Origin of the sequence: Neolewinella maritima, assembly GCF_923081025.1 — a bacterium.
Lineage (GTDB): Bacteria > Bacteroidota > Bacteroidia > Chitinophagales > Saprospiraceae > Neolewinella > Neolewinella maritima.
On record NZ_CAKLPZ010000004.1, the window covers coordinates 288,357 to 343,937 of the forward strand.

The 55,581-nt window shown below is 59.6% G+C and carries 55 protein-coding genes and 1 pseudogene (2 of these 56 running past the window's edge); 29 read left to right on the forward strand and 27 right to left on the reverse strand.

What is annotated here, in order from left to right; translation table 11 throughout:
• The 3 genes in view from MJQ68_RS15340 to MJQ68_RS15350 are tightly spaced (at most 11 nt apart) and all read left to right on the forward strand, a layout consistent with a single transcriptional unit that may run on beyond the window.
• Nucleotides 1–24, forward strand: the 3' portion of a protein-coding gene (locus MJQ68_RS15340; protein WP_238752015.1) for a BamA/TamA family outer membrane protein. The gene continues 3,723 nt to the left of window position 1, outside the view; the window shows 24 of its 3,747 coding nt (coding positions 3,724–3,747); its start codon lies off the left edge, out of view; the stop codon is at nt 22–24.
• Between the two features lie 11 nt (nt 25–35).
• The gene (locus MJQ68_RS15345) at nt 36–980 is read left to right on the forward strand and encodes an SdiA-regulated domain-containing protein (RefSeq protein ID WP_238752016.1); all 945 of its coding nucleotides are present in this window, start codon (nt 36–38) and stop codon (nt 978–980) included.
• The gene (locus MJQ68_RS15350) at nt 967–2,193 is read left to right on the forward strand and encodes a Pycsar system effector family protein (protein ID WP_238752017.1); all 1,227 of its coding nucleotides are present in this window, start codon (nt 967–969) and stop codon (nt 2,191–2,193) included. The genes MJQ68_RS15345 and MJQ68_RS15350 overlap by 14 nt, the downstream gene beginning before the upstream one ends.
• On the opposite strand, the gene MJQ68_RS15355 is transcribed toward MJQ68_RS15350, so the two are convergent.
• The gene (locus MJQ68_RS15355; protein ID WP_238752018.1) at nt 2,194–3,366 is read right to left on the reverse strand and encodes a cellulase family glycosylhydrolase; all 1,173 of its coding nucleotides are present in this window, start codon (nt 3,364–3,366) and stop codon (nt 2,194–2,196) included. It lies immediately after the preceding gene.
• 24 nt (nt 3,367–3,390) lie between these two features.
• Entirely contained in the window at nt 3,391–5,706 is a 2,316-nt protein-coding gene (locus MJQ68_RS15360) for an ATP-dependent helicase (protein ID WP_238752019.1), read from the reverse strand.
• A gap of 92 nt (nt 5,707–5,798) precedes the next feature.
• On the opposite strand from MJQ68_RS15360, the gene MJQ68_RS15365 reads away from it, so the two are divergent.
• Complete coding sequence (locus MJQ68_RS15365; protein ID WP_238752020.1) at nt 5,799–6,404, forward strand: Uma2 family endonuclease; 606 nt, start codon at nt 5,799–5,801, stop codon at nt 6,402–6,404.
• Between the two features lies 1 nt (nt 6,405).
• Here the strand turns inward: MJQ68_RS15365 and MJQ68_RS15370 are convergent, their stop codons facing one another.
• The 6 genes from MJQ68_RS15370 to MJQ68_RS15395 are packed head-to-tail and all read right to left on the reverse strand — an operon-like array spanning nt 6,406 to nt 10,413.
• A complete protein-coding gene (locus MJQ68_RS15370; protein WP_238752021.1) occupies nt 6,406–6,936 on the reverse strand; it encodes a KdsC family phosphatase in 531 nt (176 codons plus the stop codon).
• Nucleotides 6,933–7,178 (reverse strand): Fe-S cluster assembly protein IscX, encoded by a 246-nt coding sequence (gene iscX / locus MJQ68_RS15375; protein ID WP_238752022.1) that lies wholly within the window; start codon nt 7,176–7,178, stop codon nt 6,933–6,935. The genes MJQ68_RS15370 and iscX overlap by 4 nt, the downstream gene beginning before the upstream one ends.
• A 9-nt stretch (nt 7,179–7,187) precedes the next feature.
• Nucleotides 7,188–7,529, reverse strand: a complete 342-nt coding sequence (locus MJQ68_RS15380; RefSeq protein WP_238752023.1) for a 2Fe-2S iron-sulfur cluster-binding protein — start codon at nt 7,527–7,529, stop codon at nt 7,188–7,190.
• A 3-nt stretch (nt 7,530–7,532) separates the two neighbouring features.
• On the reverse strand, nt 7,533–8,843 hold the full coding sequence (gene bioA / locus MJQ68_RS15385) for an adenosylmethionine--8-amino-7-oxononanoate transaminase (protein ID WP_238752024.1): 1,311 nt from the start codon (nt 8,841–8,843) through the stop codon (nt 7,533–7,535).
• Complete coding sequence (locus MJQ68_RS15390; protein ID WP_238752025.1) at nt 8,831–9,760, reverse strand: alpha/beta fold hydrolase; 930 nt, start codon at nt 9,758–9,760, stop codon at nt 8,831–8,833. Before MJQ68_RS15390 ends, bioA begins: the two co-directional genes overlap by 13 nt.
• Before the next feature lie 35 nt (nt 9,761–9,795).
• A complete protein-coding gene (locus MJQ68_RS15395; RefSeq protein ID WP_238752026.1) occupies nt 9,796–10,413 on the reverse strand; it encodes a NifU family protein in 618 nt (205 codons plus the stop codon).
• 160 nt (nt 10,414–10,573) lie between these two features.
• Between MJQ68_RS15395 and MJQ68_RS15400 the strand changes: the two genes are divergently transcribed.
• From MJQ68_RS15400 to MJQ68_RS15420, 5 genes are read left to right on the forward strand one after another with little or no spacing between them, the layout of a single operon-like run.
• Nucleotides 10,574–11,455: a porin family protein gene (locus tag MJQ68_RS15400; RefSeq protein WP_238752027.1), complete on the forward strand. Its 882-nt coding sequence runs from the start codon at nt 10,574–10,576 to the stop codon at nt 11,453–11,455.
• A 3-nt stretch (nt 11,456–11,458) separates the two neighbouring features.
• On the forward strand, nt 11,459–12,448 hold the full coding sequence (gene trpD / locus MJQ68_RS15405; RefSeq protein ID WP_238752028.1) for an anthranilate phosphoribosyltransferase: 990 nt from the start codon (nt 11,459–11,461) through the stop codon (nt 12,446–12,448).
• A gap of 53 nt (nt 12,449–12,501) precedes the next feature.
• Complete coding sequence (trpC, locus tag MJQ68_RS15410; protein WP_238752029.1) at nt 12,502–13,320, forward strand: indole-3-glycerol phosphate synthase TrpC; 819 nt, start codon at nt 12,502–12,504, stop codon at nt 13,318–13,320.
• The gene (locus MJQ68_RS15415; RefSeq protein ID WP_238752030.1) at nt 13,317–13,973 is read left to right on the forward strand and encodes a phosphoribosylanthranilate isomerase; all 657 of its coding nucleotides are present in this window, start codon (nt 13,317–13,319) and stop codon (nt 13,971–13,973) included. Before trpC ends, MJQ68_RS15415 begins: the two co-directional genes overlap by 4 nt.
• Nucleotides 13,966–14,781: a DUF2520 domain-containing protein gene (locus MJQ68_RS15420; RefSeq protein WP_238752032.1), complete on the forward strand. Its 816-nt coding sequence runs from the start codon at nt 13,966–13,968 to the stop codon at nt 14,779–14,781. The genes MJQ68_RS15415 and MJQ68_RS15420 overlap by 8 nt, the downstream gene beginning before the upstream one ends.
• Here MJQ68_RS15420 and MJQ68_RS15425 read toward each other — a convergent pair.
• Nucleotides 14,695–15,114 (reverse strand): hypothetical protein, encoded by a 420-nt coding sequence (locus tag MJQ68_RS15425; RefSeq protein WP_238752033.1) that lies wholly within the window; start codon nt 15,112–15,114, stop codon nt 14,695–14,697. The genes MJQ68_RS15420 and MJQ68_RS15425 overlap by 87 nt on opposite strands.
• 193 nt (nt 15,115–15,307) lie before the next feature.
• On the opposite strand from MJQ68_RS15425, the gene rplU reads away from it, so the two are divergent.
• From rplU to MJQ68_RS15440, 3 genes and pseudogenes are all read left to right on the forward strand, one after another.
• On the forward strand, nt 15,308–15,622 hold the full coding sequence (gene rplU, locus MJQ68_RS15430) for a 50S ribosomal protein L21 (RefSeq protein WP_238752034.1): 315 nt from the start codon (nt 15,308–15,310) through the stop codon (nt 15,620–15,622).
• Between the two features lie 157 nt (nt 15,623–15,779).
• Nucleotides 15,780–16,028: pseudogene (gene rpmA, locus MJQ68_RS15435) on the forward strand (50S ribosomal protein L27); the annotation flags it as partial.
• A gap of 1,168 nt (nt 16,029–17,196) precedes the next feature.
• Complete coding sequence (locus tag MJQ68_RS15440; protein ID WP_238752035.1) at nt 17,197–18,441, forward strand: DEAD/DEAH box helicase; 1,245 nt, start codon at nt 17,197–17,199, stop codon at nt 18,439–18,441.
• 110 nt (nt 18,442–18,551) lie between these two features.
• Here the strand turns inward: MJQ68_RS15440 and MJQ68_RS15445 are convergent, their stop codons facing one another.
• The gene (locus MJQ68_RS15445) at nt 18,552–19,409 is read right to left on the reverse strand and encodes a TerC family protein (protein WP_238752036.1); all 858 of its coding nucleotides are present in this window, start codon (nt 19,407–19,409) and stop codon (nt 18,552–18,554) included.
• Nucleotides 19,410–19,449: 40 nt separating this feature from the next.
• Here MJQ68_RS15445 and MJQ68_RS15450 point away from each other — a divergent pair, with 40 nt between their 5' ends.
• Both MJQ68_RS15450 and MJQ68_RS15455 read left to right on the forward strand, forming a co-directional pair.
• A complete protein-coding gene (locus MJQ68_RS15450; RefSeq protein WP_238752037.1) occupies nt 19,450–19,938 on the forward strand; it encodes a DUF6495 family protein in 489 nt (162 codons plus the stop codon).
• A gap of 70 nt (nt 19,939–20,008) precedes the next feature.
• Nucleotides 20,009–22,393 (forward strand): glycoside hydrolase family 3 N-terminal domain-containing protein, encoded by a 2,385-nt coding sequence (locus MJQ68_RS15455; RefSeq protein ID WP_238752038.1) that lies wholly within the window; start codon nt 20,009–20,011, stop codon nt 22,391–22,393.
• Nucleotides 22,394–22,555: 162 nt separating this feature from the next.
• On the opposite strand, the gene MJQ68_RS15460 is transcribed toward MJQ68_RS15455, so the two are convergent.
• The 6 genes from MJQ68_RS15460 to MJQ68_RS15485 all read right to left on the reverse strand — a co-directional run bounded on the left by MJQ68_RS15460 (nt 22,556) and on the right by MJQ68_RS15485 (nt 33,223).
• Nucleotides 22,556–23,287, reverse strand: a complete 732-nt coding sequence (locus tag MJQ68_RS15460) for a S24 family peptidase (RefSeq protein WP_238752039.1) — start codon at nt 23,285–23,287, stop codon at nt 22,556–22,558.
• 288 nt (nt 23,288–23,575) lie between these two features.
• Nucleotides 23,576–24,310 carry an enoyl-CoA hydratase-related protein gene (locus MJQ68_RS15465; RefSeq protein WP_238752040.1) on the reverse strand — a complete coding sequence of 245 codons (735 nt, stop codon included), beginning with the start codon at nt 24,308–24,310 and terminating at the stop codon, nt 23,576–23,578.
• Between the two features lie 3 nt (nt 24,311–24,313).
• A complete protein-coding gene (locus MJQ68_RS15470; protein WP_238752041.1) occupies nt 24,314–25,117 on the reverse strand; it encodes an SDR family oxidoreductase in 804 nt (267 codons plus the stop codon).
• Between the two features lie 3 nt (nt 25,118–25,120).
• A complete protein-coding gene (locus MJQ68_RS15475; protein ID WP_238752043.1) occupies nt 25,121–26,086 on the reverse strand; it encodes an NAD(P)H-dependent flavin oxidoreductase in 966 nt (321 codons plus the stop codon).
• A gap of 35 nt (nt 26,087–26,121) precedes the next feature.
• Complete coding sequence (locus MJQ68_RS15480; RefSeq protein ID WP_238752044.1) at nt 26,122–28,761, reverse strand: glycoside hydrolase family 78 protein; 2,640 nt, start codon at nt 28,759–28,761, stop codon at nt 26,122–26,124.
• A gap of 430 nt (nt 28,762–29,191) precedes the next feature.
• On the reverse strand, nt 29,192–33,223 hold the full coding sequence (locus MJQ68_RS15485; RefSeq protein WP_238752046.1) for a hybrid sensor histidine kinase/response regulator transcription factor: 4,032 nt from the start codon (nt 33,221–33,223) through the stop codon (nt 29,192–29,194).
• A 90-nt stretch (nt 33,224–33,313) separates the two neighbouring features.
• Here MJQ68_RS15485 and MJQ68_RS15490 point away from each other — a divergent pair, with 90 nt between their 5' ends.
• The 3 genes from MJQ68_RS15490 (at nt 33,314) to nusB (ending at nt 39,093) form a co-directional block, all read left to right on the forward strand.
• Complete coding sequence (locus MJQ68_RS15490) at nt 33,314–36,718, forward strand: DEAD/DEAH box helicase (protein WP_238752047.1); 3,405 nt, start codon at nt 33,314–33,316, stop codon at nt 36,716–36,718.
• A gap of 18 nt (nt 36,719–36,736) precedes the next feature.
• Nucleotides 36,737–38,107: a MauE/DoxX family redox-associated membrane protein gene (locus MJQ68_RS15495; protein WP_238752048.1), complete on the forward strand. Its 1,371-nt coding sequence runs from the start codon at nt 36,737–36,739 to the stop codon at nt 38,105–38,107.
• 74 nt (nt 38,108–38,181) lie between these two features.
• Nucleotides 38,182–39,093, forward strand: a complete 912-nt coding sequence (gene nusB, locus MJQ68_RS15500) for a transcription antitermination factor NusB (protein ID WP_238752049.1) — start codon at nt 38,182–38,184, stop codon at nt 39,091–39,093.
• A 34-nt stretch (nt 39,094–39,127) separates the two neighbouring features.
• On the opposite strand, the gene arfB is transcribed toward nusB, so the two are convergent.
• The 3 genes from arfB to MJQ68_RS15515 all read right to left on the reverse strand — a co-directional run bounded on the left by arfB (nt 39,128) and on the right by MJQ68_RS15515 (nt 40,846).
• Nucleotides 39,128–39,529, reverse strand: a complete 402-nt coding sequence (arfB, locus tag MJQ68_RS15505; RefSeq protein WP_238752050.1) for an alternative ribosome rescue aminoacyl-tRNA hydrolase ArfB — start codon at nt 39,527–39,529, stop codon at nt 39,128–39,130.
• On the reverse strand, nt 39,526–40,221 hold the full coding sequence (locus MJQ68_RS15510; RefSeq protein WP_238752051.1) for a metallophosphoesterase: 696 nt from the start codon (nt 40,219–40,221) through the stop codon (nt 39,526–39,528). Before MJQ68_RS15510 ends, arfB begins: the two co-directional genes overlap by 4 nt.
• A gap of 112 nt (nt 40,222–40,333) precedes the next feature.
• Entirely contained in the window at nt 40,334–40,846 is a 513-nt protein-coding gene (locus MJQ68_RS15515) for a DUF1573 domain-containing protein (protein ID WP_238752052.1), read from the reverse strand.
• A gap of 164 nt (nt 40,847–41,010) precedes the next feature.
• On the opposite strand from MJQ68_RS15515, the gene MJQ68_RS15520 reads away from it, so the two are divergent.
• The gene (locus MJQ68_RS15520; RefSeq protein WP_238752053.1) at nt 41,011–41,700 is read left to right on the forward strand and encodes a YjjG family noncanonical pyrimidine nucleotidase; all 690 of its coding nucleotides are present in this window, start codon (nt 41,011–41,013) and stop codon (nt 41,698–41,700) included.
• 65 nt (nt 41,701–41,765) lie between these two features.
• Here MJQ68_RS15520 and MJQ68_RS15525 read toward each other — a convergent pair whose 3' ends face one another.
• Nucleotides 41,766–42,329: a Dps family protein gene (locus MJQ68_RS15525; RefSeq protein WP_238752054.1), complete on the reverse strand. Its 564-nt coding sequence runs from the start codon at nt 42,327–42,329 to the stop codon at nt 41,766–41,768.
• A 174-nt stretch (nt 42,330–42,503) separates the two neighbouring features.
• Here MJQ68_RS15525 and MJQ68_RS15530 point away from each other — a divergent pair, with 174 nt between their 5' ends.
• On the forward strand, nt 42,504–43,325 hold the full coding sequence (locus MJQ68_RS15530) for a glutamine amidotransferase-related protein (protein WP_238752055.1): 822 nt from the start codon (nt 42,504–42,506) through the stop codon (nt 43,323–43,325).
• A 19-nt stretch (nt 43,326–43,344) separates the two neighbouring features.
• Nucleotides 43,345–44,208 (forward strand): SDR family NAD(P)-dependent oxidoreductase, encoded by an 864-nt coding sequence (locus MJQ68_RS15535; protein WP_238752056.1) that lies wholly within the window; start codon nt 43,345–43,347, stop codon nt 44,206–44,208.
• Here the strand turns inward: MJQ68_RS15535 and MJQ68_RS15540 are convergent.
• Both MJQ68_RS15540 and MJQ68_RS15545 read right to left on the reverse strand, forming a co-directional pair.
• Nucleotides 44,198–45,031, reverse strand: coding sequence for an SDR family NAD(P)-dependent oxidoreductase (locus MJQ68_RS15540; protein WP_238752057.1), 834 nt, complete (start codon nt 45,029–45,031; stop codon nt 44,198–44,200). The two genes, MJQ68_RS15535 and MJQ68_RS15540, sit on opposite strands and share 11 nt — an antisense overlap.
• A gap of 4 nt (nt 45,032–45,035) precedes the next feature.
• A complete protein-coding gene (locus MJQ68_RS15545; protein WP_238752059.1) occupies nt 45,036–45,218 on the reverse strand; it encodes an exodeoxyribonuclease VII small subunit in 183 nt (60 codons plus the stop codon).
• Between the two features lie 116 nt (nt 45,219–45,334).
• Between MJQ68_RS15545 and MJQ68_RS15550 the strand changes: the two genes are divergently transcribed.
• A complete protein-coding gene (locus MJQ68_RS15550; protein WP_238752060.1) occupies nt 45,335–46,003 on the forward strand; it encodes a hypothetical protein in 669 nt (222 codons plus the stop codon).
• Here MJQ68_RS15550 and MJQ68_RS15555 read toward each other — a convergent pair whose 3' ends face one another.
• A complete protein-coding gene (locus tag MJQ68_RS15555; RefSeq protein ID WP_238752061.1) occupies nt 46,004–46,303 on the reverse strand; it encodes a hypothetical protein in 300 nt (99 codons plus the stop codon).
• 66 nt (nt 46,304–46,369) lie between these two features.
• On the opposite strand from MJQ68_RS15555, the gene MJQ68_RS15560 reads away from it, so the two are divergent.
• From MJQ68_RS15560 to MJQ68_RS15570, 3 genes are read left to right on the forward strand one after another with little or no spacing between them, the layout of a single operon-like run.
• Nucleotides 46,370–46,984, forward strand: a complete 615-nt coding sequence (locus MJQ68_RS15560; protein ID WP_238752062.1) for an outer membrane beta-barrel protein — start codon at nt 46,370–46,372, stop codon at nt 46,982–46,984.
• Complete coding sequence (locus MJQ68_RS15565; RefSeq protein ID WP_238752063.1) at nt 46,981–47,442, forward strand: hypothetical protein; 462 nt, start codon at nt 46,981–46,983, stop codon at nt 47,440–47,442. The genes MJQ68_RS15560 and MJQ68_RS15565 overlap by 4 nt, the downstream gene beginning before the upstream one ends.
• Nucleotides 47,439–48,386: a Ppx/GppA phosphatase family protein gene (locus MJQ68_RS15570; protein WP_238752064.1), complete on the forward strand. Its 948-nt coding sequence runs from the start codon at nt 47,439–47,441 to the stop codon at nt 48,384–48,386. The genes MJQ68_RS15565 and MJQ68_RS15570 overlap by 4 nt, the downstream gene beginning before the upstream one ends.
• Here the strand turns inward: MJQ68_RS15570 and MJQ68_RS15575 are convergent.
• Entirely contained in the window at nt 48,358–49,290 is a 933-nt protein-coding gene (locus MJQ68_RS15575) for a DUF3137 domain-containing protein (RefSeq protein WP_238752065.1), read from the reverse strand. The two genes, MJQ68_RS15570 and MJQ68_RS15575, sit on opposite strands and share 29 nt — an antisense overlap.
• 79 nt (nt 49,291–49,369) lie before the next feature.
• On the opposite strand from MJQ68_RS15575, the gene MJQ68_RS15580 reads away from it, so the two are divergent.
• The 4 genes from MJQ68_RS15580 to porD are packed head-to-tail and all read left to right on the forward strand — an operon-like array spanning nt 49,370 to nt 52,691.
• The gene (locus MJQ68_RS15580) at nt 49,370–50,203 is read left to right on the forward strand and encodes an outer membrane protein assembly factor BamD (protein ID WP_238752066.1); all 834 of its coding nucleotides are present in this window, start codon (nt 49,370–49,372) and stop codon (nt 50,201–50,203) included.
• The gene (locus MJQ68_RS15585; RefSeq protein WP_238752067.1) at nt 50,169–50,519 is read left to right on the forward strand and encodes a DNA-directed RNA polymerase subunit omega; all 351 of its coding nucleotides are present in this window, start codon (nt 50,169–50,171) and stop codon (nt 50,517–50,519) included. The genes MJQ68_RS15580 and MJQ68_RS15585 overlap by 35 nt, the downstream gene beginning before the upstream one ends.
• Before the next feature lie 7 nt (nt 50,520–50,526).
• Entirely contained in the window at nt 50,527–51,720 is a 1,194-nt protein-coding gene (gene coaBC / locus MJQ68_RS15590; protein WP_238752069.1) for a bifunctional phosphopantothenoylcysteine decarboxylase/phosphopantothenate--cysteine ligase CoaBC, read from the forward strand.
• On the forward strand, nt 51,717–52,691 hold the full coding sequence (gene porD / locus MJQ68_RS15595; RefSeq protein ID WP_238752071.1) for a type IX secretion system protein PorD: 975 nt from the start codon (nt 51,717–51,719) through the stop codon (nt 52,689–52,691). The genes coaBC and porD overlap by 4 nt, the downstream gene beginning before the upstream one ends.
• Here porD and MJQ68_RS15600 read toward each other — a convergent pair.
• From MJQ68_RS15600 to MJQ68_RS15610, 3 genes are read right to left on the reverse strand one after another with little or no spacing between them, the layout of a single operon-like run.
• Nucleotides 52,660–53,706 (reverse strand): DNA topoisomerase IB, encoded by a 1,047-nt coding sequence (locus MJQ68_RS15600; RefSeq protein ID WP_238752073.1) that lies wholly within the window; start codon nt 53,704–53,706, stop codon nt 52,660–52,662. The two genes, porD and MJQ68_RS15600, sit on opposite strands and share 32 nt — an antisense overlap.
• 54 nt (nt 53,707–53,760) lie before the next feature.
• A complete protein-coding gene (locus MJQ68_RS15605; RefSeq protein ID WP_238752074.1) occupies nt 53,761–53,988 on the reverse strand; it encodes a hypothetical protein in 228 nt (75 codons plus the stop codon).
• Between the two features lie 55 nt (nt 53,989–54,043).
• Nucleotides 54,044–54,622: a sigma-70 family RNA polymerase sigma factor gene (locus tag MJQ68_RS15610; RefSeq protein WP_238752075.1), complete on the reverse strand. Its 579-nt coding sequence runs from the start codon at nt 54,620–54,622 to the stop codon at nt 54,044–54,046.
• A 483-nt stretch (nt 54,623–55,105) separates the two neighbouring features.
• On the opposite strand from MJQ68_RS15610, the gene MJQ68_RS15615 reads away from it, so the two are divergent.
• A protein-coding gene (locus MJQ68_RS15615) for a magnesium transporter CorA family protein (RefSeq protein WP_238752077.1) crosses the window boundary here: on the forward strand, nt 55,106–55,581 show its 5' portion. Its footprint extends 475 nt past the window's final position; only the first 476 of its 951 coding nucleotides appear in the window; it begins with the start codon at nt 55,106–55,108; its stop codon lies beyond the right edge, outside the window.

Genomic DNA, 55,581 nt, shown 5'->3' on the forward strand with positions numbered 1-55,581 from the left:
TTCGCCGCGGGCTTCCCCTTCTAATCCAGCAGCTTATGAACAAAATTTGGGAAAGCCCGAACCTTATTTCTATCGTTATTCTGGTCGCCGTACTGGGAGTAGCCGCCGGATACGTGGCCTTCACCCTCAACCAGCGGCCGGAGACGGAGAGCTTTACCGTCGATGACGACTACTTCTTTCCCTACAACTTCGACCGGCTGGAGCGGGTCGTCAAACTACCCAACGATCTTAAGGAGATCAGTGGGCTATGTCCGGGCTTCGCTCCCGATGAGCTGTTGACGGTGCAGGACGAAGACGGTGAGATCTTTCGCGTCAACGCCCGATCCGGAGAGCTGCTGAGCCGACTTCGCTTCGACAAGGATCGCGACTACGAAGGCATCACGCGCAAAGGCCGGGAGGTATACGTGCTGGAGACGGATGGTGACATTCACCAGTTTACCTACCTCGATTCCGTCGATGAGGTACAGGCCACCAAGTTAGAGACCGACTTCAGCTACCGCAACGATACCGAAGGGATCTGCTACGACTCGATCACCAATACCCTACTGATCGTACCCAAGGAGCAGGAACTCAATCCCGTCGGGGACAGCAACCAGCGGCGGGGTGTATACACCTTCGACCTGCGCACCCAGATGCTGAACCCACAACCTACCTACTACGTCGACGAGCTAGAGGTAGGCCAGATCGTCTACGGCACCAACCGACAGTACCAGGTCAAACCCAGTGGAATTGCCGTAGACCCCTTCTCCGGCAATATTTTTATCCTCTCATCCGTAGGTAATATTCTCGTAGTCATCGATCGCGATAGTGAAGTTAAGCACGTCGAGTTGCTGGAAAAGGGAACGTTCAGCCAACCCGAAGGCATCACCTTCGGTCCAAATGGTGACCTCTACGTCAGCAGCGAGGGACGCAGCGGGCGCGGAATCATTGCTACACTCACCCGTCAGGGTCAACCCACCACCACCGATGAGCAAAGATGAAAAAGCAGTAGTCGAGGAAGCACCGGCCGAAAAAAAGGTCACCATCCTCGACCACGCCAAAACGTACGTCCGCTCGCGGTTTAATGAAGGGCTAGATCCTATCTACCTCTTTCATAATTACGCCTACGCGGAAGAGATCGAAGACAAGGCGGAAGAGCTGGCCAAGGATGCCAAGCTCGATGACCAAACCACCGAACGTCTGCGGCTTGCCGCCCTGTTCTATCCCCTGGGATACACCGGAGGCTCCGAGGGCTGGGCGCAGCGGTCGGCAGACGAGCTGACCACCTTCGCCAAGCAAAAGAACTACGACGCGGGAGATGCCGCCAACTGGATCTCAAACGCACCGGCGGCCACCGCCCAGAGTGACTTTCCCACCCGTCTGTTGCACGATGCGGCCTGGAGCTGGCTGGGGCGTAAGCGCTACGATCGCCGCTCCGACCTGCTGCAACTGGAACGGGAAGCCATCGAGGGAAAACAGGGCGACCCGGTGAAGTTTGGCGAAGAAATGCAGGAGTTTCTACTCCGCTTTAACTACCTGACGGATGAGGGAAAGCGGGAATACGACAGCCGCCGGCGCAAGAACGTCAGCAGTCAGCAGAGCAATAACTACAAGATTCAGCAGAAGGAGGTCAAGGCCAAAACGGGCAAGAACTTCGGTCGCGGCATCGATACGATGTACCGTACGGCCTTCCGCAACCATATCAACCTGAGCCGGATCGCCGACGATAAGGCCAATATGATGATCTCGATCAATACGATCATTCTGTCGATCCTCATCGCCGTATCGGGCGCGGGACTGAGCTTCTTCGAGGAGCTGGTCTTCGACAGCCCGGAATTTTTGGCGCCGATCGTGATCCTGCTCATGAGCTCCCTGACGGCCGTCATCTTTGCCGTCTTCTCGGCCCGGCCCAAGGTCACCGAATACCGCATCAAGAAGCGTAAACTGCTGGAGAGTAAAGAGGCCAGCCTGCTGTATTTCGGCAACTTCCTGAAACTGGAAAAGTCGGACTTCATCAGCTATATGTCCCGGATGAAGATGGACCAGGATAGTCTGTATGATGATCTCGGCCGCGACCTTTATGACCTCGGCCAGGTACTGCACCGCAAGTACTTGTTACTGACCATCAGCTACAATACCTTCATCGGTGGATTGGCCCTGGCGGTGATCACCTTTCTGACGGTCTACATCTGGAACCTGACCAACATGCAGTAGCTAGCGCGCCGCGGTGAGTCGCCGGATAAGCTTCGTTTCCGCAGTGTCGTAGGGTGTGCCATCGGGCCGGAATACATCGTGAAACCAGAGGTCCGGTTCGGCGGTAAAGGTAGAATCCCAACTCGCCCAGGGATAGATCGTTTGGCTCTTGCCCGATACCAGTCCCCAGTTGTATGCACCGATGCGCTGCTCCTTAAATACCGGGAGGTAGCCGGCAAACGTACTCCCGTTGGTGCGTGCCATGTATTCGGTACAGACCAGGGGACGGTCATAGCGCGCCAGGTGATCTAGCCAAAGAGCCTGTAGACTTTCCGGATCACCGTAGGAGTGAAAACTGATGATATCGGAGTTGTTGAGCTGAAAAGCATTAAAGGCCGTCATATCCCCGGGATCGGCGATACTCTGCCACCACACCCCGGCGGTGAGGGGTTGGGAGGGGTCTACTTCGCGTGCCCATTCGAAGGTGGCACGTAGCAGCGCGAACACGCGCGCGGGCTTGCTGTCTACCTGCTCCTTGGGGAACTTGCCGAAATTGTGGTTATCGGGCTCGTTGTACAGGTCGTACATATACACCCGCTCATCACCATCGAAGTGACGTAACATGCCCTGTACGTAGGCCTTGAACTGCGGAAAATGACTGCGGTCGCCGGTCAGCTGTCGCTCGGGCGGGCTTTGCACCCAGCCGCTGTTGTGCGTATGGGGGGTAGGATCGGGCTGGGTACCCAGCTCGCTTTCCGGGTTCCAAACGGAATCGAAAAGCACGAAGGTGGTGGAGATACCGTGGCGGTCGGCGATGGATAGGTACTGCTCCAGCCGGTCCAAAAATGCCGTACTGTCCTGTTCCCACAAGAGGTTGTGCAGGTAAACCCGCATGGAATTCATACCGATAGCAGCCGCCCAGCCCAACTCCTGATCGATCTGATCGGGGTTGAATGTTTCCGCCTGGAACATCTCCAGCTGATTGATGGCACCGCGGTTGTTGTAGTTAGCCCCGACAACCCAGGGGCGGGCGGCATAGTATGCACTGGCCTTTTCGGATGACCACCGGCCCGCTACGGTACTAGTGTCCATACCGGAAGGCGTCGGCACGTCGGCTGTATTGTCCGTAGTGGAAGCGGGGGGACCACCGCAAGACAGTAAGACCAGGAGGGGAAGCAGGGAAAGTAACTTCATAGCAGGAAGTTACGTGTACCCGTCCTAATCCAGTACCTGCAGTTTGGCAAACTTGAGCATGATGCGCTTTTCGGGCTGCGGTAACTCACTGAAGTGAATAGTGGCAATACGGTTGTCCGACCCACCGTCCACGTGCAGCACCTTACCCTCCCCGAACTTCAGGTGGAGGACATTGCGCCCCACCTGTACTTCCGTGGTGGGACTAGGCTTGAACGTTGCGGGATCCACCTTGGGAGAGGCGAAGCGGGCCGTACCCCGGCGGTTGCGGGGGGTGACTCCGGTGACCCGTGCGCGGTGCTCGCGCTGCCGTGCTACCTTATCGAATTCAAAGTCGTTGCTGCGCCGTCCGCCGCCGGTCGTATTCTCTACCGCGTCGGCCGGAACTTCGGAGAGGAAGCGGCTGGGCTCGTTCATGACCATCTTCCCGTAGCGGTAGCGGGTATTGGCGTAGCTCAGGGTGAGGTAGAGTTCGGCGCGGGTGATGGCTACGTAAAACAGCCGGCGCTCCTCGTCGAGCCCGTCGGTAGAGTCCATACTCATCCAGCTGGGGAAGAGCTTTTCCTCCAGGCCGACGACAAAGATAGCTTTGTACTCCAAGCCCTTGGCGGCGTGCACGGACATGAGCGTCACGACATCGGCGTTCTTGGTGTCGCCCTCGTCGGCGTCAGTCAGCAGGGCGATATTCTGCAGGTAGGTTGCCAGCGACTTATCGGGTAGCGTATCGGTATCGATGACGGTGTCTTCTTCGACGAAGGATTTGATACCGTCCAGCAGCGCCTCGTGGTTCTCCAACCGGCCCATGCCTTCGATGGACTTATCGTTGCGGAGCATATCGGTCAGACCGCTAGCCTTGGCGATCATGTCGGCGATCTCGTAGGCATCGGCTGTGTCGGCCTTCGCCAGTGCCTTTTCGATGATGTGGATGTAGCCGTCGGCCGCATGCCGGGTACGCTTGGGCAGGGCTACGTGCTTGAGCGCCTCGAACAGCGTCATACTCTCGGCCCGGGCTAGGGTCGCAACCTTGGCAATACTGGTATTCCCGATGCCGCGCTTGGGATGATTGATCGAGCGGCGGAAGGCTTCCTCGTCATTGGGGTTGACGACCATGCGCAGGTAGGCAATCAGGTCCTTGACTTCCTTGCGCTGGTAGAAGCTCTGTCCGCCGTACACCCGGTAGAGGATATTAAAACGGCGCAGGTACTCCTCGAAGATCCGCGACTGGGAGTTGGTGCGGTACAGGATGGCGATGTCGCTGTTCTGCAGATGGTAGCGGTTCTTCTGCTCCAGGATGGTATCAGCTACACGGCGGCCCTCCTCGTTGTCGTCTACGGCCTTGATGACGCGGATCTTGTCCCCTACCCCCTTGTCACTCCAGATGCTCTTCTGGATCTGCCGCTTGTTGTAGCTGATCACGGCATTGGCCGTATTGACGATATTCTCCGTACTGCGGTAATTCTGCTCGAGCTTAAAGGTCTGGATGCCAAACTGCCCGAAGTCCTGCTCGAAGTCCAGAATATTTTGAATCGTAGCCCCCCGGAAGGCGTAGATCGACTGGGCGTCATCACCCACCACACAGATATTACGAGGACTCTGGGGATACTGCACCAATTTCTTGATGATGGCGTACTGCAGCGTATTCGTATCCTGAAATTCGTCTACGAGCACGTACTTGAATTTCTCGCGGTACTTCTGTACTACCTCCGGCACGTTCTGTAGAAGCTCAAAGAGGCGGAACAGCAGGTCATCAAAGTCCATCGCCCCGGCCTGCTTACAGCGGGCGACGTAGGCGGTATAGATCTTGGAGACGAGCGGCATATTGGCCAGCTTATCCTGCGCCAGGAGTTCTTCATTCTGCTGGTACAGCTTGGGCGTGATCAGGCTACTCTTGGCCGAGCTGATGCGGTTCTTGATGGAGTTGGCGCCGTACACCTGCTTGTCCAGGTTCATCTCACGGACGATGCTACCGATCAGGCTCTTGGTATCGTCCGTATCGTAGATCGTGAAGTTACTGGGGTAGCCGATGTGCTGGGCCTCCACCCGCAGGATACGCGCGAACAGGCTGTGAAAAGTACCCGCCCAGATGTAGCTGGCGCGCTTGCCGATCACCGTCTCGATGCGCTCCTTCATTTCCCGCGCCGCCTTGTTGGTAAACGTCAGCGCCAGGATCTCCCAGGGGGCGGTACCCTGCTCGATGATGTGGGCGATGCGGTAGGTCAGTACGCGCGTTTTGCCCGAGCCGGGGCCGGCTACGACCAGTACGGGGCCGTCCGTAGTAGTCACCGCCTGCCGCTGTATATCGTTGAGGGAATCGAGGTAGCTGGTAGTGGTGGTGTCGGCCATGTTATACGGGAGTTGAGCGGGGCGGCCAAGATAAGCAACAATTTGTTGGTCGGGGGCGCGAGTGCGGTGTATATTTGGACAAACGATCAGCTATGGTTGCCGTCAAAGTCAAACTGCCCATCGAGCAATATTTAGAAGTAGAACGTCAGGGGGAAGTACGTTTAGAGTATCACCACGGGGATTTATACGCCATGGCGGGGGGGACAATTAATCACACTACACTGTGCACCAATGTGAGCGCAATCCTTCTACGCGAGACCAAGCGCCGGGGGGAAGGTTGTCGAACCTTCAATTCCGAGCTGAAAGTCGAAATAGAAGAGGCAGCTCAGTACGTCTACCCCGATGCTACCGTGGTCTGCGGGCCGGTCAAAGAATCCGATAAAATAATGGGCGCCATTTGTAATCCGACGCTGGTGGTGGAAGTAGTTTCCGACAGTTCCGGTGACTACGATCGCGGCGCTAAAATGCGCTATTACCTCTCCCTATCAAGCATACAGGAATATTTGGTAATTGAGCAGGATCGCCCCGCCGTCACCATATACCGGCGTCAGGGGCCGGGAACGCTGGGCAGATATGACTATGCCGACGGGCTGGATTCATCTATTGTACTAGAATGCATCGGTGTCACCCTGTTAATGGCCGAGCTCTACGCTGATGTAGACTTTGGTGACTCGCCGGTCTTTCCACCGAAAAGCTGACCTACACCGATCGCGGCACCTCCTCCTCACTACCGGGCAGCCACAGCCCCTTCACCCGCAGGGTCCGCTCGATCACGTCCCGCACCGCACCGGCGCCCCCGCCCTTATTACTTACGTATTTGGCTAGCGAAAGAATCTCCGGACAGGCATCCAGCGGACAGGTCGGGAAGCCCACCAAGCGCATCACCTCGTAATCCGGCACATCGTCGCCCATGTAGAGCACGCCGGCGTCATCCAGTTCGTATAGGTCCATGAACTCCCGGTAGGCTTCCACCTTGTCCTGCACGCCGTAGTAGACATCGACTACGCCGAGCCCCTGCAGCCGCTCTACGACACCCAGGCTTTTGCCGCCGGTGATCACGCAGACCTTGTAGCCCACGTCCAGCGCCCGCTTGATGGCGTAGCCGTCGCGCACGTTCATCTGCCGCAGCAGGCTTCCGTCTTCCAGTACAAGCAGTTGGGAGTCCGTCAGTACGCCGTCCACATCAAAGATGAAGGTGGAGACTTCGTGGAAGCGCTCTAATTCGTTCATTGATTCTCCCGCCACTCATACACCCACTTAGCCTGAATCTGCTCCAGGTGCTCCTCGGAAGACTGCTCCCGGGTGCCGGTGAATTGCGGAATTTCCACGATCCAGTCCAGCAGATCGGTGAAGCGGATGCGGTAGATCTTGTCCTGGCCGAACTCGTCGCCAAAGCGGTCGTACAGCGCAATGGCAATATCCTCGTGATCGGCCCAGCCGAAGGGAAAGTCGTTGAAGTCTTTGAAGCTCATGGGGTGGGGTTAGTGCTCGTGGCCGATAATGCGCCGCTGGTCCGGAATCTCTACTTCAATGACTGCATCCGCATCCAGGATCACCGACTGGCAGCCCAGGCGGCTCTCGATGCGCGGATTGATGGCCCGGTCAATGAAGTCCTCCTCCTTGTCGCTGATCTCCTGCAGCGCCTCACCGCCCTCGTTGACGTAGATGTGGCAGGTGGAGCAGGCGCAGACCTCCCCACAGTTGTGGTTGAGGTGGATGCCGTTGTCCTCGGTCACTTCCAGAATGCTGACGTCGGTCTCGACGCCCTCCACGATCTGGGGTGGGATAGTCTTATCCTCAAAGGTGAATTTTACGGTGGCCATCGGTCAGGGGGTTTCTACGGGGGGCAAAGCTAGTACATAGTTAACCACCGTGCGACACAGCAGTTCTATTTCTCGGTCCGTGATCACGTAGGGCGGCATCAGGTACACCAGCCGGCCGAAGGGCCTGATCCATACCCCCTGCGCCACGCAGTAGGACTGGAAGTGCGCCACGTCCACCGCCTCGTGTAGCTCCACTACCCCCACGGCCCCCAGTACCCGTACATACTTCACGGCATCAAGCTGGGCGGCGGCGCGCAGGTGCCGGGTCAATTGGGAAGCGATGCGCTGTACGTGGGAAGGCCAGTCACTACCAAGCAGCAGATCGATACTCGCTACCGCCACGGCACAGGCCAGCGGATTGCCCATGAAGGTAGGGCCGTGCATGAGCACGCCGGCCGCTCCCCCACTGATCGTCTCTGCGACGTGGGCGCTGGTGATCGTAGCGGCCAGCGTGAGGTACCCCCCGGTGAGCGCCTTGCCGATGCAGACGATATCCGGACGGGCAGAGGCCGTATGGCTCAGGAACAGCTGTCCGGTGCGCCCGAAGCCCGTGGCGATCTCGTCGTAGATCAGCAATAGACCATGGGCATCACAAAGGCGGCGGAATTCCGGCAGGTAAGCGGGGCTGTAGAAGTGCATCCCCCCGGCACCCTGCAACACCGGCTCTACGATGAAAGCCACGGCGTGAGCAGCGTGCTCCGCGAAGAATTGCTCTAGTCCCTCGAGGTAAGCCTGATCGATGGCTTCGTCCACCCCGCCCGGCGGACGATCGTAGAATGCATGCTGCGGCAGAAAGCCGGCGAAGAGTTGGTGCATCCCCCCGACCGGATCGCAGACCGACATCGGTCCCGTCGTATCGCCGTGGTAGCCGCCGCGCAGGGTCAGAAACTGACTACGCTGCGTACCGTGGCCCCGGGCGTGCTGGTACTGCACGGCCATCTTCATGGCTACCTCTACGCTGACCGAACCGCTGTCAGCCAGGAAGATGCGATCTAGTCCGTCGGGCATCAGGTCGACCAGCCGCTTGCCGAGCTCGATGGCCGGCGCGTGAGTGAGTCCGCCGAACATCACATGACTCATCTTGGTGAGCTGTGCCCGGGCCGCCTCGTTCAATTCAGGAACATTGTAGCCATGGATCGCGCACCACCAGCTGGCCATGCCGTCGATCACTTCGCGCCCGTCCGCCAACCGCAGCGTGCAGCCTTCGGCGGAGGCTACTTCGTAGACGGGCAGGGGGTCGGTCAGACTCGTATAGGGATGCCAGAGGTGCCGGCGATCGAAGGCGGCGGAAGTGGTGGCTACTACTTTAGCCATGCCGTCAGGGTAGTTAAAAACCGCGCGTGCTGATCCACATAGGGGAAGTGGGAGGCAGACTCCATGCATAAAAAGTAGTCGGTACCCAGTAAGCTCTCGATGTGATCCAACTGTTGGGGATCAAACAGTCCGTCTTCCATACCGTACAGCCCATACACCGGCGTGCCCTGGGTGTGAAGCGCTGTGATCTGCTCGGTAAGGTCGAGCATCGTGTACCGTTCGTGGGCGTAAAAGCCCTGTACAGCGAGGTAGGCCGGGGCATTTTTAGCGCGTTGGGCACTGGTGTCCCGGGCGATGGATGCGTAGAGGGAGTCTGCCGCTGGAGTCGACACGGCAGGCCGGTATAAATCATTTTGCATCGCGTGGGCAAACAGGTAGGTAGCGTAGTCGAGGGAGGCGGTATCCATCTGCTCCAGCATACCGATGTACGCTAGGTTCGTACTGTCGTTACTTGATTCGTAAAGTGCTCTGGAACGACCTAGGATGGTCCGAAGACTGGCCTGCAGATCGATCGGTGCACTCAGTAATACTACCGCAGTCGTTCGCTCGGGATGCTGGCTAGCGTAGTGCGTAGCCAGAATACCACCGAAGCTATGGCCCAATAAAATGATGGAGGATATCGCGTGCTGATCCAGAATAGTGTCGATATCGGCCAGTGATTCCGCGAAAGTGTAGCCGGCCGGTACCGTCTTGGATCTGCCCTCCCCCCTGCGATCATAGACGATGACATAAAAGCCCCTATCCGCTAGCTCCTGGGCAGTCGTTACTTCGAAGGAGGCAGCGTTGAAACCGGGTCCGCCGTGGAGATAGAGCAGCGCGGGGTTTGTTGCCGTACCATAGGCACGTACGTACACGTTCTGCGCCCACAGCCGGGTGGTGCCCAGACTAAGCACAGCCAGTAAAAAGAGTATACGCATACCGAAATTGAATACGAGCGGAGCAGGCAACGTTCCTAGCCCATCTCCTGCACCACCTCCTTGACCTGTGGCATCATCCGCTTGAGCATCTGCTCGATGCCGGACTTCAGGGTCACGGTGGAGCTGGGACAACCCGAGCAGGCACCCTGCATGATGACCGTCACGATGCCTTCGTGGAAGGACTTGAACTCGATATTACCACCATCCATCTCTACGGCAGGCTTGACGTAGGTATCGATGAGCTCCTTGATCTGGGCGACCGTCTCGGCTTCGTCCTCACTGTACTCATAGCTGACACCGCGGGCTTCCTCAATGCGGGCTACTTCCTCAGCGAATCCGTCCTTGATGATGGGCCGGTTGTCCTCCAGGTAGGTCTTGACGTACTCCTTCAGCTTCAGCATGATGTCGTCCCAGCTGTAGTTGAACTCCTTCGTGATGGTCACGTAGTTGTTGGCGATATAGACCTTCTTGACGTAGGCAAAATCGTAGAGCGCGGCGGCCAGGGGCGACCACTCGCGGGCAAATTCTTCCTCCCGGAACTCGGCCGTGCCGCTGTACAGCATCCGGTTGGTGACGAACTTGAGGGTCTCGGGGTTCGGCGTCTGTTCGGTATAGAGGAGAACGGGGCGCTTGGTGGCGGTGGTAGTGCTCATCGGGGAGGGGTCTTTTTTGGGAGAACGCCTGGTACGGGATTGGGTTGAGCCAACCCCCTGGCGGGTAGCCCGCTCCCTGTAGTATAGCCCCCGCACCCGCGCGCCGCGCCGGGCCACCGTTCCACATTTTCGGCCCATCTTTGCCGCGAAATTATTCACCATGCCCCTGCCCCGTATCCTTTGTCTGTTTGCCCTTCTGACCTGCACCAGCCTTACGGCCCAGGAGTTCAGCGGAGGGTTCCGCGCGGGCCTCAACTTCATTTCCTTCGACGGCGATGCGGAAATGGGCGCGATCGGCGGCAGCGATATGACCCTGGAAGAGTTCAACCGCACGACCGGCTTTCACGTCGGGGCCACCTTTGCCTACGCCTTTACGGATCTATTTGGCTTTAAGGCCGACCTGATGTACAGCCAGAAGGGCGGCGAAGTGCTCTACACCGGCCCCTCCTACTTTTTTCTTTACGCCCCCGATGGGACCGCGGAACGCATTCAGGGCGAACTACAGAGCGAGCGCGATGCATTGAATAGCTACATCGATATACCAGTGGTCGCCTACTACCGACTCGGCCCCCTAGAGCTGGAGGGCGGACTCAGTATGGGTCTGCTGGTCAACAGCCGTGCATCCGGCTCGGCCACCTACACTGCTAATCTTGACCCCCAGGGGCGGGGCCTGGCCGATCTATCCTACAACTACGACTACAATTACTTCGATGAGACCATTGGTCGAAACGCCGCCCTGGAGTTCTCCAATACCAGCGCGATCGCCAACGCCCCCGCCGTGGTCAATGCCTACTACAACGCTACGGACAACCGGCCGCTGTACCGACGGCTCGACTTCGGACTGGTCGGCGGTGTGTCCTACTTCCTCAACAACGGTCTGTACTTGGGAGCCCGCTACCAGCTGGGACTAACCGACGTGACCCGCGGCGAGAACGACCAGCGTCTGTATAGTGCCCCCGGCGGCAGCGAGGAGATCGAATACAATACGGACGATAAGGACTACAATCGCGTCATCCAGGCCAGCGTAGGCTTTCGCTTCTAGCCGATGCAGACGCTGCTCAACCAACTCTACGCCCGTGCGCCCCTGAGCCGCCAGAGTGCCTACCAGACCCTGCTGCGCATCGCCAACGGGGAGGCGGCCGAGCCCGAGATCGCCGCCGTCGTCTCAGCCATCAACATGCGCCCGCCCTACCTGTCCGAGATCCAGGGCTTCCGCGATGCCATGCTCGAACTGGCCGTGCCCCTGGATCTGGAAGGCCGCCGGACCATCGATATCGTCGGTACCGGCGGTGACGGTAAGCACACCTTCAATATCAGCACCCTTTCGTGCGTGGTCGTAGCCGGCGCGGGCTATCCCGTCTCCAAGCATGGCAGCTACGGGGTGAGCAGCAAGGTGGGCAGCAGCGACGTCCTGCTGGCGCTGGGCTACGAATTTAGCAACGACCGCGACCGGCTTCTCTCCGATCTGGACCGCGCGGGCATCTGCTTCCTGCACGCCCCGCTCTTCCACCCAGCCATGAAGAATGTGGTGCCGGTACGCAAGGCGCTACGCGTACGCACCTTTTTTAATCTACTGGGTCCACTGATCAATCCCGCCCTCCCCGCCTACCAGTTATTCGGTACCTACGACCGCAGCGTCAGCCGGGTGTACGACTACATTCTCCAGGCCGAATCCGACCGCGCCTACTGCATCGTGCACGCCCTGGACGGCTACGATGAAGTGAGCCTCACCGGCGGAGCGAGTGTGCGCGGCCGCAGGATGCAGGGGGTGCTCTATCCGGCTGATTTCGGACTCCCAATACTACGACCCGAGGAGCTCTACGGTGGCGAGACCCCGGAGGAAGGGCGGGCCATTTTTCTGCAGGTACTGGAAGGGACCGCCACGTCGGCCCAGCAGGCGGTGGTGTGCGCCAACGCGGGACTGGCCATTCAGGTCATCCACCCCGAGCGTAGTCTGATCGACTGCGTAGCGGAGGCTCGGGAAAGTATCGTAAGCGGGCGCGCCCGTGGGGTGCTGCGGAAATTACTGGGCTGAGCCAACTCCGTGCCCGGTTTGTGCCTTATACTGTGCGGATACCCTAGCTGCCTATGGACAATATACTCGACCGCATCGTCGCCCACAAACGCCTGGAAATAGACCGCCGTGCGGAGCAGTTTCCCGTAGAGGCTCTCATGGACAGTGCCGGCTACGCCCACCCGCGCCGTAGCCTCTGCCGGGCCATCGAAGAGAGTAAGGACTTCGGCATCATCGCCGAGTTCAAGCGCAAATCGCCGAGCCAGCAGGATATTAATCTCGAAGCCGATCCTGCCGCCGTCGCGAAGGGATACGTCGAGGCCGGTGCCGCGGCGATCTCCTGCCTCACCGACGTGCAGTTCTTCGGGGCCAAGCCGGACGATATCGATAAGGTACGGGCCGCTGTCAGTGTACCCATCATCCGCAAGGACTTCATCATCGATCGCTACCAAGTGCACGAAGCCCGGGCCATGGGGGCGGATGCGATTCTGCTGATTGCGGCCTGTCTGAGTCCGGCCCAGCTCAATGAGCTCGCAGAGGAAGCCGAAGAACTGGGCCTGCAGGTGATCTGTGAGGTACACAACGAAGACGAGGTGGCCAAGATCAGCCCCAGCGTAGACATCATCGGCATCAACAACCGCGACCTGACGACCTTCAAGGTGGACATCACCACCAGTCTGGAGCTGGAGCCGATGCTGCCCCCCGGCATTCTACGGATCTCGGAGAGTGGCATTGAAGACCCCCAGACGATCGTGAAGCTGCGGCGGGAGAAGTTCAAGGGGTTCCTGATCGGCACCTACTTCATGCGCCAGCCGGATCCGGGACTAGCCTGTGCGGAGTTCATCCGCAAGACCCACACTATTGAAGCTACCTACAAGGACGCTATCGCATGAAAGTAAAGGTCTGTGGGATGCGCGAGCCCGATAACATCGCCGCCGTCAATGGCCTTGGGATCGACTACCTCGGACTTATTTTCCACCCTGCCTCCCCGCGCTTTGCCGGTCAGCCCGCCCTGGGCGAATGGATCGGAGCGAACCGCGACCTGTTCCAGAAAACGGAGCTGGTCGGGGTATTCGTCAACGCAGAGATCGACTACGTACTCAATACCGTCCATGACTACCAGCTCGACTGGGTGCAGCTGCACGGCAATGAAAGCGCGGGCTATTGCCAGGAGCTCAAACTGCTGTGGAGCGTGAATACACTGCGCAAGGCCAGCATCTGTAAAGCCTTTTCCATCACGCCCGATTTTGACTTCAGCGATACGCACGCTTATGCTAGCAGCTGTCCGCTATTTGTTTTCGACACCGGTGGTAAGCAGCAGGCCGGTGGTACGGGGCAGCAGTGGGATTGGAGTAAGCTAGCCGAATACAATAGCCCGGTCCCTTTCCTGCTGAGTGGTGGGATCGGACCGAACGATGCGGCGGCGATCCGGCGGATCGATCACCCGCAGCTGCGGGGCGTGGACGTCAACAGTAAGTTCGAGACCCAGCCGGGCATTAAGGACGTGGAGCTACTGCGCACCTTCGTAGGCCGCCTACATGGATGACACCTTCGCTATCGTCGGTAGCGGCCACCTGGCCTGGCACCTCAGTCAGCTACTCGAGGGGCCGGTGGTAGTTGTTTCACGCAGCGGTAGTCCGGCCGACTGGCCGGTACCCATCATCACCCATCGCGAGCTAGCTAACTATCACCTCAAGGCTGTATTTCTTGCCGTACCCGATAATGCGATTGCCGGAGTAAGCAGACGGCTCTCGGAAATTCTGCCCCCTACGCTACCGGTGTATCACACGAGTGGTGCGACCCCCCTCGACCGGATCGATCCATACTTCACGGAACGTGGTGTACTCTGGCCCATCCGATCGCTACGGCTTGGCGAACCGGTGAGCGACTGGCGGGATCTTCCGCTGGTCGTGTATGCCAGCACCACCAGCACGCGGACACTAATTACCGCAGTAGCGCGGGCGCTCAGCGATACGGTGGCCTACCTCGACGACGAGCAGCGGGCCCAACTACATTTGGCCGCGGTGTTTTCCAATAACTTCGTCACGGCGCTTTACGATGTAGCGCACCGGCTTTGCCAGCAGGCGGATGTTCCCTTCGATTTGCTGCTGCCGATCATGCGTCATACTGCAGCACAGCAGGATGGCACCCCACCCCGCGACCGACAGACCGGAGCGGCCGCCCGTGGAGATACCGCTACTATCGACCGGCATCTAGCGCTGATCACTGTCCCGGCTTACCGGGATATCTACCGCAGCCTAACCGACCTAATCCTCCAGTATCGGCTGCCCGAGCACAACGCGGACCTCCGGCGTGATGCGGACGACGACCTTCAGGATGAGGGGATCGCGTAGGCTTGCCTTGGTCTGACGCTGTAGGCGGTAGGCCGTCCGGATGGCGGTGAATACCATGGTGAGGGCGGTTTCCCCCTTATGGGCGGCCATTCGTTCCTGTAGCGCTTCTTCACTCCAGTCACTGTGCTGCCCTAGCAGCTCTACATTTAGGGACGGGCTTAGGGCGAGCGCCATAGAGAAGCTCGTGATCTCCAATCCGTACCCTGCTAGCGTAGGAAAGATATCTAGCCAGTCTTCGATGAGTTTGTTGGTCCGTTCCCGGGTGCCCTCGCCTACGGTGCTGGCCAGTCCGGCTACCGCTTTGCGGGCCCCGTCGAGTATGTCGTCTAGCATGGCGTGCATATTTTTGGTCAAGTTCGTCAGCTTGGATCGAATAGCGTTGGCTATTCGACGGGGGGCACGCGGGGCTAGACCATCGCACCGGCGTACGCGCCCGTAGCAGCTTACCGCCTTTGTCTTCGGTAATTGACAATTCCTCCTTACCTTTGCGCCCCGAAATCATTTTTTTCACCAACATCATACTCAGATGTTTGCAATCGTAACCATAGCCGGTCAGCAATTCAAAGTTGAGGAAGGTCAGGAGATCTTCGTCCACCGGTTAGAAGCCAAAGCCGGCGACTCCGTCAGCTTCGACGCAGTGCACCTCCTCGCCGACGGCGATGACGTCACCGTAGGCACGCCGATGCTCAGTGGCGCCTCCATCGGCGCTACCGTCGTTGACCCCCTCGTCAAAGGAGACAAAGTCATAGTCTTCAAGAAGAAGCGCCGCAAGGGCTACCGCGTCAAGAACGGACACCGGCAGCAGTACACCAAATTGAAGATCGACTCCATCGCGAGCTAATCATTCCCTCAACCAGTTTCAGCCACCCAGTTGGTCTATGTCGCTATTTTCCTGCTTTTGCCGCGTCCACGATTCGGTGAAACCAAGTAAGATTAAGCGACCGGCTTTTCGCTGAATAGCGGACTTCGGGCGGCGAAAACAAGAAAATACTATTGTTATGGCACATAAGAAAGGTGTTGGTAGTACCGATAACGGTCGCGACAGCCACTCCAAACGGCTCGGCGTCAAGCTCTTCGGTGGCCAGGCTGCACAGGCCGGCAACATTATCATCCGTCAGCGCGGCACCAAGTACCACCCCGGTACGAATGTCTACATGGGCAAGGACTTCACCATCCACGCACAGGTAGACGGTAAGGTAGCTTTCCGCAAGGGTCGGCTAGACCGCATGTTCGTCAGCATCGAGCCGGGCACTACGGGCGACGTAGCAAATGCTACCGCACCGAAGCAGGCCAAGCAGAGTAGCCGCACGAATAGCCCCCAGGCGTCCGCACAGCAGGATACGTCGAAGACATCCACTGCAAAAGCGAAGGACGTAGAGATCAAGGCTACCCTTACGGCTGATGTAGATCCCGCTCCCGTACATCTGGATGACGCACCCGAGATGCCCAGTGTGGCACCCGGTATCACCGACGAAGCTGAACTAGCTGTAGCTACCGCCGATCAGGGCGGTGCGCTCAATACGGCCGAAGTGACCGGCAGCGATATGCCCGAAAACGTGGTACTACCCAGCGGTCGCAAGGTCAAGCTGAACGACCTGACGGTCATCGAGGGCGTAGGTCCGGCCATCGCCGGTCTGCTCAGCGCCTCCGGCCTCAACAGCTGGCGCGCCCTGGCGGATGCCGATCAGGACTTCGTACAGGGTATCCTGAACGACGCGGGTCCTAACTACAAGGTCCACAACCCCGGCACCTGGTCCAAGCAGGCTGCATTGGCTGCCGACGGCAACTGGGATGAGCTGGAGCAACTGCAGAACGAGCTCCAGGGAGGGAAGTAGATACGCCTTCCCCGGTAGGAATGCCGGCAACCACAACGAAGAACGCCCGATCGTGCACTGCATGATCGGGCGTTTTTTAGTTCCACACGTGCCCCCAGGTGGTTTGACGCCTGATGAGAACATGGTTGGGATAGCTGGCCTGGTTCGGTAATCCCCTTGTCGTCACGTACCGAAGTACGATCCGAGCCCTGACAAGTCGAAGGGTTTGAGGCCCGCCCTAGACAGGCCGAAGTCACTTCCCAATTTAAATAAATTGTAGGGTCAACCAATTTTGAGACCCGTGTGGATAGGTGAAACGCGCTACGGCACATTTTGATCTACGGCGGGCCATTTATGTGGCATCCTGCTGGACCACCACACCGCACGTTTCAAAGGAATATGCGCATTCATTTAATAATGCGTACCTTTGCGGCCGCGAGCCAGGACTCCTTGCTTCCTCCGATCCAGCCTCGCCTGTAGCTGCGCTCCTTGCGTACTACTCACATTCGGACCGAAGCCCTTCACTACGTCGCGCCAGTCAGGCTGCCGGGACGTCCCTCCCCCCGCTCTTCTGTTGGGGGCTCCTTCAATAGTATACTTTATGGATTCACGTCCCTCCCGCTCCGGCAAAGGCCGCGGCAATAGCAATGGTAATCGTAGCGGCGGCAAGCGCAGCTACGGTGGTGGCGGTGGCAACCGGCGCGGTAGCGGCGGTGGTCGCTCCAACCACAATTATATTCCCCTACCCGCCGATATGATGGTCCACGAAGGCGTAGCCCTCAAGACCGTCGAGTACAAGGCCGACAGCAAGTTTGCCGACTGGAAGATCAACGCCAAGCTCAAGAGTGCCATCAAGGCAGCCGGCTGGGTATACCCCACCGAGATCCAGGAGAAGTCCTTCGAGGACATCGCCGCCATGAAGGATGTCATGGGTATCGCTACTACCGGTACCGGTAAGACGGGTGCCTTCCTGATCCCCCTGATCGATGCGCTGCTGGAAAGCGATAAGCCCTTCCAGACGCTAGTGCTGGCCCCCACCCGGGAGCTCGCGCTGCAGATCGAGGAAGAGTTCCGTGCCCTCACCATCGGTATGAAGTACAACGCCATCACCCTCATCGGTGGCCGCAACATCAACACCGACATTGTCAACCTGAAGAAGCGCAGCTACCACCTCGTCGTAGCTACCCCGGGTCGCCTCAAGGATCTGTACCAGCAAGGCAAGATCGACCTACAGGAAGCTTCCGTGCTGGTGCTCGATGAGTTCGACCGGATGCTCGATATGGGCTTCCAGAAGGACGTCATGTGGCTGGCCGATAAGATCGGTGAGCGGGATCAAACGCTGCTTTTCTCCGCTACTCTAGATAAGAGTCAGCAAAAGCTGATCGACCACTTCCTGACTGATCCGATCACCGTGGCAGTAAGTAGTGGACAAGCATCCGCCGAGCACATCAACCAGACGGTGCGCTACGTAGCCCCGGACGACAAGTTCGATACGCTGATCGAGATGCTCAAGGAGCCCGAGATGAAGCGCGTGCTGATCTTCGCCGAGACCAAGCACCGCGTCAAGAAAGTGACCAAGAAGCTCAATCAGGCCGGTATCTCCGCCGACGAGATCCACGGCAATAAGAGTCAGAACTACCGCCAGAAGGCCCTAGGTGCCTTCAAGCAGGGTAAGATCAAGGCCCTCTGTGCTACCGACGTAGCTGCACGTGGTCTTGATATCGACGACATCACCCACGTGATCAACTTCGAGGCGCCTACGGACTACGATACGTACATCCACCGTGTGGGTCGTACCGGTCGTGCCGGAAAGGGCGGCGAGGCGATCACGCTGTACGATAAGTAGTATCATTACCCTACCCACTACTGAAACAGCCACGAATGATCGCTCATTCGTGGCTGTTCTGTTTTACTTGCTATCATCATCCGCACCTGCGTCCCCGCCCGCTGCGGTACCTACTCCATGCGCGCGTACTCCCCCTTGTCGGCGGCCTCCTGCGCGTAGGTGTTGAGTTTGACCTGATGGCCCTTGCCCTTTGGCCGGATGCGCATATTGAGAAACTCTACCAGCAGCGAGAAGGCGATGGCGAAGTAGAGGTAGCCCTTGGGTACCGTACCGATGTGGTTGTCGAATACGACCAGATCGGCCAGGTGCCCCCCTTCGACGATGAGCATGAAGCCGATCAGGATCAGGAAGGCAAGGCCCAGCATCTGTACCGTGGGGTTGCGATTGACGAAGTTGCCGACCGGCACGGCGAAGAGCATCATGATGGCCACCGAGATGACTACGGCGATGATCATGATCAGCAGTGCACCGTAGAGTCCGTTGGTCATCCCAACCGCAGTGAGGATCGAATCGAAGCTGAACACGATGTTGATGATGGTGATCTGAATGATGACCGACTGCAGGGAAGCACCCACGGAGGGAGTACCCGGATCGCCGTCGACGTGCTGATCGCCCTCGAGCTTGTGATGGATCTCGGAGGTCGATTTGTAGAGCAGAAAAATGCCACCGGCTACTAGGATGATGCTCTGTCCGCTGAAGCCGCCGCTGGCCCAGCCCCAGTCGAAGCTGAAGAAGGGGTCCTTCAGGGATACCAGCCAGGACACTGCGAAGAGCAACGCGATACGCATCACCATAGCCAGAATGAGGCCTACATTGGTGGCTTTCTTCCGGTCCTCTTCCGACTTCAGCTTTCCAGAGGCGATGGAAATGAAAATGATGTTGTCGATACCCAGCACGATCTCGAGGAAGGTCAGAGTAAAGAGGGAGAGCCATACGGCACCGCTACCGAAATCGGGGATATCAAACATACAGCCAAAACTACCCCCCGGGGCATTTGTTTGTCCGGCCATGAAGGAAACAAAATTCCGCCGCCTGCGCCGGGACGAACTCGAGGAGGTCAAGCCGCAATTCGTAAAGTTCCTGAGCGTGAACGGGATCGATGCGAGCAGCTGGGTCGCGATCAAGGAAGACGAATCGCGCCGGGCCGATGCCCTCATCCTGCAGTTCAGTCAGATCGTATTCGCCGGCGTGATCGACAAGGTCCGGTACCTGGTGCACCGTAAGCCCCACGACCTGCGTACCTACCGTACCGGACCGGACAAGATCGAAATGCGGGGTCTGCTCATCAGTGGAAGCACCCGGGTAGACCTCACCGATACCACCCTCTCCCCGCAGGACATCTTTACCCGCCTGAAGGAAGACGGTGCCACCCCTAAACTGTACACGGCCGAACGGGCCTACATACCGATCGGTCGGGATCAGGATATCTTTCTGCGCATGGAGGAAGGCGCCCTGATTGACAACGGAGACCTTTTTCATCTGCTGGACGGACTGTAGCTTATCTTACTTTCCACCGTACCGAATAGCTTTACCTTCGCTTCTCGCCGCCACTCAACGCTACCCACCTATGTTACTGCGCATCCTGCCCTGTGTTTGTCTCCTGCTCGGTGCGTGCGACCGGGGTATAGAAGTAGCTCCCGCTCCGCAGGCTATCCTGGCCGACAGCCCACGAAGTAATACCGAGTTGGCGATCTACCGGGACGACCAGCAGTCCGTCACGGACCGCATCGCCGACCTGATCGGCCGCATGACCACCGAAGAAAAGGTTGCACAGATCACGGCCGTCTGGGCGGATAAACACAGGATGGAAGATGCGGATTATGCCTTCGACCCCGGCAAGGCTGCGGCAGTGATCCCCCACGGGATCGGTCACCTGACCCGTCCCAGCGAGCTCTCGGGGAGTGGTGAGCCGGGCCGCAGCGGCGATCAGGAGATCGCCTACGTCAACGCCATTCAGAAGTGGCTGGTGGACAGCACCCGCCTGGGTATCCCGGCGCTGGTACACGAGGAGAGTCTGCACGGCCTGGCCGCCAGGGATGCCACCAGCTGGGGCCAACCGATCTCTGTAGCGGCCACCTTCAATCGGGACCTTACCCGAAGACTTTATGCCACCGCAGCCCGGCAGGCCGCCAGCCGCGGCGCGCACGTCGTACTCACTCCCGTAGTAGACGTAGCCCGCGACCCCCGCTGGGGCCGTGTGGAGGAAACCCTCGGGGAAGATCCCTATCTGGCCGCGCAGATTGGGCTTCAGGCCGTGCTCGGATTTCAGGGAGATGACGATACGTGGAATGAAGGCGAGGTCTTCGCCACCCTCAAACACATGGCCGGACATGGCGAGCCCGAGGGCGGCAACAACATCGGTCCGGCACACATCAGTGAGCGCACCCTGCGGGAGGTGTTTCTCTACCCCTTCAGGTATATCGTAACCAACGGCAAGGTGCGTAACATCATGGCCAGTTACAATGAGGTCAACGGCATACCCAGTCACGCCAACGGCTGGATGCTCAATGACGTACTGCGCGGGGAGTGGGGGTATCGGGGCGCGGTGGTATCGGACTACTTCGCCGTCAAAGAATTACACAGTCGCCACGCCGTAGCAGCCACCCTGAAGGAAGCCGCCGTCCGCGCCATCACCAGCGGCGTAGATATCGAACTACCGGATCGGGAGGCTTTTCCTTTTCTGGTCGAGGCCGTCAATCAGGGCGAGCTCAGCGAGGAAGTACTCAACACCGCAGTAGGCCGTATCCTGCAGCAGAAGTTCGACCGCGGGCTGTTCGAGAACCCCTTCATCGAGCCCGGTACGGCCCTGTCCAACACACCCGCGGATGATGCGCTGGTGCGGGAGGCCGGTACGGAGGCCATGATCCTGCTCAAGAACGATAGCGTGCTTCCCCTGGCGGACGGACTCACCATCGCCGTCGTCGGGCCGAATGCCGATAAGGTCCTTCTGGGGGGCTACAGCGACCAACCACAACACTTCATCACCCTACGCCAGGGCCTGGAGGCCTACACCGCCGCGAACGGAGGCAGCGTGGTGTATTCCGAAGGCACCCGCCTTACCGAGCCCGGTAGCTGGTACAAGGATACCGTTATAGCCGTGCGTGCGGAAGACGACCGCGCGCGCATTCAGCAGGCACTCGAGGATGTAGCGGATGCTGACGTGATCATCCTGGCCGTAGGCGGTAATGAGCTCACCAGTCGGGAAGCCTGGGCCGAAGGTCACTTAGGCGATCGACCCAGCCTGGACCTCATGGGCACGCAAAACGAACTGATCGATGCCCTGGCGGAACTCGGCAAACCGATGATCGGACTGGTCTTCGGCGGTCGGCCTCTGAACATCAGTAATCTGATCGATAAGTCTGACGCCGTTTTTCAGTGCTTTTATCTGGGACAGGAGACAGGCCACAGCGTGGTGGACGTATTATTCGGCCGGGTCAATCCAAGCGGTAAGTTGCCCATCAGCATCCCGCGCTCCGCCGGTCACATTCCGGCGTACTACAACTACAAGCCTACCGCCCGCCGGGGCTACCTGTTCGAGAACGTGAATGCGCTGTACCCCTTCGGCTATGGCCTGAGCTATACGGATTTCGAGATCGGTATCCCTCAGCTGGCGGCGGATCAGATCCAAGTCGACGGCACTACAACGGTAAGCGTAAAGATCACCAACACCGGCGACCGCCCCGGCAAGGAGGTTGTACAGTTGTACATCCGCGACGAGTACAGTACGGTGACCCGCCCCGTCAAGGAACTGAAGGGCTTCGAGAAGATCTACCTCGCCCCCGGGGAGACCAAGACCGTTACCTTCGAGCTCGGACCGGAGCAGCTGGAGTACCTCAATCAGAATATGGAGTACGCCGTGGAACCCGGCACCTTTCAGATCATGATCGGCAACAGTAGCCGGACGGAGGATCTGCGGCAGGTGACACTGACGGTCATGGGTCAGGCCAAGTAGTTACCTTGAGCCTTTTAGGATAGAAAAACCCAGCCCGACGCGTAGTCGGACTGGGCAGCAAAACAAAAAAACAGCAGGATAGGTCCTAACCGACAAAGCGGTGGCCCGGCGCCGTTGGGCCGGACCACCGCCTGAAGGGGATCGTATACCACCGGGTGGAGCCTAGAGCTCGCTGATGCGCCGTTGCACCTCGTAGAGCCGGGTATTCTTGTCTACCTCTTCGGTCCAGGGATCGTGCTCCAGGTAGTTGGCCGAGATCAGCTTCAGCGAGTGTACGCGGCCCTTCTTGTCCTTGACGGGCTGTACGTACTTGACCCAGAGGCTTCCCTTGGACCGGATCGCGTAGATCTTATTTTCCTTGATCTCGTGTACGCCGGCGATCTGGCGACAGATGATGACATCGCCGTTATTGATCACGGGCTCCATCGAATTGCCGTTGATGGGGAAGGCTACGTAGCCATCGCCGAACAGATCGGGCAGACTAAAGAACTGCTGCTCCTCCTTGATGAAGCTATCGGTGTCGACGCTGGCGCCGGCAAATGCTTCGGTAGAGGTGAACAGAATGTTCTGCTTCACTTCCTCCCCGTCGCCGGTGGTGGATGTAGGCAGATCCATGCCGAAGGGCGTACCGTTGCCCTCCAGGAGGTAAGTCGTATTGACGCCGTACTCGCTACAGACCCGGCGGGCCTGCTCGTAGTTGATGCAGCGCTTGTCCTCGGGGTTGAGGTAGGCGCGGATGATGTGCCCGTAGGAACGGTTGTTGAGGATGCGTTTTGCAAAATCACCAAGTCCGCGGCCGTTCCGGTCGTTCTTGATGATCTCCCCTCGGTCCTCCAGAATCTGGAACACCTCGATGAACCGGTCGTTGAGATCGCGGCGGTCAGTGGTAATCATGTCGTAGTATCAGTTTATTCAGCAACAAATTAAAACATTTTCAAACAGCCGCGCAAGTTTTCAACGAAAATTCTTAAATAAAAGCGGGTATTCTGCTGATATTCGGGTGAAATTGTTTGATTCTGGGTTTTGTTGCTGCCTTAAAGCGTTTACCGCAGAGGGCGCGGAGGACGCAGAGGGGTTAAACTACAGGGCTACCTTATAGAAGAAGCGTCGCACCCACGCCCCCGCCCGCCTATCACCTCTCGTGGCTTGGCTACAGTACTACCCACCTACAGAACTAACCCCCTACCCTCCAATAATATCAGCACTATAGGCGGCCACAAAGCGCAGCCCCTCGGCTACCGTATGCGCGCGCTGGTGCAGGAGTGTGGCCTTGATGCCAGCGATGATGCGTGGTGGCTTGGCCGCAATGGTATCTGCTAGCTGACCTACGCGGTACTGCAGTTGCTTTTCGTTGCCGAGGGCCTCGGTGACCAGTCCGATCCGCTCGGCTTCCTTGCCGTCTATGGTGCGGGCGGTGTAGGCCAACTCGGCGGCTAGTCCGGGATTGATGATGCGCGGCAGGCGCTGCAGGGTACCGAGGTCGGCCACGATACCCAGATCGACCTCCTTGACCGAGAAGCTGGCGTCCTTGGTGCAGTAGCGCATATCGCAGGCGGTGATGATGTCGACGCCCCCACCGATGCAGCCGCCGTGGATACTGGCGATGACGGGCTTGCCGCAGCGTTCGAGTGCCGTGATACAGTCCTGTAGGTTGGTGATGAATTCCTCCAGGTACGCCCGGGTATCCTGCTGGTTGCCACTGAGTTGTTGCTGCAGATCGGTCAGCACGCTCAGGTCGATACCGGCACAGAAGTGCTTGCCCTGGCCGGAGAGTACGATCACGCGCACCTCGTCGTCGGCATCCGCCCGCTCGACCGAGCTGCGAAGCGCTTCCCAGCCCGCCAGGTCGAGGGCGTTGGCCCGCTCCGGCCGGTCGAAGGTGAGGTAGGCGGTGCGGTTACTGACGCGGTAGTCCATAGCTTACTCGTTGAACAGATTGACCAGCCGCATCCGGTTGGCGTGCAGGTGATCCAGGCCATCGACCTGTAGGGTGATACCGCTGGTGTAGCTGGACAGCGGGCTAGCCAGAAAGAGCACCGCGTTGGCTACTTCTTCCATGGTACCGTGCCGCTGCATGAGGTTGTCCTCCTTGAGTTGATCCAGTAGCTGCCGTACGGGCTCGGCGTAGGTATCGAGGCCGGAGGAAATGATCGTACCCGGCGCCACGCAGTTGGCGCGGATATTGAAGCGGGCCCATTCCTGGGCGATACTTTTGGTGAGGTTCTCCACGCCCGCGCGGGCCGCTCCCGTGTGCGCCATGCCGGGGAAACCGCTGGCCATATTGACGATGATGGTCACGATGTTGCCCGCCTGCTGCGGGATGAAGAAGCGCTCGGCCATCACCCGGCTCACGTAGAAGGTGCCGTTGAGGTTCGTATTGATGACGGCATTCCAGCCCTTGTCGTTGATGTGGCGGGCTAGGCTGGGAAACTGTCCGCCGGCATTGTTGACCAGCACATCCAGCCGACCGAACTCCTCCTGGATCAGGTCGGCTACCGCCTCCACTTCTTCCGATTTGCGGATATCACAGGGGCGGTACACGCAGGTCCCGAGTTTAGACAGGGTGCGGGCGGCTTCGGCCAGGGGTTCCTCCTTACGGGAGCAGATACAGACCTTGGCGCCGTGCTGCAGCAGCGTTTCGGCAATGGCGTAGCCGATACCGGACCGTCCACCGGTAACGAGGGCGACCTTATCCTTAAAGAGATCGGGGGCGTAGTAGGACACGGGCTAGTACTTTTCGAGTAAGGCGATCTGCTCCTCAATGGACTGCCGCATCTCCCGCTTAAGCCGATCGATCAGCTCCGCGGCGGGGGGATTATCGTCGATGGTGGCCACCCCGTGTCCGGCGCTCCACAAGTTCTTCCAGGCCTTGGCTTCGTGCTCGGCACCGAAGTCAGCCTTAGCCTTCTGGTCCCACATGTCCTTGCTGATACCGGCGGCCTCCAGACTGGCGACCATCCAGTTGGCCGGAATGCCGGAGACGGAGGCCGTGTAGATGATGTCGCGGGTGCCGGACTTGATGATCATGTTCTTGTACTCCTCATCGGCTATCGCTTCCTTGGTATTGATGAAGCGGGTGCCCATATAGGCCAGATCTGCCCCCATCTGCATGGCGGTAGCTACGTCGCGCCCATTACTCAGGGCGCCGGCCAGCAGGATGACCCCGTCGAACATCTTGCGGATTTCGGTCACGAAGGGAATGGGATTGAGGGTGCCGGCGTGGCCGCCTGCTCCGGCACAGACTAGGATGAGTCCGTCCGCCCCGGCATCGATGGCCTTCTGGGCGTGGTAGGTATTGGTGACGTCGTGGAAGACTAGTCCGCCGTAGCTGTGCACCGCATCTACGACCTCCTTCACCGCCCCCAGGCTAGTGATCACCAGCGGCACCTGCTGGCGCACGATCACTTCCAGATCGGGCTGTACGCGGGGGTTGGTCTTGTGTACGATCAGGTTGACGCCATAGGGGGGCAGGGGTTTACCACGGCGCTCCTCTTCGGCCTTCAGCTCCTGCTTGATCTCTATGACCCACTCTTCAAAACCCTCCGTCGTACGGTTATTCAGCGCGGGAAAGGTGCCGAGCACGCCGTTCTTACAGCACTCGAGCACGAGCTGCTGCTGGGAGACGATAAACATGGGCGAGACCACCACGGGGATGTCGAGGTGGAGGCGGTCGAGAAGGGCTTGACGATTCATTGGGGCAAAGTAGCGAATTTTCGCTTACACACGTCCTACTTACCGGCTTGCTGCTGCGCGTAGGTGAAGGTGTAGGTACCCGAGCCGACTGTCACCTCCCCATCAGGTAGCAGCACCGTACCGGTTGTGTTGGGGGGTACCGTTACTTCCAGGGTGACCTGACCGCCGGCGGTGCGCCAACTGGAGCTGACCGTACCGTACATCGACTCGTGGGTGGCTGCAGCATGGGTGAGCCCTCCGCCGGGGTGGGGATCGAAGATGATGTGCTTATACCCCGGCTGTTCGGGATCGATCCGAATACCCGCTACGTGGGTGTACAGCCACTCGCCGATGGCGCCGTAGGCGTAGTGGTTGAAGCTGTTCATGCCCTCGATGATGGTACCGTCCGGCTTCTGCGTATCCCAGCGTTCCCAGATGGTGGTAGCACCCTGGGTGACGGGGTAGAGCCAGCCGGGGTACTCCCTGCGGTTGAGCAGCATATAGGCCAGATCGTCGCGGCCGATCTTAGACAGTGTGCTATTGAGCAGCGGCGTACCTACGAAGCCGGTCGTGAGGTGCTTGGGCTCCTCTACCGTAGCGGCAAAGTAGCGACCTGCCGACTCGACCATTTCTTCAGGTAGTAAACCGAAGGAGATGGCCAGGGCGTAGGCCGTTTGGGTATCGGACACCAGCCGTCCGGTAGCGGTAGTGTATTCACGGATGAATGCAGCGCGGATCTCTTCGGCTAGCTTAGCGTACTTGGCGGCGTCGACTTCCTTGCCAATGATCTCAGCCGTTTTGCGGAGGATATCGGTGGAGTGATAGAAGTAAGCGGTAGCGATCAGGTCCTTTTCGGTGACCGAGCCGGCGTAGTCAGGGCGATCGGAGTGGAAGGCCAGCCAGTCGCCCCAGTGCCAGTCGCCGGGATTGTTCCACAAGCGGTCCTCTCCGGCCCGTTCGTTCATGAACTCTACCCAGCCCTGCATACTGGCGTACTGCTGTTCCAGCATACGGACATCGCCGTAGGCCAGGTAGACGTTCCAGGGGATGACGGTGGCCGCATCGCCCCAGGCCGTGGCTCCACCCTCTTCGTGCATGATGTCGGGCACTACATGGGTGACCAGTCCGTTTTCGAGCTGGTCGGCGGCCAGGTCCTTCATCCACTTGGTGTAGAAGCTGGCCACATCGAAGTTGAAGGCGGCCGTGGCGCTGAATACCTGGGCATCGCCCGTCCAGCCGGCGCGCTCGTCGCGCTGTGGGCAGTCGGTGGGGATATCCAGGAAGTTGTCCTTCTGCCCCCACTCGATGTTGCTCTGCAGCTGATTGATGAGCGGATCGGAGCAGGTGAACGAGCCGGTAGGCGTCATAGCGGAATGGATCACTACGCCGGTGATGGCATCCTTGGTCGGCGTACCCGGATAGTCGATGACCTGCACGTAGCGAAAGCCGTGAAAGGTGAAGTGGGGTTCGTACACCTCCTCTCCCCCACCCTTCAGCACGTAGGTATCGGTGGCTTTAGCGCGGCGTAGGTTCTTGGTGTAGAAGTTACCATCCTTATCGAGCACCTCGGCGAACTTCAGGGTTACACTGTCGCCGGCCTCACCGCTCACCTTCAGTCTGACCCAGCCCACCATATTCTGGCCCAGGTCGAAGACCGTCTCGCCGGCGGGTGTAGTGATGATCTCCAGGGCGGGGAGCTCTTCGATGGCCTTTACCGGAAGTCCGTTGTCGGCTACCAGGATATCCTTGCTGTGATCGAACGGGGCGGCGGCGGCCCAGTCACCGGAGAAGCCCGGCATTGCCCAGCCCGTAGGTTCGTGTCGGGCGTCGTAGGTCTCGCCGTTGAACATGTCCGAAAAGGCGATCGCGCCGGTGCCGGCCGTCCAGCTTCCGTCGGTACCGATCGTTTCCGTGCTGCCATCGGTATAATCGATCACTAACTGCGCGAGCAGACCGATCGTATCCCCGAAGTACGCCCGCTCGCCCTTCCAGCCCTGGTAGCCGTGGTACCAACCGTCGCCGACCATCGCCCCGAGGGTATTGTCCTTAGCTAGCCTATCGGTCACGTCGTACGTCTGATACTGCAAGCGGTGATCGTAGCTCGTAAAGCCGGGGGTGAAGTAGCGGTCGCCCACCTTCTCCCCATTGAGGTACATCTCGTAGACCCCCAGAGAAGTGGCGTAAAGGCGGGCACGGGCTACCTTCTTGCGGGTCGTAAAGTCCTTGCGGTAGTAGTGACTGGGTAGGGACGGCCCCTCGCCGGTTTCCCCGGCCAGCGTGATCCAGGAGGCCGTGAAGTCCGTAGGAGCGATCGCCAGTTCCCAGTAGGCGGGCGCACTCCACGCACCGGCGGTTCCCGACTGATCGTATACCCTGACCTGCCAATACCGCCGCTGTCCGGGGGGTACGGGCGGACCGGCGTAGGCTACGTTCACCGACTGATCGCTGGCTACCCGTCCGCTCTCCCAGCTTAGCCGCCGGCCCTTGACCAGGTCATCGGGGGATTTGGCGACGCGGATCTCGTAGGCGGACTGCCGCACATCCTGGGCATCGCTGACCAGCTTCCAGCTCAGCCGGGGAGCGGTCACGTCGATTCCTACAGGGTTCTCGTGGTATTCACAGACCAGGGAGCCTACCGCCGTCTGACTACTTAGCGACAAGGACAACAGAAGAAACAAACCGGTGAGGTAGTACATGGAGTATGGATTTCAGTACACTAGCGGTAGATCAGACGGGGTTAGCGTAGTAACGGTACGCAGAAGATACACTCCTTCGGCCAGATCCGACAGATCGACCTGTCGGACACGTCCCGAGGAGTACACAGTCCATCCGCTCCACGCTGAGGTCCAGTGTACACAGATCGGGGAGCAGTCGAAGGGCTGCCTGCTGTTGGGTCGGGTCGAGGCGGAGTGCAATCAGCATCTCGTGCAATAAGCTCCGCTGGTCGAGACTCGTATTGTCCTGTTTCCACAGCGGCATTCAGTAGCTTGAGTGCCTCATTCGATCGGTTACTGTCGCTCTATGTGTTAGGTCGCACCAATTCGTACTACACGGCTGCACAGAACCGATGGGAGGGCTTAGGTATTGGGGTAATGTAAGTAGTAACCCGCCGCCGGTATCAGCGTATTAGTCTATACTAGCTTCACTGTCAGCCGCAAACTGCTTGGCGTAGGTCGAGGGTGGTACGCCGAAGTGCTTTTTGAACGATCTGGAGAAGTAACTGGGTGTGGCGTAGCCCACCCGGTAGGCCACTTCACTGGCATTGTAATGCTGAGACTCCAGAAGTATAGCTGCCTGTTTCATTCTGGCCTGCAGCAGGTAGGCATTTGGGGTAAGGCCGGTTTGCTCCTTGAATTTGGCAAAGAGTACGGACCGACTGACGTTGAGGGCCTCCATCAGATGGGGAAGCTGGAACTGTACGTTACCGACCTGTTCGTTTAGCATCTGCATAGCGCGGCGCGTAAGTACTTCGTCGGGCGGGATCGGTGCACCCTCCAGTTCAGCCTCGGGTTGCGCACCGCATAAGCCCAAAATCGTTTGGCAGCGGATGATGAGCTCGTGGATCGACACGGGCTTGACCAGGTAGGCCACCGCGCCGGCCAGTAAGGCACTCAGGCGCCGGGGCTCGGAGGCATCGGCAGTAAGCAGCAGGATCGGGATGTGCGCCGTGCGCGACTGCCGGGCCAGTTCGCCACACAGTTCCACGCCACTGAGCTGGGGTAGCATCACGTCGCTCACAATGAGATGTGGACGCAGGAGGCGGGCCAGGCGGAGACCTTCCGCCCCGTCGAAGGCCTGCCGGACGCGGAAGTGCTCGCTCAGCGCCTGCCGCAGTAGTTCAGACACCTCCCGATTGTCTTCGACGAGCAGGATCAGCTGTTCGTGAGTATTTCCGAGGTACTCCAGACGGGCGTGGTCTACGGTACTGACCGGACGCGTACTTGCTTCTTCGGCGGACTCCCCAACCGGTTGCTGCTCCCGTGGCACTAGCTGTTGCTGACTAAGGTGGTCTTTATGACGTGGTAGGCTGATAACAAAAGTACTCCCCTCCCCCGGCACACTGAGTACTTCGAGACTTCCTCCATGTTGTTCGACGGCCTCGCGCGCAATAGCCAGTCCCATGCCCGAACTATCGCTAACGGGGCGGGCGGCGTCCGGACGATCTGCCCGGTAGTAGCGATCGAAAATGTAGGCCTGTTCCGCCACCGGAATTCCCGGTCCGGTATCCTGCACGGCAATGTCCACCGTAGTGGACCTCATCGTTACGCTTATCGAAATCCGCCCCCCGTCGGGCGTCTGCTTGACGGCGTTGGAAATCAGGTTATACACGGCACGCTCGAGCTTAGCGGCTTCGAAGTACAGCGTGCAGTCAGTTTCCGGAGCGTGCAGGGTGAGCTCGATGTGGCGGTACTCGGCTTCCGTCCGGAATGACTTTACTACCGTACGGAGAAAAGTGGTAAGGTCCTGTTCGGTAGCCCGCAGGGGTTCGCTATCGTTGCCGATGCGTTTAAAACGAAGCAGGTCGTTGATCAGGCGCCGCATCCGGTCGCTACTTCGCTTAGCAGCGATCAACTGCCGGTATACCTGGCTGGATCCGCGGTACTGCTTAAGGCTGCGTTCCAGATTGCCGGCGATAAGGGTCAGCGGAGTGCGTAGTTCGTGGGAGATATTGGTAAAAAACTCTTCCTGGGCTTTATTGATGCGCCGTTGCAGCCGCCGCTCCCGCCGCTCCGAAGCTATACGCCGACGCAACGTCGACCGGCTACGGTACATGCGCACTGCCCACCAGCTCAACGCACCAAGGAGTAGTGCATAACCAGCATACGCCCAGTAGCTTCGCCAGGGTGCCCGCCCGGTACGGATATCGAGTGAAGTGGTAGTCTCTGCCAGGGTTCCGTCACTATTGTGGGCCGTGACTTCGAAGGTATAGTCACGCCCTTCTTGGAGGAGAAAAGATGCGGAACCATCCTGCGTTTCGGTCCACTCATCGGTCTGCCCCAGCAAACGATAGCGGTACACGATAGTAGGATTTCGCACGAAGGTCGGCATGACAAAACCCAGTGTGATCCGGTTCTGGTCGTAGTCTAATTCGATCCGTTCGGTGTAGTCGATGTCCTGAGTTAGAAGCGCGGTTGGGTCACCCGGCTGCACTGCTTTATTGAACAGCCGCAGCTCGCTCAGCACCACGCGGGGCGCATAGGTATCCGGTGTGCCGAGTTTGGCGGGATCGAAGACGGTCACCCCCGAAGCGCCACCGAAGTACAGCGTACCGTCCCGGGCCCGCACGCCAGCACTGCGCTGAAAGGCATTGGGGGCCACACCATCTTGCCGCCCGAATCGATCGGCCCGTCCGCGCTCCGTGCTGTAGCGTACCAGTCCGCTGTCCGTACTGAGCCACAGCTCACCCGTTGCTGCCGGCACGATGGTATACACCGTTCGTACATCGGGTATGGGATGCGGCCGCAGCGTACCCGCCACCAGTTCATACAGTCCCTTATCAATAGTGGCCACCCAGAGCCGGCCCCGGTGACTGACCATATCCTCGATAAATAGCCGGGGGTCAGGATGGGCGGAGGATGCAATGGCCTGCAATCCGGCCCGGCCGTCACCAGTCACATCCCCCCGAAGCAGATACACCCCCCACGACGTACCGATCAGAGTACTATCGCCATTTATGACCAGCAGTTCCCGTACGGCTTCCCCCGTGCCTAGGGTATCCCCCACGGCGGCCGCCGGAAGGTCAGCAAAGCTTCGCCGGTCGGTGTCAAAGCGACGCAGTGAGCCATTCATCGTGCCCACCAGGAGGTCCGGGCCCCGCAGGGCTAGTGACATGATCGCCTTACCCAGGTCCTCTTCACCCGTCAGTGGTCCATCTACGTAACGGACCGTGCGTCCGCTGCGCGGGTTGTATTCGATGAGGCCCTGCTGAAACGTACCGATCCACAGGTGCTCCGGGTCCTGGTACAGCATACAGCGGATCGTACCGATCTGCCGCCCGTCGTCCAGTTGCTCGACGTGTGTGTAGCGGTCCGCCCCGGCTTCGTAGATCGTAAAGCCGTTGCTGGCCGTACCGAAGTAGACCTCCCCCCCTTCACCCTCCACAATGGCGCTCACCACATTATTGTGCAGCCGATTCCCATTGGATTCCCCGATACGGGCAAACTTAAAGTCGTGGCGGTTCCAGGTATTGAGCCCTCCGAAGTAACTACCGATCCAGACCATACCCGTCCGGTCGGTGAACAGCGTCCCTACCTTATCGTCCGCCAGACTATGCTCGCGGGCCGATTGATGCCGCAGCTGCGTATACGTATCGCCCTTATACAAAAAGAGCCCGGCATAGGTACCGATCCAGAGCCGGTCCTCATCATCTACCGTTAGTGAAGTGATGTACTCGCTTTCCGTCGTTGCCACTCCCTTGCTTACGTAGTCGAACTGGCCGGTCGCCGGATCGAATCTATATACCCCCCGCGATGTACCTAGCCACCAGCTTCCTGCATAATCCAGCATACAGTGCACCGGTGCAGGTACTGAATGCACGGCGCTGAGTACCGGTATATCGTCTACCGTATACTGCGCCACCCCCTGCGTACCGGCTACCCACACCTCCCGCCCTTTCCCGGGCGTGATAGACTGGATGCGCCCCACGGGACAGTCCTCGATCCTCCAGCGCAGCTGCTCCCGTTCCGTGTCGAAACCCACGAGGGTATTTCCGGTGCCCACCCACACTTCGTCGCCGATCTCCCGTATGGCCTGCGCCGCAGTGCGTACCGTATCGGCCGTTCGGCTACTGCGGGCCAGGGCCGGATGGTGCACGTATATACCTGCCCGCGTGGCTAGCCAGATGGTCCCGGCGCTGGTCACCCGTAGGGCAGTGATGACGTTGGCCGCACGCCGCAAGGAGTCTGTATGCTCCACATTGAATTTCCGCAAGTCGCGCCCGTTATGGCGTAGTAGGCCGCTACGGGTGGCCAGCCAGATCTGTCCGCGCGCATCCTGATCGATGTCCATCACGGGATTTAGCGAGTAGTCATCCGAAGTGGGAATGTGACCGAATTGAAAGGTCGCCTGCCCCATCAGCAGACTGCCTGCCATGACATACGCCAGCAAAAATGTACCGCTACGTAAGCACACCGTCAGATTGGATTGAGTAGTTTCCAAGTTACGGCTTTACGGGATGTGGGTGCTGCGGGCACTTTTCACAAGGCCCAGGGGCGGGCACGCCGGTGCAACGTGCGTACCTTGTCTGCGATGGATATCTCGCCCCGTAACCAAGCCATAAGCGACTACTTTTACCGCCGTACCCGGCAGCTGACCGACAGTACCGAGCTAGCGCCCGCCCAGCAGGTAGACGCCCTACGCCGCCTCATCTTGGAGCTCTTCGAACGGGCTACGGAAGAGGACGAACTGCACTTCAGTACACTGTACGCCAGGATCACCTACGCGGCCCACAAGTACAAGCTGCCCCGGGAGCTGACCGTGCAGGAGCGGCAGTTTCGCCGGGCCCGCGGCAAGCAGCATACCGACGAAGAGCTTACCATCCTGATCACGGCAGGCTGCAAACTAGCCGTAGAACTTAACCACCAGCTGTTCGGCACCGATGTACCCACGGAGCTAGCGCCTCTGCGCCAGTATACCTTTCCCGCCTACCGGCCGGCGGAGATCCAGAAGACCTACTATCAGCTGCGCGTCCTGGCCCTGGAAGTAGACCGAAAAGAGAAGCTGCTCTGGGTCGGCGTCGAGAACCGCTCGGAGCAGGTCTATGCCATCCCCTACGGCGACCCTGAACTGGCCGACTCCCATATCCCCCAGGCCGTCCAGATCATCGAAAAGATCAGTGGGCCCTACCTGATCCTTAATCTGCTGCGGGCACAGGTACACGACGACGGCCGGATGTACCCCGCCCAGATCGTCATCGAGCCCGACTACCTGGTCAACGTCACCGACGTAGCCAACTGCTTCAGCAACGGACCGGACTTCCAGCCCTGGACCTCCATTCCCAAACGCCTGCTGCCCTTCGAAAAGCGCCCGCCCCTGGTGCGGGGTAATATCGTGAACAGCTTCCTGGATGTGCTCATCCACGATCCCGATGCCTCGTTCGCCAAGATCAAGGCGACCGTCTTCGAGATGCAACCGCTGGAGCTCTGCCTGTTCGACGACCGGGAGGTAAGTAAGCTGATGCAGGAGCTGAAGCATCATTTCGTCACGGTGCAGAAGTTCGTCCGTGAGCTGCTACCGGAGCTACGTATCGACCGGGAGACGGTGCTGCTGGAACCCAGCTTCCTGAGCCCGGCCTACGGATTGCAGGGCCGACTGGATTTGCTACAATCCCAGCGCGACACCGAAGACGCCACCACGTCTATCGTCGAACTCAAGACCAGCAAGATTTTCGCGCCCAACCGGCACGGTATCCGCAGTGACAACTTCATCCAGACGCTGCTCTACGACCTGATGATCAACCAGGCTCTGGGCCGGGGAGCCAATGTGCGCTCCTACATCCTGTACAGCGTCGACTACGCTAAGCCCGTCCGCTACGCCCCCCCGGAGTGGAACCGCCAGTTGGAAGCCATCAGTGCCCGCAACCAGCTGGTCGGGGTAGAGATGCTCATCGCGCAGCTCGGCACTTCAGATGATCTACTGCAGCAGACCGATGCCCTGTTCAGTAAGCTGCACCCCCAGCGCTTCAAGCACCTGGGTTCGTTTACCGAGCAGGATCATCGCATCACCCTGGCCACTTACGAAGAGCTAGACGGACTGGAACGCCGCTACCTCGGTGCCTTCATGGGCTTCGTGGCCCGCGAGCAGCGGCTGTCTAAGATCGGCGAGCAAAAGACCGATCACATCAACGGCCTGGCCAGCCTCTGGCTCGACGAGCGACAGGATAAGATCGACCGCTTCGAGCTACTCGACGGGCTCACCTTCGACCACTACGACGTGAAGGAAAATGTGCTTACCCTCCAGCGCCGCGCCGACGATAGCCAGCTCATCAAGTTCCGACAGGGAGACGTAATTGCCCTGTACGGTACCCCCACCGCCAAAACCAAGGCCGGCGATGCGGTACGGGGCCAGATCTTTAAGTCTACCATCATCGCCGTTGATCCACAGACGGTGCACCTGCGGCCCCGCAATCCGCAACTGAACGACGGGGTGTTCCTGCGCAAACCTTACTGGAGCATCGAAAAGGACGTGCTCGACAGCGGCTTCAAGAACCACTATCTAGGGCTGTACCTCTGGGCTGCCGCCGACAAGCAACTACGGAAAAAGTGGCTCGGCCTGCTGCCCCCGCAGGATGCTCCACCCCACCCCCTGCCGGTCTCCGACCGCCTGACCGAGGAGCAGGACCGGATCCTGCGCAAGGTGATCACGGCGCCGGATTACTTCCTGCTCTGGGGACCGCCCGGCACCGGCAAGACGAGCCAGATGCTCCACTACCTGGTCGATCACCTGCTGAAGAACACTCAGGAGAATGTGCTGCTGGTAGCCTACACCAACCGTGCCGTCGACGAGATCTGTGAAAGCATCGAACGCATCGAGATCGACGGGGCGCCCTACAAGGACTATCTGCGCATCGGCAGCCGACTGGGTACGGCAGCGGACTATAGCGACCGACTGCTGCAAGTCCGCAGTAAGGGCGCGCGCAGCCGCCGCGAGCTGCGCCGCCTGATCGATGAGTGCCGCGTCGTGGTGGGTACGGTAGCTAGCGTGGGGGGCAAGAACGAGTTGTTCAAGCTCAAGTCCTTCGACCGCATCGTAGTCGACGAGGCCAGTCAGATCCTGGAGCCGCTGCTCGGGGGTATCCTCACGCGTGCGCCCCGCGCCCTGTTGATCGGCGACCACCGGCAGTTGCCCGCCGTGGTGCAGCAGGGGGCAGCCACGACCCGGGTCAACGACGACGATCTGCGCGCGGCCGGACTTACCGACCTGAGCACCAGCCTGTTCGAGCGCCTCTACCTGACGGCCAAGCGCAACGAGTGGACCTGGGCCTACGACCAGCTGCAGCAGCAGGGGCGCATGCACCGGGAAATTATGGCGTTCCCGGCACTGCACTTTTACCAGGGCAAGCTGAATATTCTGCCGGAGTCGATCAGTCACCACCTGGCACAACTAGCTCCTCTCGACCTGGGTGAGCCGCAGGGCGACCTGCAGGATCAACTGTGCGCCCAGCGATTGGTGTTCTTCCCCACCGAGGTCGATGGTTCCACCCCCGACCCCAAGGTGAACCGCCACGAGGCGGAGCTGCTGGTCAAACTGGTGGAGGCCTTTACGCTGCTGTATCAGAATACGGACCGCCCCATCAAGGCCGGCGACATCGGCATCATCACCCCCTACCGGGCGCAGATCGCCTACATCCGCCAGCAGCTGACGCGGGAGGGCTATGCGGCCGACGCCTACACGGTCGACACCGTGGAGCGCTACCAGGGCAGCGCCAAGCGGATCGTGCTCATGTCGCTGTGCGCCAACGACAGCAGTCAGCTCGAGCGCCTCTCCCAGTTAAGTGACGAGGGAGTAGATCGCAAGCTCAACGTGGCCATGACCCGGGCACGCGAGCACCTGGTGCTGGTGGGCTGTCCGGACGTGCTGCGGCAGAGCGAGGTGTACGACCGGCTACTGACACACGTAGCGGCGCAACCCCAGCGTTTGCCACTTGTATCTTAGAGGAATACTCCCCCGACCATGACGCTCACTACCCTGCTGCTGTACATCGGCATCGCCGCCGTTTCGCTGACCGCGCTCACCCACGCGTTTCTGCGCGTGACCCGAAGTCTGCCGGTAAGCCTGCTGCAGAACTTCACCGGAGCCTTGTTTCTATTTTCCGGCTACGTCAAGGCCATCGATCCCCTCGGTACGGCCTATAAGATGGAGCAGTACTTCGCGGAGTTTGAAGCAACGGCCGCGGGCGCAGGTGCGGGCTTTTTAGCGCCGCTGTTTCCCTGGCTGAGCAGTTTTTCCGCCGGCTTTTCGGTGTTCATGATCGTACTCGAGCTCATGCTGGGGCTGATGCTCATCGTGGGGGCGAAGCCTAAGCTGACCAGCTGGTTGTTCTTCGTTCTCGTAGCCTTCTTTACCGTACTCACGGGCTATACCTACCTGACGGGATACGTGCCGGCGGAGGCTAACTTCTTCGATTTTGATAGCTGGGGCACGTATGCGGATACCAACATGAAGGTGACCGACTGCGGCTGTTTCGGGGACTTCCTCAAGCTGGAGCCGCGCACGAGTTTTCTGAAGGACGTGGCCCTGCTGTTTCCCGCCCTGGTGTTCCTTCTGGCGCCCAGCAAATTGCATCAGATGTTCACCCCGCGGGTGCGTACGCTGGCGGTACTGGCTACCGGCGCGCTGGCCGTCTTCTACTGCCTGAGCAACTTTGTCTGGGACCTGCCCGGGCAGGACTTCCGTCCCTTCAAGGTCGGCACCGACGTAGCCGCCATCAAGCAAGCAGAGGAAGCCGCCGCCGGGGCCGTCACCGTCTTAGGCTATAAGGTGACTAGCAAGGCCGACGGGCGGGTCGTAGAAATGCCGACCGACGAATTTCTAAAGGTCTACAAGGACTACCCCAAGGAAGAGTGGGACTTTGAGACCTTCTCCTCCGAACCCACCGTAGCCCGCACTAAGATCAGCGACTTCGAGGTCACCGATATGGAGGGGCACAACGTAGTGCCGGAGCTGCTGGCTCAGCCCGGTTACACCTTCGTCATCGTAGCCTACAACCTGAAGGGCGAGCCCGGTAACTGGGATGCCGACTACGTAGCCGACTGGCGGGACGACATCCAACCCGTCGTCGAGCAGGCCCGTAATGCCGGCCACGGGGTGGTTGCCATGACCAAATTAACCAGCGACGCGGCCCTGGAGGACTTCCGGACTACCGTGGGGGCGGACTACCCCTTCTACCGTGGCGACGACATTCTGCTCAAGACCATCATTCGCTCTAACCCCGGCGTAGTGCTGTTCCGGCAGGGCGTGATCGTCAATAAGTGGCACCACCGTAAGCTGCCCGCGTTCACTGACATTGCCCGTCAGGATATTTTGGCGGCGGCGGGGCAGTAGTCGGCCTTTTTTCGTTGCTTTGCGGGGCGCTCCGGGTAGTTCCATCCGGGCCACCTTGAAAACCGGACCCCCTTATGCTCAGTCGTCGCAACGTACGCATCAAGATCATGCAAGTACTCTACGCCGCCCAACGACAGGAGCGTCACGAGCTACGGCCCATTCAGAGCCACTATACGCAGCTGGTCCGCCGCTCCTTCGAGCTGTACCTCCTCAACCTGCTCATCCTGCAGCGCACCTGCGAGTACGCCAAGCAGGATGTAGCTACCCGCAAGGTGAAACTGCGCCCCACCGAGGAAGACCTGGCCTTCCGTGCCACCCTGGCCACCAATCCCGCCATCCTTTCCCTGACCGATAACAAGGACCTCAGCCGCCACTACGACCGCTACCGGATCCGCAGCATGACGGACGCCGATCAGATCAAGCAGCTCTACCGCGACTTTCTCGGCACCGACGCCTACATCACCTACGCCGCCATTCCCGAGCCGGAAGCCGAGGACACGACCAAGGTGCTACTGGCACTCTACAAGTGGCTACAGAGCCAGGAGCTGTTCCTTACCATGGTCGAAGACCAGTTCCCCCTCTGGCAGGAAGACAAGAGCCTGGTCGTGGGCGCCATGAAGAAGACCATCAAGGCCCTACCCACGGAGGAAGAGTTTGCTAAGGATTATCAGTCCAACTCCGAGGCCGTGTCAGAATTCGGCGATGTACTGCTCCGCTTCGTCGTAGAATCCAACGATCAGCTCCTCACCCGCATCACCCCCGTACTTCAGAATTGGGATGTCGACCGGGTAGCCATCATCGACATGATCCTGCTCAAGATGGCCATGGCTGAGTTCCTCGAGTTCGACACAATCCCCCCCCAGGTTACCCTCAACGAGTACCTGGACATCTCCAAACTCTACAGCACCGACAAGAGCAAGGACTTCCTCAATGGCGTACTCGACCGGGTGCTTAAGGAACTGCAGGCGGAAGGCTTGGTGAAGTAGTATGGTAGTCTTGTAGTCTTGTAGTCTTGTAGTTCTACCACCTCACCCGACCCCGACCGCTCTTCACCTCCCCACGGCGTTTCTTCTTTTCCAACCGCTTACGGCTGTTGGCCTTGAAGGCCCCGGCAGTACGTTTCTTGGGGGGATTGCGGATACCCCGTTCCAACAACTGGCGCATGGCGGACAGGGCACGTTTGCGGTTGGTGTGTTGGCTGCGGTCGCTCTGATCGGTGACGGACAGGCGGTCCTGACCGTCGAGGCGGTTGCCGAGGTGGAAGCGGATGTTGTCGCGCTCGCGGCGGCTCAGTCCCTGGCTGGCGGCTACGTCGAGCACCAGTTCAACGCGGCTCTCCGTCTTGTTGACGTGCTGGCCGCCGGCTCCCGAGGAGCGGGAGGTACGCAGCTCGAGTTCGCGTTCGACGATTTCCCAGTTCATCGGTCCAGGTTAGGTACGAAGGTGAAGGTACGCTCGTCGAGGTTCATGGCGCAGAGGTGCCCCATGCCGTTCTTGGGGTGGAAGCAGCCGGCATCGATGTCGAACACCGGGTAGGCCCGGCGGCGGGGATGGGCCTGGGCCTCGATGCGCTGGCGGGTCAGGGGCGTGTGGCCGTGTACGATCTTGCGGTCGCCAAGCCAGTCGTAATCGATGTGGCGGTACCAGTTGCGACGGTTCAGCATCGCCTTTTTACCCTTGAGGGGGTTACGACGGCGGAAGTTCAATCCGGCGTGGACCAGGATGTAGTCGTCCAGCAGATAATGGTACGGCAGCTCATTGAGCCAGAAGACGTGGATAGGATTGATGCGACCCTCCGGGTTGTCGTCACTCAGGTAGCTCTTCTTGGTGGAGGCGGCTCCGGCGCTGCGCCAGGTGGAGCGGGAGGACTTATCTCCGATTAGCAGGGCGTCGATCATGTACTGATCGTGGTTGCCGCGTAGGCCGTGGATGCGGTAGCCATCGTCCTGCAGCTGAATAATGTAATCCAGCACTTGGGCGCTACGGGGGCCGCGGTCGACGAAATCACCGAGGAGGTAGAGCTCGTCCGTAGTGCCAAGACTGACACGGTCGAGCAGGGCTTCGAAGGTGCGGGCACACCCGTGGATATCGGAAATAGCTAGTCTACGGGGCATGCGGTCAGTGGGGAGCGCAAAAGTAGCGGTTTGCTCGCTGAAATACTACTAATACGAAACGCCCCGTCTGCGCAGGGCAAACGGGGCGTCGAAGGATCGTTGTGTTCGGAGCTTACTGCGTAGCGGCGTTGGGATCGGCTACGACGGTACCGTCCAGCGAGATATACGTCTGGGCGGGCTCGGTATTGGCGGTGATGGTCACCCGCTGGTTGCGCTCACCGACCTTGTTGCGGGTGTCGAAGCGTACGGTGATCTCACCGGTCTCGCCGGGCGCGATCGGAGCGGTAGGCTTGTCGGGTACGGTACATCCACAGGTGCCGCGGGCATCGGCTACAATGAGGGGCTCCTCACCGGTATTGGTGAAGTTGAAGGTGTGGGTGACGATCTCCCCCTCCGTCACGGTACCGAAGTTAAAGGCGCTCTCGGCGAAGGAGAGGCTGGTGGTGGGGCCGGCGGGCGTCACTACACCGGGCTGGGCGGGAGCGGCGGCGGCGGGATTGGCGGGCGCGGTGGTCTCGATGTCCTGGCGGGCGGCGTCACGAACTTCGTCGTTGCCCTGCTGGCAGGATACAAGTCCTACGGCAAGGGCGCAGGTAGCGAGAAAAGTGGAACGGAAGGTAAACATAGAACGCGTGTTTTGTTAGTCTGAACTGGGTGGTAAACACCACGTACGATAGAATGGATGCTGGTTGCTTGTTAACACATTGTAAATAAGTATAGCAGCTTCAGCGAAGTGCGTATCCGCACCCCCACCCTGCTTCATTCGGCGTACAACGCCTCGACCTTACTATGACTGATTCCCCCTACACCTGGCTCCTTTTCGACGCCGACAACACCCTCTGGGATTTTGACGCCGCCGAAGCCCACGCTCTGGAGCAAACCCTGATCGAACGCGATATCGGCTGGTCAGCTGAGGTACTCTCCACCTACCAGCTCATCAATCGGGCGGCCTGGGACGACTACGAGAACGGCCGACTACCCAAGGAGCAACTCCGCGACGTGCGCTTTCAGCGACTGCTGGACCACTACAAGCACGACCACCCCGCCGAGCAACTCTCGCTCAGCTACCGCAATTACCTGGCTGCCAGCCACCACCTACTGGACGGTGCCCTGGAGGTACTCGACTACGCACAGTCCCGCTACCGCCTCGGACTGATCACCAACGGACTCTCCGAAGTGCAGCGGCCGCGCCTGGTGAATACCGGCATCGGCGACTACTTCGAGTTTATCACCATCAGCGACGAGCTCGGTGTAGCCAAACCCCAGGCCGCCTTCTTCGCGCACGCCGCTATGGAAATGGGTCACCCCGACCGGACGAAGGTGCTAGTGATCGGTGACAATCCCAACGCAGACGTGAAGGGGGCTCTGGACTACGGCTTTTCAGCCTGCTGGCTCCGGCACCCCGGCGCATCCGACCGCAAGCATCTGGGCGAGACCTACCGCATTCGCCAGATCAGTGAGCTGCTGCAACACATATAAAAAACCGCCGACCCCCTGCTGGGAGTCGACGATCTACGGTAGTTAGACTATTTAGCGGGTCGCTACTAGTGGGAAGTAGCTTCTTCTGCCTCTGCTTCGGTGTGCAGGAAGCCGATCGACAGGCTATCCTCACCCAGGAAGTGCTCGCAGTGGTGCGCGCGGTCCTCAATTTTGAACAGGAACTTCTCCAGCATCGACTTGGTGCCGAAATCGTCCAGCTCGAGGGCCTTCTTGATCGACTTGCGGAACTCCTGCGCGATCGTCTTTTCGTTGTGCATGTCGGACTTGATGCCGTCACGGATATGAAACACGCCCTCGGGCTCCTGCTCGATGTAGGCTAGTTTAACGTAGTTTTCCATGCGGGTGGTGGGGTCATAGCCCAGCAGAGTGATCCGCTCGGCTACAGCATCGGCCTGCTTGTGGATCTCATTGTAGTTTTCCTCCAGAAAGAGGTGTAGATCGCGGAACTGGGGACCTTCTACCAGCCAGTGGTGCTTGTGGTACTGGAAGTATTGAATCCAGAGTGCGGCCAGGTGACGGTCCAGGTGCTCCCGCATGGTGCTGCATGCTTCGTCGCTTAGTCCTACGGGATTGCCTTCGTATGTTTTGTGGTCTCTTAACTTTTCCATCTTATTGTTTTGTTTCTTTTTTAACGGGAAGCGGGGGGGCGATGTTCGTCCGACAAGACTAGCTGCGGGGCCGCGTCCGTTACTATACAAAGACCCGACTTCTTGCCTTTCGTCGTTGACATTTAGCCGCGAATTACGTTTTACATACGTTAGTAAGCAAAACCCCCAAAGAACATGAGCCGCCTCCGTCTCGCTATTCTCGATCTTTACAACGGTATCCCTAACCAGGGCATGCGCTGCATCCGCGAGCTCGTGGAACGCTACGCCGATGTGCTGGACTACGAGGTCTTCGACGTACGGGCCGCGCACCAGCTGCCCGACCTGTCCTTCGATATCTACATCAGCTCCGGCGGCCCCGGCGATCCCCGCGAGGGAGACGGCGTCTGGGAGCCGATGTGGGGCAAGTGGTTTGACGACGTACGGGCCCACAATGCCGAGTCAGCGGATAAAAAGTTCGTCTTTTTCATCTGTCACAGCTTCCAAATGGCGGTGCACCACCTGAATATGGCCGCCGTTACGCCCCGTCGCAGCCTCAGCTTCGGCACCTTCCCCATGCACATTACCGAAGCCGGCGCCGACGACCCCATCGTGGGCGGCCTCAGCGACCCCTTCATTGCCGCAGACTTCCGTCGCTACCAGGTCATTCAGCCCGATGCAGCGCGGATGCAGGAACTGGGTGCTACTACCCTCATCATCGAAAAAGATCGTCCGCACCTGGACCTCGAGCGCGCTACCATGGCGATTCGCTGGAGCCCGGAAATGGTCGGTACGCAGTTTCACCCCGAAGCCGATGCCGACGGAATGCTGCAGCACTTCAGCCGCCCCGACATCAAGGCGGAGGTCATCGCCGAGCACGGCCGCGACAAGTGGCTCAGCCTGATGGCCGATCTCAGCGACCTGACCAAGATTGCGCGCACCCACGATACGATGATACCCGGCTTCCTCGAACGGGCCATTGCCGTGCTGTCTCCCCGCGCCGTACCGGCGACGCAGTAATTAGGCTACCTTTGGGGGTATGAACGACACCCTCCCCTCCCCTGGCTCCGAATGGGTACTGATTACGGGGGGCACACACGGTATCGGACTGGCCCTAGCCCAGGAATGCCAGCAGCAGGGACTCTGTGTCGCAGTTGTAGGCCTCCCGGACGAGCACCTGCGTCAGGCGCGGAAGCTACTTGCCGTGCACGGAGCACCGGCGGTGCGCTTCCTCGGTATCGACCTGACCGCCGAGGGTGCCGTGGAGCGGGTAGCGGACTGGCTGACCGAAGAGCATATCCTACTCCACTATTTGGTCAATAATGCCGGCTTCGGACGCGGCGGACTCTTCGAGCATACTCACTGGTCAGAGTACCGCACTATGCTGCAGCTCAATAATCAGGTAATGATCGAGCTGATCCACCGGCTGCTGCCCCAACTGAAGGCTACCCGCGGCGGGATCCTCAATATGAGTAGCATGGAAGCCACGCTCCCCCTACCCTATAAAACGGTATACACCGGCACCAAGGGACTGGTATACAACTTCAGCCTGGCCCTACGGGAAGAATTTCGCCACCATGGTGTAAGTGTATCTGTCCTGTGCCCGGGGCCAGTGATCACGAACGCGGACGGGCTACGGCGGGTCAAGGCGCAGGGAGCCAGGGCGCAACTGCTGGTCACGATGCCCAAAGACATCGCGCCGGAGGCCGTGCGGGGTATGCTCCAAGGCAAGGCTGTCATAGTACCCGGTCGCCTGGTCCGTCTGCTACTCACCATCAGCTACCTTACCCCACGCCCCATCCGTATGCGTATTCTGGAGCGCCTGTTCAGTCGCTACCGGGAGGAGGTCCCACTCGCAGCGGTCGTACCCCCTACTCCGGCACCTAGCACCGTCAAAGTATAAACCGAAAATCGGTGAGCCGCTCGCTCTCTTCCCATAGCCTCCGGGCTTCTTGCTCCGAGTACGAGCTGGCGTAAGACTGCTTCGGTACGCAATCATCCCAGTACAGACCACTCGGTGGTGGCTCCGCTACGGTAGCCAGGAAGATACTGGTGGAAGCCCCCTCCTCCGCTGTCTTATGACCCCACATTTGCCTACGCACCCGCCAGGCCAGCCGGTGCAGCCAGGTGTTGCCCTTGAGGCCGATGTCGGTCTGTACCAGTCCGGGCTGAATCGCACAGATCACCGTATCATCGGTCCTGCGCCGGTCGTATTCGTAGCAGAATAGGACGTTCGCCAGCTTGCTCTGCGCGTAGGCCCGCAGGCCGTGATACTTCCCCTCCAGGCTCAGGTTGTCAAAGTCCACTCCCTTCACCTGTTTGTGGCTGTCGCTGGCTACACAGAGCACTCGCGCGCGCGGCGCAAAGTGAGGCCGTAGCAGTCCCGTGAGGAGAAAGTAGGCGAGGTGATTGACGGCAAAGGTCCGTTCCACCCCCTGGGCCGTGAGCTCGCGGGTAGAGTTCCAGACACCGGCGTTGTTGATCAGTACGTCCAGCGGTGGGTGCTCGGACTGTACCGTTTTGGCCAGCTGGTGTACGGTCTGCAGATCGCCCAGATCGGCTTCCAATGGCGTGATGTGGCCGGTGCCGATCGCGGTGGCTGCCGCACGGGCGCGCTCCAGGGTACGGCCGTGCAGGAGTACGTGCCAGCCCTGCTCCGCCAGGGCGCGGGCGGTGGCCAGACCGATGCCGGAGGTGGCACCGGTGATGAGTACGGTCTTGGGCATGGGTTTATTCGGTCTGTTGGCGCAGCTCGGCCAGGCCCTCCTCTACGCCCCGCAGTTTGGCGCGGCAGGCGACAAGGAGTTGCTCGGCGCGCGCTACGCGGCCGTGCAGTTGGTCGATGTCGGCGGGTACTTCACGCAGCTGGGCCAGAATCTGCTCCAGCTCGGCGGTGGCCTCTGCGTAGGTCATGGCGGGTGTTTGGGCGAAAGTAGTGCCTGCGGGCCGTCAATTCAAGCGCCGGCCGGACCGGAGGTAGAACACGGCCCCCGTAGTCGCGTGTTGTACAGTTAAATACTACTCCCCACATGCGTTATCTCCCCCTGCTTTTTGCCTGTCTATTTTGCACCTGCGTACGCGCCCAGACCCCCAATACTCAGGGCACCGGAGGCGCTGAGACGACTAATCTCGCTACCGGCAGTGAGCTGGACGAGCTGGTCGGCATCTTTGAAGAGAATAACGTCGGCTTCCTGCACGTCTATATCGATCCTAATGTGGACCCCCTGGAGACCTACCTGTTTCGCGGTCTGGAAATGGGTGAGGGTGAGGTAGCTCAGTTGCCGGAAAGCTACCTGTCGGAAGTCAATACCGACGAAGGCAGGTTCTATGCCTCCATGGCGATCCAGGGCATCGAGGAAAACCTCTACCTGGTACGCTACGACGGTACACAGCGCGACCGGATCGACCAGTTTGCCCTCCGCGACGGCCAAATGATGCACCTGAAAACGCTCGCCTACCTGAACTGCGATACACCCGGCGACTGCGGACAACTAGATAGCTACATCACGGACGTGAACCTGGATACCGACTTCGACCTCATCCAGATCAGCCGCGCCAGTGCCGCCGATACCAACGAAGAGCGCCACGTCTACACCATGCCCCGCGCCTCGCGCATGTGGGTAGAGACCACCGAGCTGGACGTACCCTGGGAGGGCATCACCTTCTACAAGCACCCCTCGGCCTCGCGCAAGCACTAATTATTCCTCCTCTCCCCCTGCCGGCAGGCCCACGAAGCGTGCCAGGCGGCGCAGTAGCTTGGCCGATGGCGGACTGAGATCCGGCAAACTGTCCGTAGCGGCCCGGTACTGCGAGAGCATGTCGTAGAGCACATTGATACGCCCCTCCGTATCGTAGAAACGGTTGATGATCACGATCTTACGCTGCTCCACCAGACAGTAGCCGGAAGCAAAGTGCCCCTTTTCGTAGCGCACGGTATAGCCCAGTTCCTTGAGCAGGGTCTCCAGTTTTTTCAGGCTGTGTTTCGTAGTAGGCAGCATAGGGGCGGGGCCGCAGGTGCGGTACTGAGAAGGGGGGCAAAGGTAGTCGGGTACTACATTTATGCGATGGCGAAGGTATTCATCCTGTTGGGTCTTCTTTTGCTACCGGCTATGTCGCCGGCGCAGACCTTCCGTGCCGCCGCCCTGGCCGGTATCAACCTGAGCCAGATCGATGGCGATGACCTACTGGGCTTTCACCAGCCGGGTTTGAACGCGGGACTCCGGGTCGTGGCAGTACTCGGGGAGCACTGGCGGGTCGGTCCTGAACTACTCTTCACCCAGCAGGGCGCGCGGGCTAACGCTAATTCGCAGACCCAGAGTAGTTTCGGCACCTTTAGACTGCAGATGGTGGAGCTGCCCCTGATGGTCCAATACACCGACTGGCGGCTCACCGCGGAAGCCGGACTGGCCTACCAGCGACTACTCAGCTACCGGATAACCAACTCCGGAGATCGCGACATCACGGATGATATTCAGCTGGACGGCGACGCCCTCGCACTACACCTGGGGGTTAGCCTAAATCTAACGTCGCGCCTGGGCCTGAACTTCCGCTGGACACGGCAACTGACCGACCTACAGGCCGGTGACGGGCCGCGCTTTGTGGGGCGCAGCCTTAGTCTGCGGGCGGTATACGCGCTGGGTACCGGGGAAGCATTGCCACAAACCACCGAGCCCCAGTGATCCGCACGGTCATAAGGTATGCAGTCTGTCTGGCAGTGCTCAGTTTCAGTGGATGCGGAGCGGAACCAAAGGAAAAACAACCGGCCGCACCCTCCTACCCGCCTCTGCCCCTGGAGCGCCTCACCGTACTCTGGGACAGCGCCACGACCTACGATGTGGTATTCAACGAACTGCCGATCTCCGCCAGTCAGCAGAACCTAGGCGACATCCAGCAGAGCCTGACCTATATCGCTAGCGATGCGCCGCAGATCGATCCGGACTGTACGCCCGTGGGCCACGTCTGGTTTCAGGCCGGTCCGAACCGGGGCGAGGAAGCCGACCTTTATTTTTCAGCGGGCTGTGTGTACTACCTATGGTACGAAAACGGACGGCCCGCCTACGCCAATGCACTCACCGAAGCCGGGGTAGTCTTCTATAATAATATTCTACGCCAAGCCCAGCAAGCCCAACCCCAATGACCGACCCCTCCCTGCGCGCCGTGATCGACCTCGGCACCAACACCTTTCACCTCCTCATCGGACGGGTCCTGCCGGATCAGCGCATCGAGGAAGTGTACCGCGAACGCATATTCGTCAAACTGGCCAGTGCGGGCATCGAGCTGATCGGACCCGAGCCCTTCGCCCGCGGCATCGCAGCACTGACGCACTTTCGGGACGTGCTGGAGCAGCACGCGGTCGGGCACGTCACGGCCATCGGTACGGCGGCGCTGCGTACGGCGAGTAACGGGGAGGAATTCGTCCGCACGGCCGAACTGGAAAGCGGCATTATCGTACACCTCATCCCCGGAGATACGGAGGCGGGCTACATCACCAACGGCGTGCTGGCGGCACTGCCCCCCCTCACCGACCGCATTCTGATCATGGACATCGGCGGCGGATCCACGGAGTACATTATCGCCTCGGCGGAGGGCGTACACTGGCGCCGGTCCTTCCCCATCGGCGTCGCCGTACTGGAGCGACTCTTTCACCGGACGGATCCGATCAGCGAGTTAGAGATCCGCGAGTTGGAAACCTTCCTGTACAAGCAACTTGCCCCCCTGCGCGATGCGCTGGCGGAGTACCCAGCCCACCACCTGGTCGGTGCCGCCGGCACCTTCGACGTGATGGCCGACGTGCTGCTGGACCGCAGCGCCATCGCGCACGCCACGAGTCATTCGCTCGACCTGAGTGGTCTGGAAGCCCTGCATTTCTCCATCATCGCGGCCACTACCACCGAGCGGCTTGCCATCGCGGGCATTCCCCCCGAGCGGGTCGACCTGATCGTAGTAGCCATGCTGCTGATCCGGCACACCATCCAACTGGCGGGTATCGATAAAATTACGGTGAGCGACTACGCGATGAAGGAAGGCATTTTGCTGGAGCAGAATGACCCCGTCAGTGTGTCTGGTCAAAATCCTGAATGACGCCCAACATCAGTGTGATGTCGGCGTAGAAGCGGCGGATGAGCTGAAACGACAGGTTGGACCGAAAGAAGCGGGGTTCCAGTAAGTCATAGCCATGCTCCAGTCCAATAAATAAATCCTGATCGTGAACGGCGAAGTACAGATCGCGGTGCTCTCGCTGATAAAAGGCTAGCAGCGCGTCCTGCATCGGGGGGGTGAGAATACCGGCTACCTTAGTCCCCGGATAGGCGTAGACAGCGAAGGAGTCGCGAAATTCCTGGTTCAGGATCTCTACATCTGCTGATCGGCCCTGACTGCCCACGTAAGCATCTACCGAGCGCTTTAGCCGGCGTAGGTGATGACGGGGCCAGACTGCCAGCCGCCCCTGCGTGGGCTCGTTGAATACCGCATGGACGAACAATCCACTGAAGACCAACTGTAGCCGGTTGCTGGCCGGACTAATCTCCTGCACGTACGCCTCCCCCATCTCGAAGGCCATCTCCCCGACCAGACCGCGGATGTAGTCCTCGGCGCGGTAGCTGTCCGGATGGGGGCGGAACAGCCCGCTGCGTTCGAAGCGATCCTGCAGTATGGGGCGTTTGGCGTCGTAGGCCAGTGACCGGAAGTTGGGAGAATCATTGATGAAGTCGAGCAGCAGCTGAATGATGGCCGGCTTGAAGGACTGCCGGAAGCGCTCGATCCGCAGGTATAGCCAGCCCATGTAAAATGCTACGGGCATGACCAGAATCAGGTTTAGAAACCCCAGGTCATAGACCAGGAAAACGATACCAACGGCTAGGATACCCCCCAGGGAAAGCGCGATACCCCAGAGAATGCGCTTACGCAGACCCTCCAGACGGAGCAGCTCCGGTCGGATGGTGGTGTTGTAGTACAGCCGGAGCTCGGGCAGGCGGGGGGGAAGCATGGGCCGAAAGGTAGCACACGCCTACCAACCGGGGGGCGGGCAAAAGTGTCTCCTGTAAAACCCCTATCTTTGCGCGCTTATGCAGTACAGCATCAAACTGATCGTTCTCCTACTGGCCGTTTTTCTCGTGAGCTGCCGCAGCGAGTTCGAGACCATTCGTACCAGTACGGACCCCGAGCTCATCCTCAAAAAGGCCGATGCCTACTACGATGCCGATGAGTACCAGCGGGCGCAGACCCTGTACGAACTTGTCATCGCCCCCTACCGCGGCCGCGCCGAGGCCGAGCAGATCGCCTACCGCTACGCCTATACCTACTACTACACCGAGCAGTTCGTACTGGCCAGCTACTACTTCAAGAACTTCGCCACTACCTACGGGGGCAGCGCGCTGCGGGAGGAAGCGGACTTCATGTCGGCCTACTCCAATTACGAGCTCAGCCCTATTTACCGACTCGACCAGAGCTATAGCGTAAAGGCCATCGAGGGCTTCGAGGAGTTCGCCAACCGCTACCCCAACAGCGAGCGCGTAGCCGAGGCCAACCGCCTCATCGACGAGATGCGCGCCAAGATGGAGCTCAAAGACTTCGAAAGCGCTAAGCTTTATATGGACATCGAGCGTTATGAGTCTGCACTCACCAGCTTCGAGAACGTCCTCAAGGAATACCCCGAGACCAAACGGGCCGAGGAGATCCGCTACCTCATGGCCAAGGTGCAGTACGAATACGCCGACCGCAGTTTCCGCCTCCGGAAACCGGAACGCCTGGAAGCTACCATCGCCCTGGCGAACAACTTCCTGGCCCGCTTCCCCAACAGCCAGTGGCAAACGGAAGTGACCACCATCCTATCCAAATCACAGAAAGAACTAAACGATCTAGCAGATGTCAGATATCAAAGCACGAGCACAGGGACTTAGCCCCGACACCGCCGCCCGCGACATTCAACGCGTCGTCGGCAAGACCGGCAACATTTATGAGTCCCTCGCGATCGTGAGCCGCCGCGCCCGTCAGCTGGCTGTCGACATCAAGCACGAGCTCGACCAGAAGCTCGAAGAGTTTGCCGAAGTCACCGATACCATCGAGGAGATCGTAGAGAACAAGGAGCAGATCGAGATCTCCAAGTTCTACGAGAAGCTGCCCAACCCCGTCCTGATCGCCATGCGCGAATACCTCGACGACGAGCTCTACAGCCGCTACAACGAACGCCGCGAGGACGAGGAGGACGAGCTCTAGCGCCCCCGTGCTAGCCGGAAAAAAAGTTATTCTGGGTGTCAGCGGCAGCATCGCCGCCTACAAGTCTGCCCTGATCGTCCGCGGCCTCATCCGGGCGGGCGCGCAGGTGCGGGTGCTGATGACGCCGGCCGCTACCGAATTTATTTCGCCGCTTACCCTGGCTACCCTGTCCAAGCACGAGGTCATCACCTCCGTGCACAGCGAGGCGGGCTGGAACAACCATGTCGAACTGGGGCTGTGGGCGGACGTCTATCTAATCGCCCCCACCACGGCTACTACCCTCGCTAAGCTTGCCCACGGCATCTGCGACTCGGCGCTGGTAGCCGTATACCTCTCGGCTCGCTGCCCGGTCTTCTTTGCGCCGGCTATGGATGTGGACATGTGGCTACACCCCGCCACCCGCGCCAACGTAGCCACCCTGCAGTCGTACGGCAACTACCTGATCGATGTAGACAGTGGCGAACTGGCCAGCGGTCTGAACGGACAGGGCCGACTAGCCGAGCCGGAGCGTATCCTACAGACCCTCACCGATCACTTCTCCCCGGGTGACCTGACGGGCAGCCGCATCCTGATCACCGCCGGCCCCACCCACGAGGACCTGGACCCGGTCCGCTACCTCGGCAACCGTAGCACGGGTAAGATGGGTATCGCCCTGGCCGAAGCCGCTGCTGCCCGCGGGGCAGAGGTCGAGCTTATCCTGGGCCCTACCGAGTTATCCACATCCGTACCGGGTGTAACGACGACCAACGTACGCTCCGCGCTAGAGATGCACGCGGCCGCTATGGCACGCTGGTCTGACTGTACGGCCGGTATCCTGAGTGCGGCCGTGGCCGACTACCGCCCCGCCGAAGTAGCTAAGGAAAAGATCAAAAAGTCCGACGGAGCACTACAGCTCCGCCTCGTGCGCAATCCTGACATCGCTGCCGAATTAGGAGCAAGCAAGCGACCGGACCAACTACTCGTAGGCTTTGCCCTGGAAACCGAGAACGGCGTGGAGAATGCCCGCGGTAAACTCGAGCGCAAGCAGCTGGATTTTATCGTACTCAACTCCCCCCGTACCCCGGGAGCGGGCTTCGGTCACGATACCAACCAAATCCAGCTGGTCGACCGCAATATGGTGACCGACTTCGAGTTAAAATCGAAGCGCGCCGTAGCCGAAGACATCCTCGACCGCCTCGTAGCCGTTAAACAGACACGATGAAACAGACCGCCGCCCTCCTCCTCACGTTCTGCCTCCCACTCTTACTTACGGCACAGAGCGAGATCAACTGGACCATCAACCTGAATACCCAGCAGATCACCCAGACCGACAAGCGGGTGTTCCAGACGCTGGAAAAGGACCTGGCTATCTTTCTCAACGGACAGACCTGGACCAACGACCGCTTCGAACCGGAAGAGCGCATCGAGGCTACGGTCTTTCTCACCCTCGCCGAGCAGACCGATGATGGTCGGGGGCAGGATTCCGAAGTGGTCGTGCCCAATCAGTTCAAGGGCACCATGGCTATTCAGACCTCCCGGCCCATTTATGGAGTAGGTGAGGTTACCCCCGTACTCAACTACCAGGATAAGCGCATCGGCTTCAGCTACGAGCAGTTTGCCGCTATTCAGCTGTCCGAGCAGTCATTTACTTCAGAGTTGGCCTCCATTATGGGTTTCTATGCCTACCTGATCATCGGGCTGGACTACGATACCTTCTCCCCCCTTGGTGGCCAGCCCTACTACGAGCAGGCCCAGGAGATCTACAACCGCCTGCCCAGTGGTCTGCAGAACGCCGGCGGCTGGACGGCAGCCGGAAAAACCAATAACCGCTACTTTCTGCTCGAGAATCTCCTCAGCCCCCGCATGCTCCCCATGCGCCGTGCCCTGTATAATTACCACCGCCTCGGTCTGGACCTGATGCTTACTGACCCCATAGCGGCCCGCAACAACATCACACTGGCCATCGAGGATATGCAGGCCGCCAACCAGGCGTACCCAAGCTCGGCCCTCGTCCAGACCTTCGTGGATGCGAAGCGGGAAGAGATCATTGAGATCTACCGGGGCGCTACCGGACCGGAGCAAAATGCGGTCATCCAAATGATGACGCGCGTAGATCCGGCCGGCTCGGGCCGCTACCGCGAGATTCGGGCGCCAGCTTCGGCTAAAGGCCGCGGGCGAGCCGGTACGCGATAATTTCGTCGTGGTCGAACTCCCCGTCGGTCTGCCGCTCTTCCTTGGCTAAAATAGAATCTTCGTCCGGTATGCGCTCTTCGGCTACCGCTGCCAGCACGCTGGGGTGGATGTAGTATTTGCGGCACACCGCGGTTGTGTTACCCAGAAACTCTGCTACCCGTTCTACGACGCGTAGATCGGGACGCTCGGGTAGCTCACCCCCGTGTTCCTCCCGCAACTCCCAGTAGGCATCGACCGCTGCGGCCGTACCCGCCCAGGTGCGGAAGTACTTACTACTGAACTCCGGGCCTACGAGCTGCTTGACCATCTCGTTAACATCACTACTGTCCAGGTTCGTCATGCGCCCATCTTCCCCCCGGTAGCGAAATACTTCGTAGCCCGGGAGTTCACTCATATTGGTCAGTATGCGGATCAGTTTGGGATCGGTCAGGTCCACCTCGCGTTCCTGCCCGCTCTTACCGATATAATCAAAGTGAAGACCCTCGTCATCTACCTCCACGTGCTTGCGCCGCAGGGTAGTCAGGCCGATGGTACCGTTGCGCTTGCGGTACGCGCTATTGCCTACGCGCATGCCGGTCTCATCCATCAGGGCCAGGGCTACTGCGGCTACCCGCTCCTTAGTCCAGCCCCGCGAGGAATCGCTGATGATGCTGCGCAGGGTACGCCGGGCGCCCGGTAGGGCGGTAGCGAAGTCGACCAGGGTGTTGAATTTATCTAATTGGTTGAAGGCCAGCCAGTCCGGATGGTAGCGGTACTGCTTGCGGCCGGCCTCGTCGCGGCCCGTGCTCAGCAGGTGGCCGTTCTCTACGGGGCAGATCCAGACTTCGGTCCAGGCCGGAGGGATGGCTAGTGACGAAAGACGGTCGTGCACCAGTTGATCTTCGATCAGGCTACCGTCTTCGCGATAGTAGTCGAATTCTTTGTCCTTGCGGGTCTTGCGCGACCAGCCGGGCTGTTCGTCGGAGACGTGGACAAGATCGGGTACGTGGAAGGAGTTACTGCGAGCGGCCCCCATGGGTTAGCGTTTACTGACCCAGCTTAAAGGAAAAAACGGCGCGCAGGTTTTCGGCTAGTCCGCGCGCAGTCCGGCAATGCGGGCGCGGATCGTCCCGAGCAGGTCGGGGGGAGGGGCCTGGGGGCGCAGGTTGCGCTTCAATAATACTTTCAGGGCGGCCTCGTCGGTGAGGCTGCTGCTGTCTAGTTGTTCGTCCTGTGGACAGTCCGGTTCAGCCACTTCGGGCAGCGTACGACCGGGGCGATACGGGGCCCCGTTGCGGGGGGGATGACTGGGAAACATAGCAGTAGAATTGAAACGTGCCGCCCCCGAACGGAATCGGAGGCGGCACGCGGGTTTAACCTAAGTTGCGGGTATTGACAATGCCGAATGTACGCTCGGCGTATCCCTGTAGTTGCTTGATCAGCGCAATGCGGGCGCGGCGGGTCACGCTTTTCACGGTATTCAGTGGTAGCTCCATAGCCTCGGCGATCTCTTTTTCGGCAAAGTCGTAGAGGTCGGCCATCAGCACGATCGCCCGCTGCTTGTCGTTCAGCAGGGCCATGGCGCGCATAATAGGATCGCTGAAGTCACGGTCCAGCGCACCGGCAATGCGCAGGTCGGCGAAGCCGGCCATGGGACTGCCTTCGTCGCGGTACTGGTAGGCGCTGCGCTCGTCCAGCTCCTGCTCGCCCCGCCGCTTCCGCTTGCGGTAGTCGTTGATGAACAGGTTACGCGCCAGACAGAACAGCCAGGCGCGGCCATTGGTCCCGCTCTCGTAGTGATCCAGTTTAAGGTAGGCACGCGCATATGTCTCCTGCGTCAGGTCAGCAGCATCGCTGCCGTTGCCGGCCATGCGCAGCAGAAAGTTGTAGACCACTTGGTAGTGGACCAGGAGCTCCGCCTCAAATACGTGCTCGCGGGTCGTGCGTGCCATGGTTGGAAGAATTAAACAGGGGTGTGGGTACCAAATGTCGGAGCCGAAGGGAGAAGTTGCAGCTCACCTAAATATAATCTGAGCGCGCAGAATGCCTATAGGCAAGTAGGCGCATAGCAGTCGAATGGTGAACTTCCACTAGCTTACTCACTACCTATACCGGTCCGTGTGCCTAAGCTTGTTCATGCATGTCACGGTATACCGTAGTCAGCTAACGCCAATACAGCTGTCCTAGACAAAATAGCGCCTCTTCACAGTTTTACTCATCACTTCTCTACCGGCCTTCGCCCAGATCTCGTTTGAGACGAAGCCACGCAGAGGCTAACGAGGCTCCGCCGGCCATGGCCGACAGACGGAATGGCTGTACGGATCGTTCCGGCCCTGCGCCACTTTGCCGCTCCGGGTGAACCGGGGGATTAGGCGCGCTTAATTTCTGGTCCTTGCTGTCGTACCTTCGCGGGCGCTTCACCAAAACGTCCCGCCATGATCAGCTACTACGCCAGCACAAACGGCCGCCTGGGACTTGTGGAGCAGCCCGGCCCCGATACCTGGATCCACCTCTGCCCCCCCTTCGCCGCCGATGAGCTCTCCGGCATGGCGGAGCGCTACGAGCTACCGATCGACTTTCTCACCGACCCCCTAGACATCGACGAACGCTCGCGCTACGAACGCGAAGACGATGCTCGCCTGATCGTCATCAACACCCCCGTTCTCAGTCAGGTAGAAACCGAGAACGACAGCATTTACATCACGGTCCCCATCGGTATCATCCTGACCCCCGAGGCCCTGATCACCATTACGTCTACCGACGATCACCCGGTCCTGCAGCTCTTTATCGACAACAAGGTGCGCAACGTCAATCCGGCGCGCCGCAGTCAGTTCGTGCTCCGCATTTTCGAGCACACCGTATACCGTTTCCTTACCTGCCTCAAGCGCCTCAACGTACGTCGCAACCTGAT

What these genes read in the sequence shown, in the direction of transcription:
- MJQ68_RS15345 (WP_238752016.1), top strand. Translation starts at nt 36, where the DNA reads ATGAACAAAATTTGGGAAAGCCCGAACCTTATTTCTATCGTTATTCTG.
- MJQ68_RS15350 (WP_238752017.1), top strand. Translation starts at nt 967, where the DNA reads ATGAGCAAAGATGAAAAAGCAGTAGTCGAGGAAGCACCGGCCGAAAAA.
- MJQ68_RS15355 (WP_238752018.1), bottom strand. Translation starts at nt 3,366, where the DNA reads ATGAAGTTACTTTCCCTGCTTCCCCTCCTGGTCTTACTGTCTTGCGGT.
- MJQ68_RS15360 (WP_238752019.1), bottom strand. Translation starts at nt 5,706, where the DNA reads ATGGCCGACACCACCACTACCAGCTACCTCGATTCCCTCAACGATATA.
- MJQ68_RS15365 (WP_238752020.1), top strand. Translation starts at nt 5,799, where the DNA reads ATGGTTGCCGTCAAAGTCAAACTGCCCATCGAGCAATATTTAGAAGTA.
- MJQ68_RS15370 (WP_238752021.1), bottom strand. Translation starts at nt 6,936, where the DNA reads ATGAACGAATTAGAGCGCTTCCACGAAGTCTCCACCTTCATCTTTGAT.
- iscX (WP_238752022.1), bottom strand. Translation starts at nt 7,178, where the DNA reads ATGAGCTTCAAAGACTTCAACGACTTTCCCTTCGGCTGGGCCGATCAC.
- MJQ68_RS15380 (WP_238752023.1), bottom strand. Translation starts at nt 7,529, where the DNA reads ATGGCCACCGTAAAATTCACCTTTGAGGATAAGACTATCCCACCCCAG.
- bioA (WP_238752024.1), bottom strand. Translation starts at nt 8,843, where the DNA reads ATGGCTAAAGTAGTAGCCACCACTTCCGCCGCCTTCGATCGCCGGCAC.
- MJQ68_RS15390 (WP_238752025.1), bottom strand. Translation starts at nt 9,760, where the DNA reads ATGCGTATACTCTTTTTACTGGCTGTGCTTAGTCTGGGCACCACCCGG.
- MJQ68_RS15395 (WP_238752026.1), bottom strand. Translation starts at nt 10,413, where the DNA reads ATGAGCACTACCACCGCCACCAAGCGCCCCGTTCTCCTCTATACCGAA.
- MJQ68_RS15400 (WP_238752027.1), top strand. Translation starts at nt 10,574, where the DNA reads ATGCCCCTGCCCCGTATCCTTTGTCTGTTTGCCCTTCTGACCTGCACC.
- trpD (WP_238752028.1), top strand. Translation starts at nt 11,459, where the DNA reads ATGCAGACGCTGCTCAACCAACTCTACGCCCGTGCGCCCCTGAGCCGC.
- trpC (WP_238752029.1), top strand. Translation starts at nt 12,502, where the DNA reads ATGGACAATATACTCGACCGCATCGTCGCCCACAAACGCCTGGAAATA.
- MJQ68_RS15415 (WP_238752030.1), top strand. Translation starts at nt 13,317, where the DNA reads ATGAAAGTAAAGGTCTGTGGGATGCGCGAGCCCGATAACATCGCCGCC.
- MJQ68_RS15420 (WP_238752032.1), top strand. Translation starts at nt 13,966, where the DNA reads ATGGATGACACCTTCGCTATCGTCGGTAGCGGCCACCTGGCCTGGCAC.
- MJQ68_RS15425 (WP_238752033.1), bottom strand. Translation starts at nt 15,114, where the DNA reads ATGCTAGACGACATACTCGACGGGGCCCGCAAAGCGGTAGCCGGACTG.
- rplU (WP_238752034.1), top strand. Translation starts at nt 15,308, where the DNA reads ATGTTTGCAATCGTAACCATAGCCGGTCAGCAATTCAAAGTTGAGGAA.
- MJQ68_RS15440 (WP_238752035.1), top strand. Translation starts at nt 17,197, where the DNA reads ATGGATTCACGTCCCTCCCGCTCCGGCAAAGGCCGCGGCAATAGCAAT.
- MJQ68_RS15445 (WP_238752036.1), bottom strand. Translation starts at nt 19,409, where the DNA reads ATGTTTGATATCCCCGATTTCGGTAGCGGTGCCGTATGGCTCTCCCTC.
- MJQ68_RS15450 (WP_238752037.1), top strand. Translation starts at nt 19,450, where the DNA reads ATGAAGGAAACAAAATTCCGCCGCCTGCGCCGGGACGAACTCGAGGAG.
- MJQ68_RS15455 (WP_238752038.1), top strand. Translation starts at nt 20,009, where the DNA reads ATGTTACTGCGCATCCTGCCCTGTGTTTGTCTCCTGCTCGGTGCGTGC.
- MJQ68_RS15460 (WP_238752039.1), bottom strand. Translation starts at nt 23,287, where the DNA reads ATGATTACCACTGACCGCCGCGATCTCAACGACCGGTTCATCGAGGTG.
- MJQ68_RS15465 (WP_238752040.1), bottom strand. Translation starts at nt 24,310, where the DNA reads ATGGACTACCGCGTCAGTAACCGCACCGCCTACCTCACCTTCGACCGG.
- MJQ68_RS15475 (WP_238752043.1), bottom strand. Translation starts at nt 26,086, where the DNA reads ATGAATCGTCAAGCCCTTCTCGACCGCCTCCACCTCGACATCCCCGTG.
- MJQ68_RS15480 (WP_238752044.1), bottom strand. Translation starts at nt 28,761, where the DNA reads ATGTACTACCTCACCGGTTTGTTTCTTCTGTTGTCCTTGTCGCTAAGT.
- MJQ68_RS15490 (WP_238752047.1), top strand. Translation starts at nt 33,314, where the DNA reads ATGGATATCTCGCCCCGTAACCAAGCCATAAGCGACTACTTTTACCGC.
- MJQ68_RS15495 (WP_238752048.1), top strand. Translation starts at nt 36,737, where the DNA reads ATGACGCTCACTACCCTGCTGCTGTACATCGGCATCGCCGCCGTTTCG.
- nusB (WP_238752049.1), top strand. Translation starts at nt 38,182, where the DNA reads ATGCTCAGTCGTCGCAACGTACGCATCAAGATCATGCAAGTACTCTAC.
- arfB (WP_238752050.1), bottom strand. Translation starts at nt 39,529, where the DNA reads ATGAACTGGGAAATCGTCGAACGCGAACTCGAGCTGCGTACCTCCCGC.
- MJQ68_RS15510 (WP_238752051.1), bottom strand. Translation starts at nt 40,221, where the DNA reads ATGCCCCGTAGACTAGCTATTTCCGATATCCACGGGTGTGCCCGCACC.
- MJQ68_RS15515 (WP_238752052.1), bottom strand. Translation starts at nt 40,846, where the DNA reads ATGTTTACCTTCCGTTCCACTTTTCTCGCTACCTGCGCCCTTGCCGTA.
- MJQ68_RS15520 (WP_238752053.1), top strand. Translation starts at nt 41,011, where the DNA reads ATGACTGATTCCCCCTACACCTGGCTCCTTTTCGACGCCGACAACACC.
- MJQ68_RS15525 (WP_238752054.1), bottom strand. Translation starts at nt 42,329, where the DNA reads ATGGAAAAGTTAAGAGACCACAAAACATACGAAGGCAATCCCGTAGGA.
- MJQ68_RS15530 (WP_238752055.1), top strand. Translation starts at nt 42,504, where the DNA reads ATGAGCCGCCTCCGTCTCGCTATTCTCGATCTTTACAACGGTATCCCT.
- MJQ68_RS15535 (WP_238752056.1), top strand. Translation starts at nt 43,345, where the DNA reads ATGAACGACACCCTCCCCTCCCCTGGCTCCGAATGGGTACTGATTACG.
- MJQ68_RS15540 (WP_238752057.1), bottom strand. Translation starts at nt 45,031, where the DNA reads ATGCCCAAGACCGTACTCATCACCGGTGCCACCTCCGGCATCGGTCTG.
- MJQ68_RS15545 (WP_238752059.1), bottom strand. Translation starts at nt 45,218, where the DNA reads ATGACCTACGCAGAGGCCACCGCCGAGCTGGAGCAGATTCTGGCCCAG.
- MJQ68_RS15550 (WP_238752060.1), top strand. Translation starts at nt 45,335, where the DNA reads ATGCGTTATCTCCCCCTGCTTTTTGCCTGTCTATTTTGCACCTGCGTA.
- MJQ68_RS15555 (WP_238752061.1), bottom strand. Translation starts at nt 46,303, where the DNA reads ATGCTGCCTACTACGAAACACAGCCTGAAAAAACTGGAGACCCTGCTC.
- MJQ68_RS15560 (WP_238752062.1), top strand. Translation starts at nt 46,370, where the DNA reads ATGGCGAAGGTATTCATCCTGTTGGGTCTTCTTTTGCTACCGGCTATG.
- MJQ68_RS15570 (WP_238752064.1), top strand. Translation starts at nt 47,439, where the DNA reads ATGACCGACCCCTCCCTGCGCGCCGTGATCGACCTCGGCACCAACACC.
- MJQ68_RS15575 (WP_238752065.1), bottom strand. Translation starts at nt 49,290, where the DNA reads ATGCTTCCCCCCCGCCTGCCCGAGCTCCGGCTGTACTACAACACCACC.
- MJQ68_RS15580 (WP_238752066.1), top strand. Translation starts at nt 49,370, where the DNA reads ATGCAGTACAGCATCAAACTGATCGTTCTCCTACTGGCCGTTTTTCTC.
- MJQ68_RS15585 (WP_238752067.1), top strand. Translation starts at nt 50,169, where the DNA reads ATGTCAGATATCAAAGCACGAGCACAGGGACTTAGCCCCGACACCGCC.
- porD (WP_238752071.1), top strand. Translation starts at nt 51,717, where the DNA reads ATGAAACAGACCGCCGCCCTCCTCCTCACGTTCTGCCTCCCACTCTTA.
- MJQ68_RS15600 (WP_238752073.1), bottom strand. Translation starts at nt 53,706, where the DNA reads ATGGGGGCCGCTCGCAGTAACTCCTTCCACGTACCCGATCTTGTCCAC.
- MJQ68_RS15605 (WP_238752074.1), bottom strand. Translation starts at nt 53,988, where the DNA reads ATGTTTCCCAGTCATCCCCCCCGCAACGGGGCCCCGTATCGCCCCGGT.
- MJQ68_RS15610 (WP_238752075.1), bottom strand. Translation starts at nt 54,622, where the DNA reads ATGGCACGCACGACCCGCGAGCACGTATTTGAGGCGGAGCTCCTGGTC.